The following is a 57,671-nucleotide window of genomic DNA, read 5'->3' on the forward strand; positions in this document are numbered from 1 at the left end:
GGGGCACCGTTGATGACGACGGGCGTGGCGCCGAGCTGTTCGGTGCCGGCGGCGGACTCGAGGCCCAGGAGACCGCCGCCGATCGTGACGGCGTTGATCTTGCGGCCGAGCTTCTGGGTGAGCTCGGCGATGGACTTGTTGATGGCCCAGACATCTTCGAGGGTGCGGTAGACGTGCACACGCTCGGCGCCGGGCAGCGGGAGCCTGGCGGCGTCCGAACCGGTGGCAACCACCAGCTCGTCGTATTCATAGGTGTTGCCGGCTGCGGTCTCAACGGACTTGGCCGCGGTGTTGATTTTCACCACGCGCTCGCCGGTCTGCAGGTTGAGTGCTTCGTGGTCCCACATGGACGCGGCGCCCAGCGTGAGGTCAACGCTGCTGTCCGTGAGGGCTTTGCTCAGCGCGACGCGGTCGTAGGGGAGATGTGCTTCTTCGGTGAGGACCGTAACGTGCCAGCCATCGAGGCCACGGGCATGCATGGCGTCCGCAAAACGGTGGGCCGCGGGGCCGCCGCCGGCGACGACGATGCGGCGCGGAGTCTCTGGGGTTGAAGTCTGTTCGGTCACTGTGGGCCTTTCGCACGGGCCGCAGACGGTGCTCTGCAGCTTGTGCATCCAGCCTAGGAAGAGGCAGTTTCGCTTCAGTTTCCCGTTTGTTTCGTGATCTTAACTTCTGCATCACGGGATTGTTTCGGGCCATGTGAGTTGTCTTTTACGTACCCGACACATTGACTGCACCCCGTCGAAACACCTCCGCCCTAGCTTGGGTATACGGCCGCAGAGGCGGCTGCAGCAGGCGCAATCACACGCCTCGCAGGACCGGCCCGCCGCCGGAAAGCACGCAATAAAGGGAGAGGAGCCGGACATGACGGCAACACTGGAACTTGAGGATCTCGCCACCGGATATGCAGGCTGGCACAGCGTTTGCGCCCTGGAGGACCTGGAACTGGCCTGGGGCGAAGCGGCACTCGTGGCCGGCCGGCAGGTGGCCCTGTTCCGCACGGCCCCCGGTGAGGTTTTCGCCGTCACCCAGGAGGACCCGGCCACCGGCGCATTCGTCATGGCACGCGGCATCCTCGGCTCACGCGGCACGCGCCCCACCATCGCCTCGCCGCTGCACAAGGAGGTCTACGACCTCGAAACGGGCGAGTGCTTCGGCAACGGGGAGCTGCGCCTTGCCACGTTTGCCACGCGCATCGTCGACGGCGTCATCGAGGTCGAGCTCTAAGCGGCTCTAAAGCCCGAGAGCTTCCCGCACGTCGGTGAGCACCTGGTCCAGCGCGGCCCGGGCCGCCAGCCGTGCTTCGGGCAGCTCGGCTGCGGATCCGACGCTCCGGATGACCTCCAGATAGCACTTGAGTTTGGGCTCCGTGCCGCTGGGCCGGATGATCACGCGGCTGAGGTCGCGGGTCACGTAGAGCAGCCCGTCGGTCGGAGGCAGCTGGTCGCTGCCTTCGGCCAGATCCACGAATGACTCCACGGCTGAGCCGCCGAACGATTCGGGCGGGTTCACGCGCAGCCGGTTCATCATGGCATCCAGCAGGCCCAGGTCCCCGACGCGGATGTTCAGCTGGTCGCTGGCGTGGAGCCCGTGGACGAGGTACAGCTCGTCCAGGGTGTCGAAGATCGTCTTGCCCTCGGCCTTGGCCGTGGCCGCGAGCTCCGCGATGAGCACAGCAGCCGACAAACCGTCCTTGTCGCGGACGAGGTCCGGTGCCACGCAGTAGCCGAGCGCCTCCTCGTAGCCGTAGACGAGGCCCGGAACGCGGGAAATCCACTTAAACCCGGTCAGCGTTTCCTCATGCGCAAACCCGGCTGCCGCGGCGATCCGCGCAAGCAGCCGCGACGAAACCACCGAGTTGGCGAACACGCCGGCCTCTGCCTCCGCTCCGGAGGCAGCCAGCCGCGCCGCCACATGCGCCCCCAGAAGGGCGCCCACCTCATCACCCCGCAGCATCCGCCAAGCACCGGTGTCCGGATCCTTCGCGGCCACCGCCGCACGGTCGGCGTCGGGGTCGTTGGCCAGGACGATGTCCGCGTCGGCCTGCATCGCCACCCCCAGTGCCAGGTCCAGGGCGCCGGGTTCCTCGGGATTGGGAAAGCTGACGGTGGGGAAGTCCGGGTCGGGCTCCGCCTGTTCGCTCACCAGCGTCACGTCCGTGAACCCGGCCGCCCGGAGCACGGAGACAGCCGTCGCTCCGCCGACGCCATGCAGCGGCGTCAGCACGATCTTCAGGTCCCGGGCCGGGAAGAGCGGGCGGTCGGCCAGCCCGGCCGTCGCAGCCTCGTAGTTCTCGACGATCCCGCTGTCCAGAACCGTCCAGCCGTCCTGGGCCAGGGGGATCGAGGCAAGTTCACCCGTCCTGCTTATTTCATCGGCGATCCGGGCGTCGTAGGGCGCCACGATCTGCGCGCCGCGGCCGCTTTCCTCCACAGCATGCCGGCCGAGGTACACCTTGTAACCGCTGTCCTGCGGCGGATTGTGGCTGGCCGTGACCATCACCCCGCCGTCGCACTCCAGCGCCCGGACCGCATACGCCAGCAGCGGCGTCGGCAGGGCGGCCGGCATCAGGAACGTTTCGATGCCGGCGGCGGTGAACACCGCCGCCGTCTCCGTAGCGAAAATGTCCGAGTTGTAGCGGGCGTCATAGCCGACGACGGCGCGCGGCCGGGTCCCGGGCGCAGCCTCCGCCACGGCGCGGAGCAGGAAAGTGGCGAAGCCCGCCGCTGCGCGCCGGACCACGACCCGGTTCATCCGGTTGGGGCCCGGCCCAAGCGCAGCCCGCAGGCCTGCAGTTCCGAACTGCAGCGTTCCCCGGAAGCTGTCCTCGAGATCCTGCCGCGCGGCCGGGGTGCCGGCCTCCGTGAGCTTCACGAGTTCCGTCAGCGTTGCGGCGGTCCGTGGATCGGGATCCTGGGCGGCCCAGGCGCGGGCATCGTTGAGCAGCTGCAGATCGGCTTCCGAAGACGTCATGGAAACCAAACTATCGTCAAAGTGCGGGGGAGCGGTGCCGGACGGGCCGGGGGACCGGTCGCCACGTCACCGGTTCCTGGCACCCCGTCCGTTCCTTGACAGCAAAAAATCCGGACCCGTAGCGTCTGGATTGTGAAGTTGAACCAGGGGGTGGAGTGGGCCCTCCACTGCTGCGTCAACATGGCGTGGGCGCCCGCCGGGGAACCGATCAGCAGCGGCCGGCTGGCCGAGCTCTATGACCTGCCCCCGGCCTACCTCAACAAGCAGCTGCAGTGCCTGGTGCGTGCCGGTGTCCTGCAGTCGGTGTCCGGCCCCAGGGGAGGTTTCCAGCTGGCACGCCGGCCAGACCGGATCTCGGTGCTGGATGTGGTGCTGGCGATCGAAGGCCGGGACCTGGCGTTCCGCTGCGACGGCATCCTCGGGAACTGCCCCGGTGGTGACGCGGACGAGGATTACGTCCGGAACTGCACTATTTCGCAGGCCATGCGCCAGGCGGAGCTGGCCTGGCGGACCGAACTGGCGCGCCAAACCCTGGCAGGCATTGCCCAGTCCCTGGAGCGGCGGTTCCCGGAAGCGCGTGCCGGCGCGCTGGCCCGGCTCCTCGCTGACGACAAACGCGCGGTCACCTAGCGCCCGTCAGAGCATGCTGATGATTTCGGCCAGGAGCTTGGAGATGCGCGGGCCGGCAGCGTGCCCGGCCTCGAGGACTTCCTCGTGGCTCAGCGGCGCGGGACTGATGCCCGCGGCAAGGTTGGTGACGAGCGAGATGCCAAAGACCTCCATGCCGGCGTGCCGCGCGGCGATGGCCTCCAGCGCCGTCGACATGCCCACCAGGTCCGCACCGATCCGTTTGGCGTACTGAACCTCGGCCGGTGTTTCGTAGTGCGGGCCGGTGAACTGGGCATAGACGCCTTCAGCCAGCGAAGGGTCAACCTCGCGGGCCAGTTTCCGGATCCGGGACGAGTACAGATCTGTCAGGTCCACGAACGTTGCACCCTCCAGCGGGGACGTCGCGGTGAGGTTGATGTGATCTTTGATGAGCACCGGGGTGCCCGGCGCCCAGTCCTCATTGAGTCCGCCGCAGCCGTTCGTAATAACCAGGGTCTTGCAGCCGGCGGCAGCCGCGGTGCGCACGCCGTGCACCACGGCCCGGACACCCTTGCCCTCGTAGTAGTGGGTACGGGCGCCCAGCACCAGGGCGCGCTTGCCTTCCCTGGTCAGCACGGACCGGATGGTGCCCACATGGCCGGCCACTGCCGGGGCTGAAAAGCCGGGGACCTCCGGTGCGGTCAGCGTCGCGGTGGTTTCGCCGATGAGGTCGGCGGCCTCGGCCCAGCCTGAGCCCAGGACCAGGGCGGTGTCGTGCCGTTCCACGCCGGTCTCCGACGCGATGTAGTCCGCAGCCGTGCGCGCTGCCTCGAAGGGATCCGTGCCGGGGAATTCTGTTGTGCTCACCCGGTCCAAGCTACCGTGCCTGGATGCGTGCCGGCAGCTGAAACGCGCCCTTGCCGGCCCGCTGGCCGGCCCCCGAAGGTTGGTGGTCCGGCGCCGGATGCAGGAGAATGGCTGATTGTGACTATGCATCCTGATTTCAGCGCCCCCCGAATTGCAATTCTCGGCGGAGGTCCGGGTGGCTACGAAGCCGCCATGGTGGCCGCCTCGCTGGGAGCCATTGTCACCATCATCGAACGCGCCGGCCTCGGCGGTTCAGCGGTGCTGACCGACGTCGTGCCGTCCAAGACGCTGATCGCGACGTCGGACCTGATGACCCGCGTCAGCGGTGCCGGGGAGCTGGGGGTCAAGTTCGACGTCGACGGCGGGGACTTCGTTCCGGTCATGCGCGCCGATCTCAAACACATCAACGACCGCCTGCTTGGCCTCGCCCGCCAGCAGTCCCTCGACATCCAGACGGGGCTGGAGCACCAGAACGTCCGGATCCTCAATGGTTCCGGGAGGCTGGTGGACAACCACACCATCGAGGTCCTGACTGCTGACGGAACCGAAACCGTCGAGGCTGACGCCATCCTGCTGACGGTGGGGGCGCACCCGCGGGAGCTGCCCACGGCACGGCCGGACGGCGAACGGATCCTGAACTGGGCGCAGATCTACAACCTGGATGAGCTGCCGGAGGAACTGATCGTGGTGGGCTCCGGCGTGACCGGTGCCGAGTTCGCCTCCGCCTACAACGGCCTGGGGTCCAAGGTCACCCTGATCTCCAGCCGTGACCGTGTGCTGCCGGGCTCGGACACCGACGCCGCCGAGGTGCTGGAGGACGTCTTCGAACGCCGCGGCGTGAGGGTGCTGTCCCGGTCGCGGGCCGAGGCCGTGGAGCGGACCGACGCCGGCGTGGTGGTCACCCTGGGTGACGGCTCCAAGGTCACGGGCAGCCATTGCCTGGTCTGCGTCGGCTCCATTCCCAACACCGCCGGCATCGGCCTGGAGGAAGCCGGCGTGGCGCTGACCGAAAGCGGCCACATCAAGGTGGACGGCGTCTCCCGCACCACCGCCCCGAACATCTATGCCGCCGGCGACTGCACCGGTGTCCTGGCGCTCGCCTCCGTCGCCGCCATGCAGGGCCGGATCGCGATCGCGCACTTCCTGGGCGACCAGGTCACCCCCATCAAGCTGCACCAGGTGGCGTCCAACATCTTCACGTCGCCGGAAATCGCGTCGGTTGGCGTGTCCGAGGCGGAGATCGAGTCCGGCAAGTACCAAGGCGACATCATCAAACTATCCCTGCAGAGCAACGCCCGGGCCAAGATGCGCAACGTCAAGGACGGTTTCGTCAAGATCTTCGCTCGCAAGGGATCAGGCACCGTGATCGGCGGTGTGGTGGTCGGTGCCAATGCATCGGAGCTGATCTTCGCCATCTCCATTGCGGTGAAGCAGAAACTGCACGTCGACGACGTCGCCAGCACCTTCACGGTGTACCCGTCCCTGAGCGGTTCCATCTCCGAGGCTGCCCGCCGCCTGCACGTGCACATGTAGTTTGCTGCGCAACCTGTGAATGGCGGGTTTTTCCTAGGCGGCGCCCTCCGGGCTGAGTAAAATTCTGACTGTCGATCCCCGGGATTGGCGGCACCGGGCTCCGACAGACCGACCCACCAGCGGTCAGCTATGCGGAGATTTTCTTCCGAACGGTCGGACCGCGGAAGCCAGGAGCATGCCATGATCACTGTTCAGAAAGCGGCCATCAACACGGCCCTCATCGCGGCCCTCGTGGGCGGCGGCGCCTACCTCGCCATGGGTTACCCCCTCATCGCCTCGTCCACCAGCGCGGGCAGCCAGTCCAGCACGGGCTCCGCCAACGGCGCGCACCAGGCCAACGGGATCACCGAACAGCAGCTGACGGGAAGCACGGCCACCCGTGTCAGGAACGCGGTGCTGGCCGCCAACCCCGGCGCGACGGTGCACCGCATGGAAACCGACGCCGAGGGTGCGGTCTACGAAGCGCACATCACGAAGGCCGACGGCTCCAGGGCCACGGTGAAGCTGGACGGTTCCTTTAACATCACGGCCACGGAAGCGGGACGCGGCACGAAGTAACGGGCGTCAAATCCCGTACAGGTATCCGCGGCTCAGGAGCAGGCGTACGGGGGAACGGCGTCGCCGGGGGCGAAGGGCTCGAACCAGCGCTTGATGTCGAGCTTGCCGCTGACCGCCTCGCCGGCAGCCTCCGCGTACAGCGTTTCCGAGTCGGCGTCCTCGAGCAGGACTTCCTCCACGATGGCCCGCCACTCCTCGGGGAGGTCGAGCTCGTAGATGTCCTCGGTGATCCGGGCCTGGTCGAGGAGGCAATGGACCGCGAGCTCGGCTGCCAGGCAGCCCGGAGCGGTCCAGCCGCGGGCAAGGGACGCCGTGACGTCCGATGCCACCACGATGAACCGTTGCGTGAACTTGGCGTCATAGCTGGCGGCGAACTGCGGAGGCAGCGACGACAGCACGGACGTTCCGGCGATGGCTTCAGGTGTGACGGCGTCCAGCCCGTGCAGGGTGCCAAGGTCGCGGAACAGCTGGTCGATGAGGATGCTGGACGAGTTCCACAGCAAGCCTGCCAGCAGTCGGGTCTGGTGCACGGACCGCTCCCGCTCATCGGGGCTGCCGGCGATGGCCATCTCGGCCAGGTCCTCGGGGTCGAACTGGAGCCGTTGTTCAGCGGTCATGTCGTCAGGGTGCGGGTCCAGCCCCAGGAGTTCAAGGCTCAGCCCGGTGAGCTTGTCGGCCTCGGCCAGGAGCTCTTCGGTGATGTCGTCGTCTTCGTCGGCATTCATGCTCCCGATGCTACCGGCCAGCCACGGCACGTCCGATTTGTGTGACGCGGCACCTTCCAGTGGGCGGCCTGCTGGCCGGCCCTGCAGCGGCGGGGCCGGCCAGCTGATCGTGGCTTTTACTGGTCAGCCGGTTACGGTCAGGTGATACGTTGCGTTGATGGAAAATTCAAAAAGCGTTCCCTTATATGTGCCCGTAAAGTTGAGTGTATGCTCGCCCGGAGTTACGCCCCGGATGAGAGCGTAGTAGCCGTTATCTGCGCACGGCTCATAAACTCCCGCAGGACTGCGGAAGATATTGTTTTTAGGAAGGGTGAGCGTAAAAAACGGGCTTTCCTCATACCGGATGACATCTGGGCCGATGGCCTTACCGTCAAGAGTGACCGTCAAATTACTTGTTCCGCTCTCGACTTTCAGGCCCGCGAGTAATTTGCGGACGGCACCAGTGCTGACGTTGTCAGCCTTGGCTTCAATGTCGACGATATTAATGACGGGAAAGAAGAGGTCGGACCCGCCGGGAACCGTGCAGGTGCGCGATACGTCCCCGCCGCCGCTGACGCCCGCTAGAAACCAAATGTTCCCCGTCTGCCCGTTGGCGCAGTCCTTGCCGGTTTTGTCTACGAGCGGGTTCGTGGGAACCGGCTGCGATCCGGCCCAGATCCACCACCGCGCAGCCAGGGAACTGTAGCTCTGCTCGACCGTGGGTGCGGCGGAGGCCGAAAGCGGCGTGGAAACGGCCAGCGCAGTTGCAGCCATCAACGTGAGAAGTCTTTTGAACATGATTGTGACCCATCGTTTGGGCGGCCCGCGGAATACCCGGATGGCCACCTCGCCACCTGTGGGATGTCAGAGCACATGGGCGCCATTGCCCATAAGGGTTTTATTCCGTCAAACCGGTGCCTGGCGCACCAGCATAATCACATGCAGGAGACCGTACGCCCAAAGAAATTCGGGACAAGCCCTGACTGCGGCCGTAAAGAAAAACCGCCCATTGTTCGGCCGGAGCAGCCGGCGCAAGTGGAAATGATGCTATTCGCCGCATCGTCCAGAGGCAAGGGCTGCGCCGCCTTAAGGGGCAGATTTTTTATTCGATACTTTTATCCCGTATTAGTAATTGTTTAGCTCAATTCTCGGCCGGAACCCAAGAACATGTCAGCCTTCAGGCGGCCGCTCCCTGAAAGTGCTTCTCGATCAGCCCCTTGATGTCCTCGTGGCAGCCGCCGCAGCCGGTGCCGGCGCGGGTGGCGGCGGAAACCTCGGGCACTGTGGAGCAGCCGCCGGCCACGGCTTCGGCAATCTTGCCTCCGCTGACCCCCGCGCACCGGCAGACGGTGCTCTCGGGGTCGTTGGAGGCCCCGGCCGCGGCAAGCTGGTCGGGGCCGTCGAGGCGGAGCAGCAGGGAACGGTCGGCCGGCAGCTCGGCGCCGCGCTCAAAGAGCTGCACGAGCTCTCCTGCGGTCCGTGGCATGCCCACGCTGACCAGGCCTTCCAGCACTCCGCCGCGGGTGGTCATTTTCACGTAGCGCCCGTGCTCGGGGTCCGCCCACTGGGCGATCTGCAGGCGCGGGCGGCCGTTGACGGCGCCGGCTGCCAGGACTTCCTCATCCCAGGGTTCGGCTGAGTTGTCCCCGGCCACGGCCATGTTCATGCCCCGGGCCTTCAGTACCACCACGCCCGGCTTTTCCTGGGGGAGGGGAGGCAATGCATCTGCGTCGGCCCCCTCGGACAGCAGGAGCAGGTATTCGGCAAGCCATTCTGCCTGCCGCCAGCCGGGCCCCACCAGACCTGAAGGAGCGCGCGCGGTGCGGCACTCGATGCAGGCAGGATCGGGGCAGCGGACCTCGGCGCAGTCACCGATGGCGAAGATGTGCGGCTCGTGGTGGGCGCGAAGCCGGTGGTCCACCAGGATGCCCGCCCCGGTGGAGAGCCCGCAGCCCTCGGCGAGCTCGATGCGCGGCCGGACACCGCAGGAGAGGACCAGCAGGTCGCCGTCGATCGCCGATCCGTCGTCAAGCAGCAGTGCCGAGAACCCGCCGTCGGGGCCGTTGTGCTCAATGCCCGTGGAGCGGGCGTTGCCGGCCACGCGGACGCCGCAGTTGCGCAGGCTCGCGGCCAGGACGGCACCGCCGCCGCGGTCGATGTTCCGGCCCAGCGGGTGCGGACCGTTGTGCACCACCGTGACCGTGGCGCCTTCCTCTGCGGCCGCAAGGGCCGTCTCCAGCCCCAGCACGCCGCCGCCCAGCACCACCACACGCTTCCGGCCTGAGACGGCAGCTCGCAGGACCTCGGCGTCGCGGAGGTCACGGAGTGCCGTGACACCCGGAGGGAGGACGGGAGCGGCGGGATCCGGGTTCAGCCCGGTGAGGTTGGGGATTACGGGCCGGGAGCCGGTGGCGAAAACCAGCCGGTCGTAGTGCGCGGTGCTGCCGTCGGACAGGATGACGGACTGCCGGGCACGGTCCACACGCCGGACCTTCACGCCCAGCCGGACGTCCACGCCGTCGGCCACCAGCGCCGCGGCGTCGGCGAGGGCCAGCGCCTCGGCGGTGGTGCGGCCAACGCCGAGGTCCGCCACCAGCACGCGGTTGTACGCGGCCTCAGTTTCCTGGCCGATGACCGTCAGCCCCACCTGCCCGGCACGCAGTGCCGGCAGCAGTTCATCGACCAGCCGGGCGGCCACCGGACCGAATCCGACAATTACAATCTGCTCGCTCATGAGGCCTCCGCTGTCTGAAGAACACTGCTGCTCGGGGCGGCCGCTGCCAGCCGGACCCACACTTGGTTGAACTTGAATTCCGGCATCCCGGAGATGGGATCCGTGGCCGCCTCCGTCAGCCGGTTCGCGCTTTCCAGTTCGGGAAAGTGGAACGGCAGGAAGACAGTTTCCGGACGGATGGCGGTGCTGAGCTCGGCACGGCAGACCACTTCGCCGCGCTCATTGGCCACCGAAACCTCCGCGCCGTCCGTGATGCCCATGGCCGCGGCGGCTGCCGGATGGATCTGCATCCGGGCTTCTGGCTGGGAACCCAGAAGCTCGGCCACCCGGCGCGTCTGGGTGCCCGACTGGTAGTGCTCCAGCAGCCGGCCGGTGATGAGCGTCATGGGCTTGGCGGCAGGGACTGTAAGGTCCAGTCCCGGGCCAGCCGGGGGAGTACGACGGCGGCGGGGCGCCACCGGCGTCATGACCGCCTTGCCGTGCGGGTGGGCAAAGGCGTCCAGGAACATGCGCGGGGTTCCGTTGCTGCCAGTGGGGTACGGCCAGTAGGCCGCCGCTCCAGCGTCGAGCATGGCGTAGTCGATGCCGGAGTAGTCGGCTGCCCCGCCGGCGGAAGCCAGGCGCAGCTCCTCGAAGACCGTCTCGGGATCGTCGCTGTAGGTGGACGGCGCCTCAAGCAGCTCGGCCAGCCGGGCCATGATCCACAGTTCGCTGCGGGCACCTGCCGGCGGCTGGATGGCCTGCCGGCGGCGCAGCACGCGGCCTTCGAGGTTGGTCAGCGTGCCTTCCTCCTCGGCCCACTGCAGCACCGGCAGGACGAGGTTGGCCTCGGCTGCCGTCTCGGACATGAAGAAGTCGCAAACCACCAGGAAGTCCAGGCTGCGGAGGCCGCGGATGACGGCGTTGGCATCCGGCGACGCGACCGCGACGTTGGAGGCGTGCACGAACAGGCACCGGACGCCGTCGGGCTGTCCCAGCGACTTGAGCAGCTGCACGGCCGGCAGGCCGGGGCCGGGGATGAGTGACTCGGGTACATTCCAGACCTTCGCCATGTGCGCGCGGGCGGCGGGGTCGGTGATCTTGCGGTATCCGGGCAGCTGGTCGGCCTTCTGGCCGTGTTCCCGGCCACCCTGGCCGTTGCCCTGCCCGGTGAGCGTGCCGTAGCCGCTGCGGGCGCTGCCGGGCAGACCCAGCAACAGGCTGAGGTTGATGGCCGCGGTGGCCGTGTCGGTGCCGTCCACGTGCTGCTCCACGCCGCGTCCGGTCAGGATGTAGCTGCCGCCCCCGCGGGCGCCGCTGGCCAGCCGGCGGGCTGTTTCGCGGATGAGCTCTGCGGGTACGCCGGTGATGGACTGGACCCGTTCCGGCCAGTAGGCATTGACGGACCGGACCACGGCGTCGACGCCGGTGGTCCGCGCCTGAACGTATGCGGCGTCGAGGAGGCCCTCGTGGATCACCACGTGGGAGAGGCCGAGCAGGAGCGTCAGGTCGGTGCCGGGAAGGGGCTGCAGGTGGATGCCGCCGCCGTCGGAGGTAAATGCAGCGGTGGCGGAACGGCGCGGGTCCACCACGATCAGGCCGCCGGCGTCGCGGACGCCCTGGAGGTGCTGGACGAAGGGTGGCATGGTCTCGGCGACGTTGGAGCCGAGCATCAGGATGGTGCTGGCCGTATCCAGAGCCTCCAGCGGGAAGGGCAGCCCGCGGTCCAGGCCGAAGGCCCGCATGCCCGCGGCCGCGGCCGAGGACATGCAGAACCGGCCGTTGTAATCGATCCGCGAGGTGCCCAGCGCGAGGCGGGCGAACTTGCCCAGCTGGTACGCCTTTTCATTGGTGAGGCCGCCACCGCCAAAGACACCGACGGAGTCCGCGCCGTACCTGGCCCGGGCATCCTTGACGGCTGCGGTGACCCGGCCCAGGGCCTCGTCCCAGGAGATGGGGCGGAAGACGCCGTCGGGCCCCTTGAACATGGGCTCGGTGACGCGTCCGGGGTGCTGCAGGAGTGAGGCGGACGTCCACCCCTTGCGGCAGAGGCCACCCCGGTTGGTGGGGAAGTTCCGTCCGCTCACTTCAACGGCGGGCACGGGGCCTGACCCCGGCTGGAGAGCCGGGGCCGGGCCCGTGGCGGCCGGAGCCGCCGGGGACTTGAGCGTCATGGCGCACTGCAGGGCGCAGTAAGGGCAGTGCGTGTCGGCGCTTTTGGTCATGTTAGACGTGTCCCATCGCGTTTCGGTTGGCGTTGCGGATGTAGAAGAACCAGCAGACGGTCAGCATGAGGGCGTACGCTCCAACGAAGCCGTAAAAGGCCGGGGTGTAGGAGCCGCTGGCAGTGTTGGAGGCGTTGAGCACCTGCGGGATGACGAACCCGCCGTAGGCGCCGATGGCGGAGATCAGGCCGAGCGCGGAGGAAGCCAGGCGCTGGGTCTGCACCGAGCTCGCCCCGGAGCGTGCGGCGCGGCTGGACGTTGCAAAGATGACCGGGATCATGCGGTAGGTGGCGCCGTTTCCGAAGCCGCTGGCCGTGAACAGCATCAGGAACAGGACCAGGAAGAGCCAGAAGTTCTTCAGCGGCAGGGTCCAGATCATGGTCAGGGTGATCACGGCCATCGCGGCGAACGCGGAGACGGTCATCCGGGCTCCGCCCATGCGGTCAGCCATGCGGCCGCCGTAGGGGCGGGCCAGCGATCCGACCAGCGGGCCGAGGAAGGCCAGGGAGAGGGCCACGGCGCCGACGTGGATCGAGGAGAACGCCGGGAAGTAGTCCTTGATGAGCTTCGGGAAGACACCGGCGAAGCCGATGAAGGAGCCGAACGTGCCGATGTACAGCAGGGCCATGACCCACAGGTGGGGTTCCTTGATTGCCGCGAGGGATCCGGCGACGTCGCCCTTGGCGCTCGTGAGGTTGTTCATGTACTTGTAGGCCCCGAACGCTGCCAGGAGGATCAGCGGTACCCACATGAGGCCTGCAACGGGGAGGTTGACGGTGCCGGCGGCCAGCAGGGTGATGACGATCGGCACAGCAAGCTGGGCCACGGCTGCGCCGAGGTTTCCGCCGGCGGCGTTCAGGCCCAGCGCCCAGCCCTTTTCGCGGGCGGGGTAGAAGAACGTGATGTTGGCCATCGAGCTGGCGAAGTTGCCGCCGCCGAAGCCTGCGAGTGCGGCCACGAACAGCATGAGGCCGAACGGCGTTTCCGGGTTGGAGACGCACATAGCCAGGCCGATGGTCGGGATCAGCAGGAGCAGAGCGGAGACGATGGTCCAGTTCCGGCCGCCGAAGCGCGGAACCATGAACGTGTAGGGAATGCGGAGCGTGGCGCCGACGAGGCTCGGCATGGAGATGAGCCAAAAGATTTCGGAGGTGCTGAACGTGAATCCTGCTGCGGGGAGCTGGACTACGACGATGGACCACAGCTGCCAGACGACGAAGCCGAGGAATTCGGCAAAAATGGACCAGTTGAGATTACGGCGCGCGATGGAGCGGCCCTGGGATTCCCACTGGTGCCTGTTCTCGGCATCCCAGTTGGCGATCCAGCGTCCGGGGCGCTCTTCAAGGGCGGGTGCATCGGTAGTGGTGGCGGCGGCAAGATCGAGGGAATTGTGGGTTCCGGCGTCTGCGGTGCGGTCAGCAGTCACGGTATACCTCCTTGGGGAATGTTGTTCTTCCAAGGTAGGGATGGCGCGTTTCGCAGACGGTCGCCCTTTGTTAACGTGCTGTGACATTTGCCTATCAGCCAGCTGGCGGGCGGCGTTAGGCTTGCTGGACGACCTCATGGTGAGACAACCAGGAAAGTCCGTATGCTGGACCGCTTGTCCGTTAGGTGGACAGCGGGAACTAAGATAGAACTCTGTTTTATTCCTATGTTTGGAGGGGTCTCCGCGCGGAGTCCCCTGGTTCTCATGAAAGCGTCCCCACATGTCATCGCCTGCAACGTCAACGGAACATGGCACCGCCAAACCGGTGAACTCCAAGGGCAAAGTGATCTTTGCCAGCCTCATCGGAACGACGATCGAGTTCTATGACTTCTACATCTACGCAACGGCGTCGGTGCTGGTTTTCCCGAAGCTGTTCTTCCCGCAAGCCACCGAGATCAACGCCCTGCTGAGCTCGTTCGCCATCTTCGGCGTCGCCTTCATCGCCCGGCCCATCGGCTCGGTCCTGTTCGGGCACTTCGGCGACAAGTTCGGCCGCAAGGGCACCCTGGTGGCGTCCCTGCTCACCATGGGTCTCGCCACGTTCTTCATCGGACTGCTGCCCACGGCCTCGGTGGCCGGCTGGGCCGTGCTTGCACCGCTGCTGCTGGTGCTGCTGCGCTTCGCCCAGGGCCTGGCGCTGGGCGGGGAATGGTCCGGCGCAGCGCTCCTGGCCACCGAGAACGCACCCCAGGGCAAGCGTGCCGTCTACGGAACCTTCCCGCAGCTCGGCGCCCCCATTGGCTTCATCCTGGCCAACCTGCTCTTCATCTGGTTCAACGCCGCCCTTAGCCCCGAGGAGTTCACCGCCTGGGGCTGGCGCGTTCCGTTCCTGCTCAGCGCCGTCCTGGTTATCGTGGGCCTGTACGTCCGGCTAAAGCTCGTGGAGAGTGTCTCCTTCCAGAAGGTCCTGAAGGAAGACAAGGTGGCCAAGGTTCCGTTCGCCGCCACAATCAAGAGCCACTGGCGCCCGGTGCTGGCCGGCACTTTCATCATGCTGGCCACGTACGTGCTGTTCTACATCATGACCTCCTTCACCCTGACGTACGGCACCAAGCCGGCCTCCGTCGAGGCCGCGCAGGCCGCCGCCGAGAAGGCCGGCAAGCCGATGTCCGCCGCCGAGGTGGCCAACTTCGTGCCCGGCCTCGGCGTGCCCCGCGGTGACTTCCTCTGGATGCTGATCCTCGGCGTCGTCTTCTTTGGCATCTTCACCCTCGTCTCCGGCCCGCTGGCCGAGAAATGGGGCCGCCGCAAGTTCCTCATGGGCGTCACCGCCGGCATCTTCGTGTTCGGCGCACTGTGGTTCACCATGTTCGGCCCCGGCCCGGGTGCGGCCATCGTCGGCCTCATCGTCGGCTTCACGCTGATGGGGCTTACGTTCGGGCCGATGGCGGCGATCCTGCCCGAGCTGTTCCCGTCCAATGTGCGGTACACCGGCTCGGCTGTGGCCTACAACCTCTCCAGCGTCATCGGTGCCGCCCCGGCGTCGTTCATCGCGATTGCGCTGTGGCAGGCGGCCGGCGGCAGCACCTGGCTCGTCGGCGTTTACATGGCCGTCGCAGCCGTGCTGACCTTCATCGCGTTGTGGATCACGCGCGAAACCAAGGACACGGACTACGAGAACAACGTGGCCTGATTCCTGCCCGCTTGCTTAAACGGAAATGCCCGGTGTGGTTCACACCGGGCATTTCCGTTTGTTGGAACTTAGTCTTCGATCGTCGCGATCACGGCGCCGGCCGAGACCGTCTGGCCCGCCGCGGCCGTCAGGCCGGTGATGGTGCCGGCACGGTGTGCGGTGAGCGGCTGCTCCATCTTCATCGCCTCAAGCACGACGACGAGATCACCTTCGGCGACGACGTCGCCGTCGGCGACGGCCACCTTGACGATGGTTCCCTGCATGGGGGAGGTCAGGGCGTTGCCGCCGGCAGCGGCGGTGGCGCCGCCGCTGCGGCCGCGCTTTTTGGACTTGGCAGGCTTCGCGCCGGCAGCCGCGTTCCCGGTGAAGCCCAGGCTGGCCGGCAGGGCCACTTCGAGGCGCTTGCCGCCGACTTCCACCACCACGGTGCGCCGCTCGCCGGGTTCCTCGCCCTCAGGGGCAGCGCCGTCAGGCGTCCAGGCGGGGAGGTCGTTGACGAACTCGGTTTCGATCCAGCGGGTGTGGACGCTGAACGGGCCCTCTGCCGGCGCGAAGGCCGGGTGGGAAACCACTGCCAGGTCGAACGGGATGACGGTGGGAATGCCTTCCACGACCATTTCCTCGAGGGCGCGGCGGGCGCGCTGCAGGGCCTGCGGGCGGTTCGCTCCGGTCACGATCAGCTTGGACAGCATGGAGTCGAAGTTGCCGCTGATGACGTCGCCCTGTTCGATGCCGGAGTCGATGCGGACGCCGGGGCCGGTGGGGTTCTTCAGCGTGCTCACGGTGCCGGGGGCGGGCATGAAGTTGCGGCCCGGATCCTCGCCGGTGATGCGGAACTCGAAGGAGTGCCCGCGGACCTCGGGGTCGCCGTAGCCCAGTTCTTCGCCGCGGGCCAGCCGGAACTGTTCGCGGACCAGGTCGATGCCGGTGACTTCCTCGGACACGCAGTGCTCCACCTGCAGGCGGGTGTTGACCTCGAGGAAGGAGATGGTGCCGTCCTGGCCGACAAGGAACTCGCACGTGCCGGCGCCGAGGTAGCCGGCTTCCTTCAGGATGGCCTTGGAGGACTCGTACAGGCGTTCGTTCTGCTCCGCCGTCAGGAACGGGGCCGGGGCTTCCTCCACGAGCTTCTGGTTGCGGCGCTGGAGCGAGCAGTCGCGGGTTGAAATGACCACGACGTTGCCGTGCGCGTCGGCGAGGCACTGCGTCTCGACGTGGCGGGGCGCATCGAGGAACCGTTCGATGAAGCATTCACCCCGGCCGAAGGCTGCGGTGGCTTCGCGGACGGCGGAGTCGAAAAGCTCGGGGATTTCCTCGCGGGTGCGGGCCACCTTGATGCCGCGGCCGCCGCCGCCGAACGCGGCCTTGATGGCCACGGGCAGGCCGAACTTGTCCGCGAACTCCAGGATTTCCTCGGCGGACCCGACGGGGTCGGCGGTGCCGGGCACCTGCGGGGCGCCCACCTTCTCGGCGATGTGCCGGGCCTGGACCTTGTCGCCCAGGGCGGAGATGGATTCCGGCGAGGGACCGATCCAGGTGATGCCGGCGTCGATGACCTTGGCCGCGAACTGGGCGTTCTCGGACAGGAAACCGTAGCCGGGGTGGATGGCGTCGGCGCCGGACTGGCGGGCCACCTCGATCAGCTTGTCCATGACGAGGTAGGACTCGGCTGCAGTGTTGCCGCCCAGGGCGTACGCTTCGTCGGCGAGCCGGACGTGGAGGGCGTCCCGGTCGGGTTCGGCGTAGACGGCGACGGAGGCGATGCCCTCGTCCCGGGCTGCGCGGATGACGCGGACGGCGATTTCACCGCGGTTCGCGATCAGAACCTTGGTGATTTTTGACTGCACTGGACCTGCGGACTGCTCCGGCTTTACTGACAAGGCGTCTCCTTCTTTCCTTCAGGGAGCCTAGCCTGAATTTGAGGATTCCGCTGATATTGCTGGCGGAATCCGCGTGTAAGAGGCCCGGCCTTTGTAGGGAAGCTACAACTCCCCGGGATTTGCCGCGTCGGGCAGGTCCTGCCAGAACTCGGTGATGCTCACGTTCGCCTGGGCCAGCAGGGACCGGAGCGTGGACACCGACAAACCGACAACGGCGTGCGGGTCGCCGTCGACCTTCCTGATGAAGGCTCCGCCCAGGCCGTCGATGGTGAAGGACCCCGCACAGTGCAGCGGTTCGCCGGTGGCGATGTAGGCGTCGATCTCGGCGAGCTCCATGTCCATGAAGTGCACCTCCGCGGACGCGACGCTGCCCAGCGTCGCGCCCGAGCCGCCGTCGTCGTCCGTGTCGCGGCAGTCCACCAGCCAGTGGCCGGTGTGCAGGACCCCGCTGCTGCCGCTCATCCGCAGCATCCGCTGCCGGGCCACGTCCACGGTGTACGGCTTGCCGTGCGACTCGCCGTCGAACTCGAACACCGAGTCGCAGCCCAGCACCAGTGCCCCCTCGGCTTCCGGGAGGGACGCGACGGCCTCGGCCTTGGCGCGGGCCAAAAGGAGGGCGGTGTCGTGCGGATCGGTGACGCCGTAGCGTTCCTGGACAGCGTCCTCGTCGACGTCGGACACAAGGACCTGGTGTTCGATGCCGGCCTCTGTGAGCAGCTTGGTGCGGGCGGGGGACTGGGAAGCAAGAATGAGGCGGGTCACGGCTCCAGCCTAGTTCATGGCAGCTAGCGGGCCCCGGCTTCCGCCGGCTCGGCGTCGGGCTCGGGATCGGGAGCGCTGGCCACCGGTGCACGCTTGCCGAGCTTCGCGCCTTCCACATCCACATCCGGCAGGATGCGGTCCAGCCAGCGCGGCAGCCACCAGGCCTTGTCGCCGAGGAGGTACATGACGGCCGGGACGATCGTCATGCGCACCACGAACGCGTCGACCAGCACGCCGAAGGCCATCGCGAAGCCGAGCGGCCGGACCATGTTCAGGTGCGAGAAGATGAAGCCCGCGAACACACTGACCATGATGATGGCTGCGGCGGTGACTACCGCGGAAGCGTGGCTGAAACCGGACCGGACGGCGTGCTTGGCGGACTCGCCGTGCATGAAGGACTCACGCATGCCCGAGGCGATGAACACCTGGTAGTCCATGGCCAGCCCGAACAGCACGCCGATCAGGATGATGGGCAGGAAGCTCAGCACGGCACCGGGATTGTCGACGCCGAACACCGCACCCAGCCAGCCCCACTGGTAGACCGCCACCACGGCGCCGAAGGCGGCCGCAAGCGACAGCAGGAAGCCGCCGGTTGCCAGAAGCGGCACCACGATGGAGCGGAACACCAGAAGCAGCAGGACCAGCGAGAGCCCCACCACGATGGCCAGATAGGACGGCAGGGCGTCGCCGAGCTTGGTGGAGACATCGACGTTGCCTGCGGTCTGGCCGGTGAGGCCAATGCTGACGCCGGTAGCGTCTTCGATTTCGGACCTCTCGGCACGGATGTCGGAAACCACATCCACGGTGCTGGCGCTCGCCGGCCCCTCCTTGGGGATGACCTGGAACACCGCCGTCCCGCGGTCCTCACTCAGCGCCACCGGGATGGCCGCCGTGACGTTTTCCGTCCTGCGCAGGATGTCCGCGACGTCCAGCTGCTTGGCCGTTGCCTCCGCTTCACTCAGGCCGGCCGGGAAATCGCCCACCACGATGATCGGCCCGGTCATTCCTTCGCCGAAGCTGCGCCTGGTGGCGTCATAGGCCTGGAAAGCCTGGGAATCGGCGGGCTCGGAGGCGCCGTCGGGCAGTGCCAGCCGCAGCTGGGCTGCCGGCAGGGCCACGATTCCCAGCACCAGGACACCGGCCAGCATGGCCAGCACCGGATGCCGCGTTACGAGCCCGCCCCAGCCGTGGCTGCTGCGGTGTTCGTCCTTCGCACGGTCCTCCGCCTCACTGTTGGGGTCGGCATTGTGCTTCTCGGCCCGGACCCAGGCGCGCCTGGAGATCAGCCTGGTTCCCACCAGGGAAAGGATGGCCGGTGTCAGCGTCAGTGCCACGAGGACGGCCACTGCAACGGTCCCGGCTGCGGAGACGCCCATGACGCCGAGGAACGGCAGCCCCGGGACCACCAGCGCGGCGAGGGCGATGATGACCGTCAGGCCGGCAAAGAGCACGGCATTGCCGGAGGTTCCGGTGGCCCGGGCCACCGACTCCTCGGCGTCCATGCCCGCCAGCAGCTGGCCGCGGTGGCGGTTGACGATGAACAGCGAGTAGTCAATGCCGACGGCGAGACCCAGCATGAGTGCGAGCATCGGTGAGATGGAACTCATGTCGACGAGGCTGCTCAGCGCCATGGTGGCGCCGACGCCCACCGCCACGCCGATAATTGCCATCAGCAGCGGCAGGCCGGCGGCGACCAGGGTGCCGAGCATGACGATCAGCACCAGTGCCGCAACCGCGATGCCGATGACCTCGGCCGCGCCGAAGATCTCCGAGACGTCCTCGCTGATTTCCTTGCTCGGCAGCGCGGTAACCCCGGCCGACGAGACTTCCTGCACGATGTCCTGGACTTCCTGGCGCACCTCGGGGTCCAGCCCGTTGATGGAGGTCTTGAACTGGACCTGCGCAATGGCCGCCTTGCCGTCCTCCGAGACGAAACGCATTCCCTGCGACGCCGCGATCTGGCGCTTGGCGAGTGCCAGCTTTGCCTCACCCGCCTCCAGTTCCCTGGTGCCGGCGTCGAGCTTTTCCTGCCCGGCAGCAAGGGCGGCCTTTTGCTGTCCCAGCTGTGCCTCGATGACCGGCGCCGGCAGCCCGGCCGCCGTCATCTGCGTCTCGGCAGCGGCCAGCTGTTCCTTGCCGGCGGCCAGCTCGGCCGCGGATTTTTCCAGTTGCGCCTTGCCGGCCACTGCCTTGGCTTCGCCGTCGGCGAGATCCTGGGCGGCCTTGTCCAGCTGGGCCTGGGTGGCGAACGGATCGACGGTTCCGCGGACGTCCGGGAGGTTCTCCAGCTTGTTCAGGGCGGCGGCCACCGCTTCCTTGCCCGCCTCGCTGAACCGGGCGTCATTTGCCTGGAAGACAACCCCGGCGGAGCCGCCGGAGGATGCCGGCAGGTCCTTTTGGAGCTTGTCGGCCATCTGCTGGGTTTCGGTGCCGGGAATCTGGAAGTTGTTGGACAGCGTGCCGTGGAAAGCTGCGGCTGCGCCGCCGACGGCCAGCAAAACCGCCAGCCAGAGCGAGACGACGAGCCAGCGGTGGCGATAGGAAAACTTGCCAAGGCGGTACAGGAGAAGTGCCATGTCAGGACCGTTCTGCGTTGCGGGTGGAAGGTTTGGCGGGAGTTTCTTTCGGCGGCGGTACGGGGCCGGCGAAGCCGGATCCGAGCAGGGCCATCGAATCGATGAGCAGTTGGCGGAGCACGGACAGCGACTCGGGGGACATGTCGGGGCCGCAGCGGTGGAACCACACGTCCATGGCTGCCTTGCCGCAGGAAACCACCGAGCCCGCGAGGGCCCGGACGTAAAGCTCGTCCTGTTCTGTCCCGTCGCCGGTGCCGGAGCGCTCGCGGGCCGCTGCCACAATCTGCTCGGTGCAGTGGTCCCAGGCCTCCAGCTCGGAGCGCGCCATGAGCGGGTTGCCCTGCGTCAGGCCGAACAGCTCGGCCAGCGGAGCCACCGTCATGGGGTCCGCGAGTTCCGCCAGGGCCGCGCGGGCCGACTCGAGGATGGGCTCGTCCGCGGGCCGCCGGCGGAACTGCTCGAGGGCGCTGTCCAGGAAACCGTTGGTCACGGAGGCGATGGCGGCCTCTGTGCTGCCGAAGTAGTTGAAGAAGGTCCGGCGTGAGATGCCCGCTGCTTCTGCAATGTCCTCGACCGTGAAATTGCCAGGGCCGTTCTGCCGGAGCAGGGCAAGCGTTGAATCGGTGATCGCCTGCCTGGTGGCGGCTTTGTTCAGCTCACGGCGGGAAGCCGGGCCGCCCGTCTCAGCAGAGGGGGACTCCCGCGAAGGAGAGGACGGCGAAGTGGGAGTTGGCACGCAATTACACTACGTGCAAGTTTGCACTCTGCGCAATCGCAGCGGGAGCATTCGCGGCGTTAGTGACGTGATTCACAGGATCTTCACAGCCGGACGAAAGCCGTTCTTGAGGAGCAGGGTGCATCCTGTTGTCCTAGCCGGCACGGCGGCGAAGATGCTCAGGCCGGCCGATCGAGGAGCGGATCATGGAGCGTTCAAAGAAAGTTGCCCTCGGGCTGGGCGTGACTGCCCTGGCTCTGGGCGCCGGCTTCGGTGTCAGCGGGGTGGCGGCCGCAACAACGCCCGCTCCCACGCCCACCCCACCGTCAAGCAGCCCGTCCGGCCCTCCCGCTGACGGGCCGCGCTGGGACATCGGCCGGCACGGGAACGGGCATGGCCATGGAAACGGACGCGGGCACGGCGTCCTCGGACGGGACGCTGCGGCCCTCGCGGCCAAGCTGGGAGTGGACCAGGCCAGGGTCGAGGATGCGCTCAGGGCGTTCCGCGACGCCAACCGCCCGCCCGGCCGGAACGCCGACGGCACCAAGCCTGACAGGGCGGCGAGGGAGGCGGCCCTTGCAGCCTCACTGGCCAAGTTCCTGGGGATCGATGAGGCCAAGGTAAAAGCCGCCCTGGAGGAACTCCGCACCCAGGCGCAGACCGACCGCGCCGCTGCCTTGAAGGGCCGGCTCGACCAGGCGGTGAAGGACGGCACGCTCACCCAGGCCGAGGCGGACGCTGTCACGAAGGCAGTGGAAAAAGGCGTGATCGGCGGCCTCTAGGGGCCATTAGGCAGGGACGGCCAGTTCCCGGCGGCGGTCCCGGCCGGCGGGTGACACCTGTCAGTTGGTGCGGTCGACGGCGGCGAGGATTGCGGCCCCGAGCTCCGCTGGCCTGGTGAACTGCGGCCAGTGCCCGGTGGGAAGGTCCACAAGTTCAACGTCGCGGATCCGGGCCAGCTCCTCTACGTACGGGTGCCCGGCGTCCATCCATTCCGTCAGCAGGGAGGACGGGAACTCGCAGGCAATGACGGTGGCGGGGACCTCGTAGCGGCGCACGTCGTGAAGGTGCTGCTTGTCGCATGCCACGGCCTTGGGTTGCGGGATGGCACGTGCGCGGAAGGTTTCCCGGAGCCCGTCGTCGAGATCGGTGAGGTCGGCGTCGTCGAAAACGTCCCACGCGGGCAGGGGGATCTCGTCACCCTCGCTTGGCAGCTCATCGTTGATGACCCCGCCCTCGCCGAGCGGTCCGCTGTCCACGTAGACGGCTCTGGCGACGCGGTCCGGGCGTTCGTCCACGGCGCCGTGGATGATGGCCCCTCCGCCGGAGTGGCCCACCAGGACCAGGGGGCCTTCGATTCCGTCGATGGCCTCCACAACGGCGTTGATGTGGTCGCGGAGCCCGATGCCGGAGCGGTTGGCGTCCTTGGCCTCGAGTCCCGGGAGCGTCAGTGCATGGATCTGGTGGCCGGCCTCCACCAGCGGGGGAGTGACCCCGGACCAGGATGAACCATCGAGCCAGAAACCGGGAACCAGAATGATGTCCATGCCCGTACCCTACCCTCGGTGCCCGCCGCCCGGCACGTATTTGGCAGTTCTTCATCAAGGGTTAGCTGCCTTAAATGCGTGTGCCCCGGGGAAATCCCCGGGGCACACGCCGTCGAGAGTGGGTCAGGCCTTGGAGCCGGCCAGTTCACGCTCGGCCGCGGGTGCCTCGTCCTCGCGGAAGGCATCCCCGGTGCGCGGTGCGTTGTAGAGGGATTCATCGAGGATCCCCTGGCGCCTGGCCACGATGGTGGGCACGAGTGCCTGGCCTGCCACGTTGACGGCTGTGCGGCCCATGTCCAGGATGGGGTCGATCGCCAGCAGGAGTCCGACGCCGGCCAGGGGCAGTCCCAGCGTGGAGAGGGTCAGCGTCAGCATGACGACCGCGCCGGTGGTGCCGGCGGTGGCTGCGGATCCGAGGACGGAAACCAGGGCGATCAGCAGGTACTGGCTGAAATCGAGCTGGATTCCGAAGAACTGGGCCACGAAGATGGCTGAGACCGCCGGGTAGATGGCCGCGCAGCCGTCCATCTTGGTGGTGGCGCCCAGCGGGACGGCGAACGAGGCGTAGCCCTTGGCGACGCCGAGGTTGCGTTCGGTGACGCGCTGGGTCAGCGGCAGCGTGCCGATGGAGGAGCGGGACACGAAGGCCAGTTGGATGGCGGGCCAGGCGCCGGAGAAGTACTGCTTGACGGACAGGCCGTGCGAGCGGACCAGGACCGGGTAGACGCCGAACAGGACCAGGGCGAGGCCGATGTAGATGGCCACCGTGAACTTGCCCAGCGAGCCGATGGTGTCCCAGCCGTACACAGCCACTGCGTTGCCGATCAGGCCCACGGTGCCCAGGGGTGCGATGCGGATGATCCACCACAGGACCTTCTGGATGACGGCCAGGGCCGAGGCGTTGAGGGCCAGGAACGGCTCAGCCTGCTTGCCCACCTTAAGCGCGGCGACTCCGACGGCGATCGCGATCACCAGGATCTGCAGCACGTTGAAGCTCACGGAGGTGGTCACGGCGCCGGAGTCGGTAACGGTGGAGCTGGCGCCGAGGCCGAGGAAGTTCTTCGGGAACAGTCCGGTGAGGAACGCCCACCAGTCGCCCTGCTTGCCGTCATATTCCGCGTCGCCGGAGATGCCGGTGTTCGCGCCCGGCTGCAGCAGGACGCCCAGGCCAATGCCGATCAGTACGGAGATCAGGGACGTGATGGCAAACCACAGGAGTGTGTTCCAGGCCAGCCGGGCGGCGTTGGAGACCTCACGCAGGTTGGAAATGGAGCTCACCACGGCCGTGAAAATGAGCGGCACAACGGCGGTCTGCAGCAGCGACACGTAGCTGGAGCCGATGGTCTGCAGCGTTGCACCGAGCCCGTTGGGGTTCGTCTTGGTGCTGCCGGTGTACTTTGCCAGCAGGCCAAGCCCCAGCCCGACGATCAGGGCCGCAATGATTTGGAAGCCAAAGGAACCTGCCCACCGGGGCAGCTGGAAGCCGGGACGTCCGGCCGTGGATGAAGTGGTTTGATTGCTCACCCCAACAAGCTAGGCCGCACAAAATACAGCTTCCACTCGATATTGAGAAATATTACGCAAAGCCAGGCGGTCGCAAGTGCCGAATGGCCGGAAAATCAGCGTCACACCGCACTTTTGTGAAGTTATTCCCGCCGTGCCTGTGGCAAACATCTCGCCAAAGGCCACGAGTTTTTGTCCAGATATCGCGGCTTCGGAGGCCTTCAACCCGCGATATCTGTACAAAAACTTCTATCCAACGGAGGAGGGATTAGCCGAGCATTGCCCGCTTGAGCGTGTCGAGGCCCACGGAGCCGATGTTGAGCGCCTTGGTGTGGAACGCCTTGAGGTCGAAGCCGGGGCGGGCTTCGAGCTCCGCGCGGAGCTGCTCCCAGAGGCGCTGGCCCACCTTGTAGGACGGGGCCTGACCCGGCCAGCCGAGGTAACGCGCGAACTCGAACTGCAGGTTGCCCTCGCTGATGTCCAGGTTGGCCCGGAGGAACTCCAGGCCCTTCTCCGGCGTCCAGGTGCCTGTTCCCCAGCGTGCGGGCACACCGAGCTCCAGGTGGACCCCGATATCGAAGACCACCCGTGCCGCCCGCATGCGCTGCATGTCCAGCATGCCCATGTGGTCGCCCGGGTCCTTGAGGTAGCCGAGTTCCTCCATCAGCTTCTCGGCGTACAGGGCCCAGCCCTCGCCATGGCCCGAGGTCCAGCAGACATTCCGCCGCCAGCTGTTGAGCAGTTCGCGCCGGTAGACGGCGGTGGCCACCTGCAGGTGGTGGCCGGGGACGCCCTCATGGAACACCGTGGTGGTTTCGGCCCAGGTGGTGAACGTGTCCTCACCGGCGGGCACGGACCACCACATCCGGCCGGGCCGGCTGAAGTCATCTGACGGCCCCGTGTAGTAGATGCCGCCCTCGTCGGTGGGGGCGATCCTGCACTCAAGCGTCTTCATGACGTCGGGAATGTCGAAGTGGACGCCGGCAAGGTCGGACACGGCGCGGTCGGACAACTCCTGCATCCACGCCTTAAGGGCGTCTGTTCCCTTGAGCTGCCGGGCGGGATCGGCGTTGAGGATCTCCTTGGCTTCCGCGATGGAGGCGCCTGCCTTGATTTGCTCCGCGACCGCTTCCTGGGCGGCGATGATCCGCTCGAGCTCCTCCACGCCCCAGGCGTAGGTTTCCTCAAGGTCGACGGCGGCGCCAAGGAACACCCGCGAGGCGAGGGCGTAGCGTTCCCGGCCCACGGCATCCTTTTCCGGGGCGACGGGCAGCAGCTCCTCCCGCAGGTAGGCCGCCAGCCCGGCGTACGCCGCGCGGGCGGCGGCAGCACCGGCGTCGAGCTTTTCCTGCAGTTCCGCCGGCAGCGGGCCCTCCGCCGTTTTGGCGTCGGCGGCGAGCTTGGCGAAGAAGCCGTCCTCGGCGGCGTATTTGGTGGTCTGCTCGATCACGATCGAGACCTGGCGCCGGGCTGAGACTTTTCCGGTGTCCTTGGCCGTCCGCAGGGACTCAATGTAGCCGGCGATGGCTGCGGGCACGCTGTGGGTGCGGCCGGCGATGTTCGCCCAGTGCTCCTCGGTGTCCGTGGGCATGAGGTCGAAGATCGAGCGGATGTTCTGCGCCGGGGAATCGATGTTGTTCAGCTCGGCGAGGTTCCAGCCCGACTCATGGATCTCCAGCTGCAGGCCGAGGCGTTCGCGCAGGGCGTCGAGGGTGACGGCGTCAACGTCATCGGCGGGCTCCAGCCCCTCAAGGGCGTCCAGGGTCTTCCGTTCCGCTGCGGCAAACCTGGCAAGCCCGGCAGGGGAGAAGTCCTGGAACTCGGTGTCGTGCCCCGGGATGCCGAGCGTGGTGGCCAGGCTCGGGTCCAGCGCAAGGAGGGTTTCGGTGTGGGCGTCGGCGACGGAGTCGATGGCGGTCCGGGGGCGTGCCGGGGCGGCGGATTCAGTAGTCACCCCACGAGACTAATCCCGCGGGTCCAGTTATGAAAGACTTACTGAATTTTTAGCCCCGGCTCCGCTTCCAGGCGCCGGGACCGGGCGCCGGCTCGAGCCGCAGCTGCTGCCGGCGCATCCACTGCCGCACGCTGGGCTTCGCCCGGCCGCCTGATGCGGCCGGTTCCAGGGAAAGCACGACGGCGGTAAGCGCCGCCAGCTCCTCGGGCGTCGGTTCGCCCTTGGTGACGGAAAACAGGGGCTGGGCCGGCTGGGCGTTTTCGGCAGGCCCGGCCGCGGGGGTCAGGGCGCTCACAGCGGAATGTTCCCGTGCTTCTTGGCCGGCAGGCCCGCACGCTTGTCGCGCAGCGCCCGCAGCCCCTTGATGATCTGCAGCCTGGTGTCCGAGGGGGCGATGACCGCGTCAACATAGCCCAGCTCAGCGGCCTGGTACGGGTTGAGCAGCTCTTCCTCGTACTGCCGGATCACGTCGGCCCGCTTGGCCTCCACGTCGCCGCCGGCCTCCGCAACCGCGGCGAGGTCGCGCCGGTAGAGGATGTTGACGGCGCCCTGGGCACCCATCACGCCGATCTGGGCGGTGGGCCAGGCGAGGTTCAGGTCGGCGCCGAGCTTCTTGGAGCCCATCACAATGTATGCACCGCCGTAGGCCTTCCGGGTGATCACTGTCAGCTTGGGCACGGTGGCTTCGGCGTAGGCGTAAAGGAGCTTGGCGCCGCGGCGGATGATGCCCTGGAACTCCTGGTCCTTGCCCGGCAGGAACCCCGGAACGTCCACGAGGGTGATGATCGGGATGTTGAAGGCGTCGCAGTGGCGGACGAAGCGTGCAGCTTTCTCGGAAGCGGAGATATCCAGTGTGCCGGCGAACTGCAGCGGCTGGTTGGCCACGATTCCCACGGTGTGGCCCTCGACCCGGCCGTAGCCGATGATCACGTTGGGCGCGTAGAGCGCCTGCATCTCCAGGAAGTGCCCGTCATCGACGATCTGCTCGATGACTTTGCGCATGTCATAGGGCTGGTTTGCGGAGTCCGGGATCAGGGTGTCGAGGGCGAGGTCGTCCTCGTCGGGTTCGAGCTCCTGCTGGTGCTCCAGCACCGGAGCCTCGGACAGGTTGTTGGAGGGCAGGAAGTCCAGCAGTTCGCGGACGAACTCAATGGCGTCTGCCTCATCGGAGGCCAGGTAGGTGGAGGTGCCGGTGGTGGCATTGTGCTGCCGGGCGCCGCCGAGGGTCTCCATGTCCACGTCCTCGCCGGTGACGGTCTTGATGACGTCCGGGCCGGTGATGAACATGTGGGAGGTCTTGTCCACCATCACCACGTAGTCGGTCAGTGCGGGGGAGTAGGCGGCGCCGCCGGCGCAGGGGCCCATGATGAGCGAGATCTGCGGCACCACGCCCGAGGCGTGCACGTTGTTGCGGAAGATGTCCGCGAACATGGCCAGCGAGGCCACACCTTCCTGGATCCGGGCGCCGCCGCCGTCGTTGATGCCCACCACGGGGCATCCGTTGCGCAGCGCGAACTCCTGGACCTTGACGATCTTTTCGCCGTTGACCTGGCTCAGGGAGCCGCCGTAAACGCTGAAGTCCTGGCTGTAGAGGGCCACGAGCCGGCCGTCCACGGTTCCGTAACCCGACACCACGCCGTCGCCGAGCGGCTTCTTCTTCTCCATGCCGAAGGCCGTGGAGCGGTGCACGGCCAGTGCGTCGAACTCGACGAAGGAGTCCGGGTCCACCAGCAGGTCAATGCGCTCGCGGGCGGTGTTCTTGCCGCGGGCATGCTGCTTCTCGATGGCTTCGGGGCCGGAGGGCTGCTCTGCACGGGCCTGGCGGTCGCGGAAATCGGCAATCTTTCCCGCCGTCGTGGTCAGATCGTGGCTCATCAAGTGTCTCCGGCTCTGTAGCTGTTGTGCTGTAGCTGTTCTGCTGCGGCAGCGTGACGCGGGCGATGACTGCCGGCTTAAGTAGCATCCGTACAAATCCAAGGCCCTGATGGCTAGTCTAGTGACGCAAATTCCCGGGACCGCTGTAGGGTTCCTACAATTTTCGTCCGTGGCGCCGACGAAAGCCTAGATGTTACTCACGGGTAACAACTTCCGGCTAGAGTGTGGATATGACTTCGAGGAGCGACGCTTTCCCTGTTCCGGCCACCCCCTACCTGGCTACCGGCAGCCTGCAGGGCAGGACCATCCTGATGTCCGGCGGCAGCCGCGGCATCGGCCTCGCGATCGCCCGGCGGGCGGCGCGGGACGGTGCCAACCTGGTGCTGCTCGCCAAAACCGGCGAACCGCACGGCAGGCTCGAGGGAACGGTCTACAGCGCCGCCGAAGAACTGGAGGCTGCCGGCGGCAGCGCGCTGCCTCTGGTCGGTGACGTCAGGAACGACGATGACGTGGCGCGCGCCGTGGAGGCCGCCGTCGGGCGCTTCGGGGGAATCGACGTCGTCATCAACAACGCCTCGGCGATCGACCTTTCCCCGACCGATGCCGTGGACATGAAACGCTACGACCTCATGCAGGACATTAACGTCCGCGGCACCTTCCTGCTCTCCAAGCTGGCCCTGCCGGCGCTGCGGAAATCCTCGGGCGGGCATATCCTCACGCTCTCGCCGCCCCTGAACCTCGACCCGCAGTGGGCCGGCCGGCACCTGGCGTACACCATGGCCAAGTACGGCATGAGCCTGACCACGCTGGGGCTGGCGGAGGAGCTGAAGAAGGACGGCATCTGCGTCAACTCGCTGTGGCCGCGGACGCTGATCGACACGGCCGCCATCCGGAACATGGCCGGCGGCGAGTCGATGGTCCGGGCAGCCCGCGGGCCCGAGATCATGGCCGACGCAGCCCACGCCGTGCTCACAGGGAGCGGGACGTCCGCAGGCCATCCCGTTACCGGTGCCGGCAACACCGGCAACTTCTACATCGACGAGCAGGTCCTGGCCGCCGCGGGCGTCACGGATTTCCGTCCCTACAGCCGGGGCGCCGCCGAAGCAGACCTCATCCCGGACATCTTCCTCTGAACCGGCCTCCGGCCACGTGCTTTCCCGGCCGCGCGGCCCGGCGAGTCGCTAGGATTCAACTATGGATGCCGCACGCCCTGATGATAGCCGTGGACAGCAGGAGAACCTGACCGGAACGGAGGGCCAGCCTGAGCGGCCGGCCCTGGACAGGAAAGCCCTGGACAGGAAAGCGCTGGACCGGGACGCCCTGTCCGATTCCGACTTCCTCGCCGCCACCGGCATCCCGGAGCTGACAGTCGTGGAGACAACCGGGTCCACCAACGCCGACCTTTTGCGGGCCGTGGCCGTTGATCCCTCGGCCTGGCCTGACCTGGCGGTCCTGACGGCGGAGCACCAGACTGCCGCCCGCGGCCGCCTGGACCGCGTCTGGGAAGCCCCCGCCCGCAGTTCCGTGCTGGTCTCCTTGGTACTCCGGCCGGTGAATGCCAACGGCCAGCCCCTGCCCACCGACACGTACTCGTGGCTGTCCCTCCTGGCCGCCGTCGCACTGCGCGACGCGCTGGATGAGACGGCGGGAATTCCTGCCGACCTGAAGTGGCCGAATGATGTCCTGGTGCGGGGCGGAAAAATTGCCGGCATCCTCGCCCAGCTCGGCCCGATGGTTGGCGGCTCGGTGCCGCCCGTCATTCTGGGCACCGGACTGAACGTCACGCTCACCGAGGACGAGCTGCCGGTGCCCACCGCCACGTCCGTCCAGCTGCAGGGTGCCCGGACGGTTGACCGCACCGCCCTCCTGAAAAGCTACCTCTCACGTTTTTGCTCGCTCTACCGCAGCTTCTGCAATGCCGACGGCGATGCCACCGCCGGCCTCGCCGGCGGCCCGTCCCTGCACAAGCGCGTCGAAACGGCGATGGTCACCCTCGGGCAGCAGGTCCGCGCCCAGCTTCCCGGCGACCACGAAATCATCGGCCACGCGTCCCGGCTTGATGACTCCGGCTCCCTGCTGGTGGTGGATGCCGCTGCCCACGAGCACGTGGTGACGGCGGGGGACGTGGTCCACCTCCGGCCGTGGTCGCCCCAGGATTCAGGCCGGCACGGGGCCGGAACGCATAAACAGGGGGCCGGCGAAAGCGGTTATGCGTAAAGAACTCCTCCCGGGCGAGCAGGTGATCGTGATGACCCGCCCGCAGCCCAGGGTGCTGTTCATCCCGGCGGTGGTTTTCATCCTGGTGCCCGCCCTTGCTGCCTTTGCCAGCGCGTGGATAATCCGCGGCGGACTCTCTGCACTGGCCCCGGCCGTTACTGGGGAATGGACGTTCTGGGCGGTGGCCGGCTGCGTGCTGGCCGGGCTGTGGATCCTCCTGGGGTACTGCCTGCCACGGCTCCTGCGATGGCAGAGCACCCGGTACATCCTGACCAGCCACCGGGTCCTGGCACGCCACGGCATGCTCCGGCGCCGGGACCGGCAGGTTTTCCTGGTGTCGGTGCGTAATGTCACAATCAGCCAGTCGATGCTCCAACGGATGTTGCGCTCGGGGAATATATCCTTGGATGCCGGGCACCATTTCGGCACCATGCTGAAGGACGTGCCGGAAGTTGCCACCTTCCACAGGTTCCTGCTGGACGCCCTTGATGAGCTGCCGGACGAGGAACCATTTGGATTGGGTCAGGCGCCGGATGGGCCCGGCGACCGCTTTCCGCGGGATGTGAGAGAAGGTGGAAGAGATGAACGATGAGGATCAGCGCGGCGGCCAGGAGACTGGCACGCAGGACGCCGGCACCCCTGAGGCCAACACGGATATGGCGGGCACTGACGAGTCCGGTGCGCAGGATAGCGGTGACCGGGAGGTGGCGGGCACCGTCGTCGAAAATCCGGCCACCGGCACCCTGTCCGCGGAGCGCATTGCGGCTAAAACCCTCGAAGCACGGCTTCTCGGCGGGGAACGCAAGCTGCGCCGCCGCGAAGTGGCCGGCGGTGTGGGCCTGTCGCTGCTCTCGGCGCGCAAACTGTGGCGTGCCCTGGGCTTTCCCAACTGGGGAGACGACGACGTCGCCTTTACAGAGCGGGACCAGGCTGCCCTGTCCACGGCGGTAGGCATGGTGCGGGCCGGCAAGCTCACCGAGGAAGCCGCCATCTCGGTGACCCGGGCCATCGGGCAGATGACGGACCGCATGGTGGTGTGGCAGATCGAGGCCCTGGTCGAGGACATGGTCCATGAGCAGGGGCTGACCGACGCCCAGGCCCGCAAACGCCTGGTCCATGAACTGCCTGCGCTGGTGGACCCCCTCGAGGAAATGCTTGTCTACTCCTGGCGGCGCCAGCTCAACGCCGGCGTGCAGCGGCTGGCTGTCCGGGCAGAAGCCGGCCTGCAGGCGAGCGAGGAAGGCCGTGAAGGGGACGAGGACGATGCGCCGCTGCCGCTGGCACGTGCCGTGGGGTTCGCCGACCTGGTTTCCTACACAAGCCTCTCCCGTCGCATGAACGAGAAAACCCTGGCCAAACTGGTGCAGCGGTTCGAAAACAAGTGCGCGGAGATCATTTCCGTGGGCGGCGGCCGGCTCGTGAAGACGGTCGGCGACGAAGTCCTTTACATCGCCGAGACGCCGGCAGCCGGTGCCGAAATCTCGCTTGCACTGGCCGAGGCCTTCACCCGGGATGAGATCCTGCCTGAGGCCCGCGTTGCCATGGTCTGGGGGCGGATCCTCTCCCGCCTGGGCGACATTTACGGGCCCACCGTCAACCTGGCTGCCCGCCTGACCACGCTGGCCAACCCGGGCACGGTGCTGGTCGATTCGATGACGGCGGCGGCGCTGGACCAGGACGAGCGGTTCGTGCTGATTCCCCAGGACGTGGAGAACGTCCGCGGGTTCGGCGAGATCCAGCCGGTCACGCTGGCGCGCGGCCGGGGCAAGGGCCTGGTGCTGGACTAGGCACAGGCTTGGCGTGGGCAGTCCTCCCCATCGCCCGCAGCGGACTGCGCGGGTAGGCTGGCGGGGGAAAGGGCGGCCCGGAGGGCTGTCTTGGACAAGCCGTAAGCGCCCATGTAATAGTCGAGACTCGAAAATTGTTCCGGCGTCTCTACGGGGGAGTGACGGAATGTCACCGGCCCGTGATGAACATCAGGGGCGAGTAAGCCGCGCTCAGGCGGCTGTGAATTCAGGGGAATAATAACGCTGTGTCAACTTTGTTCGGCAAGCTGGGGCTGAGGAACCGCCGCAACAAGATCGTCACCGGAACGGTTTTTTCCGCTGCCGCGGCAGCGCTGGTGGCCGGTGCCGTGATCCATCCGGGGTTCAAGACTACCGAGGTTGACCTTAACGACGGCGGCGTCTGGGTGGTCAGCAAGGCCCGCAACGCCGTGGGCCGGCTTAATTACCCTTCACGCGTCCTCGACGGTGCCGTCACCCCGGCCAGCACCACATTCGATGTCCTGCAAAATGCCGGCAAGGTGTTCGTCGACGACGAATCCGGCTCCACACTGAACCAGGTGTCCGCCGCCAACATGAGGCTCGGGGGCGACAAGCAGCTTCCCGGCTCGGCGCAGGTGAGTTTCGGTGCGGACGTGATCTCGGTCACCGATCCTGCCGCCGGCAAGATGTGGGCGATGTCCCCGTCCACGGTCAACGCCTTCGACGAGGAGTCCAGCGAACCCGCGGTGGCAGGTTCCGAGGGTCTGGTGTCCGCCGTCGGCCCGGATGACCGGATCTATTCGGCCGATCCGAAGACGGGGCAGGTGACAGTGACCACGGTGGACGCCGCCGGGGCAGCCACCGACACCGACTCCAGCATGTGGGACGGGCTGAAGGGGGCCGGTGACCTCCAGCTCGCCGTCGTGGGTGACCAGCCGGTGGTCCTGGATGCCGCTGCCGGGAAGCTCTTCCTGCCCGGCGGGCGCGAAGTGCCGCTGCCTGATGCACGGGAGGCGAAGCTCCAGCAGTCGGGCCCGGCCGCCGACTCCGTGGCGGTGGCCACCGGCAAGGCACTCCTCAGGCAGCCGCTCAACGGCTCTGCCGCCAAAACCGTAACCTTTGGCGGCCAGGGGGTACCGGCAGCGCCGGTGCAGCTGGGCGGCTGCATTCACGCGGCGTGGTCCGGGGCGAACAAGTACGTACGGGACTGCGCCAATGCCGCGGACAACAAGAACGTCTCCGTGCCCAAGGCCAGCGCATCGCCCAGCTACGTGTTCCGCGTCAACCGCGACCTCGTGGTCCTGAACGACGTGAACTCGGGAAACGTGTGGCTGGTCAACCAGAACATGCAGTTGGTCAACAACTGGGACGACGTGGTCCCGCCCAAGAACCAGGCTGACGACCCCGACGAGGAGTCGGCAGATGACAACACCATCAACGTCCTGCCGGACCGCACCAAACCGAACCGTCCCCCGGAAACGAAACCGGACGACGTCGGCGTCCGGCCCGGACGCACGACGGTATTGAGCGTCCTCGACAACGATTCCGACCCCGACGGCGACGTCCTCACCGCCTCGCTCGGCGCAGAAGGCCCGCGGGCCGGAACCATTGAAAGCATCTACGGCGGATCCGCCTTCCAGATCACCGTGCCGGCCGATGCCGCACCGGGCACCGAGACGTTCGACTACACGGCAGCGGACGGGCGCGGGCTGTCAGCCGGCGGCAAGGTGAGCCTGAGGGTTGTGGCGCCGGACGATAACCGGCCCCCGGCCTTCAAGCGCGGCGATCCCACCACCCTCCTGGTGGAACAGGGCAAGACCGTCAGCCAGAACATCCTCACCGATTGGGCAGATCCCGACGGCGACGACCTCGTTTTGATGTCAGCCACCGCCGACAATGACCAGGACCAGGTGAAGGTCCGCCGCGACGGACTCCTCACCTTCCAGGACTCCGGCGCCACGGCCGGCAAGAAGAGCGTCACCGTGTCCGTCTGGGACGGCCGTGCCACCACCACGGGCAAGGTGGTGGTCAACGTCCAGCCGCCGGGCGCGCTCGCCCCCGTGGTCAACGCCGACCACGTCACCGCCGTGGTGGGCCAGGACCTGGTCATCGCGCCCCTGAAGAACGACGTCGACCCCAATGGCGGCGCCCTGCGCCTCGCCCAGGTGGAAGCCAGCGGTGCAGCGGAGCTGGGCCCGGTGACCGACGGCGGCACGTTCACGTTCCGCAGCCGCACCCCGGGCCCTGTCTACCTGACGTACCTGGCCAGCAACGGGCCGCAGAGCAGCCAGGGCCTCATCCGGGTGGATGTCGAGTCCGGCAAGGACTCCGGAAACCCCGTCGCGGTCCATGACGTGGCGCTCCTTCCCGTGGGCGGCAGCGTGCTGCTGGACCCGCTGGCGAACGACTCGGACCCGTCCGGCGGCGTGCTGGTCCTGCAGTCCGTCTCCGTGCCTGAGAATGCCACGGCCTCGGTGAGCGTGATCGACCACAGCGTCCTGCGGATCACCGATATCGCCGGCACCAAGGACCCGTTCCTGTTCCGCTACACGATGTCCAATGGCAAGGCCTCGGCCACCGGCAGCGTGTCCGTGGTGCCTGTCCCCGCGCCCGCCGTCGTGGAAGCGCCGCAGCCCAAGCCCGACGAGGTCAACGTCCGCGTGAACGACGTCGTGACCATCCCCGTGCTGGACAACGACACCCATCCGCAGGGTGAAAAGCTGTCGGTCGACCCTGTCCTGCCGCAGGCCGTTCCGGCGGAGGACGGCAGGAGCTTCGTTTCGGAGAACACGCTGCGCTTCATCGCGGGCGGCCAGCCCAAGACCGTGCGCGCCATCTACAACGCGGTGGACCCGCAGGGCCAGAAGAGCGCCGCCGCGGTCACCATCCACATCCTGCCCCTGGAGGGCGCCGAGAACTCCCGGCCGCAGCCCAAGAACCTGACCGCGCGGGTGGTGGCTTCCGGGACGGTGCGCATCCCCGTGCCGCTGGACGGCATCGATCCCGACGGCGACTCCGTCCAGCTGACCGGCATCGACAGCACCCCCGGCATGGGCACGGCGACGGCGGGCAGCAACTTCATCGACTTCACCGCCGCCGGCAACGGCGCCGGGACCGATACGTTCCGCTACAAGGTGGTGGACCGGCAGGGGGCAGTGAACACCGGGACCGTGACCGTGGGGATCGCCCCGCGCGGCGACACCAACCAAAAGCCCACGCCCGTGGACGACCAGGTCAAGGTCCGGCCGGGGCGGCAGATCGCCGTCGACGCGGCCGGCAACGACACCGATCCGGACGGCGACCTCATCCGGATCGTCAGCGACGGCATCGAAGCCGACGCCGCATTGAAGGCAACCGTCAGCAAGCAAAGCGGACGCATCCTCCTGCTGGCTCCGGCCGCTGAAGGCACCGTCAACGTGCGCTACACCGTGGCCGACGAACGTGGAGCTTCCGCCCAGGCAGCTATCCGGATGGTGGTGGACGGCAAAGTCCCGCTGCAGGCGCCGATCGCCCGCGACGACCGGGTAACGTCCGCGCAGACACTTGGCAAAACCGCCGTCGACGTTCCCGTCCTCAAGAACGACGAAGACCCTGACGGCGTGGGCGAGAACCTGAAGATCAGCAGTGCCGCGGAAACCGCCCGGCCGGGCACGGACGGCAATATGATCGTGGAGCTGACCGAGCAGCCGCAGCTGGTGCCGTACGTGGTGGAGGACGTCGACGGCCAGAAGTCGACGGCGATCATCTGGGTGCCGGGCCTTGGCCAGCAGGTTCCCACCCTCGCCAAGGACGAGGTCCTCGAGGTTGTCGCCGGCCAGTCCGTGACCGCTGACCTCGCCGAGTGGGTGAAGGTCCGGGACGGCCGCTCGCCCCGGCTGACCCAGACCGACAGGATCAAACTCATCGGCGCGGACGGAAGTAACCCGGTGGCCGGCAACGGCACAGCCGTAAGGTACACCGCCGACCGGGACTACGTGGGCCCTGGATCCATCACGTTCGAAGTGACGGACGGCTCCGGCCCTGATGACCCTGCCGGCCTGAAGTCCACCCTGAGCATCAGGACCAGGGTGCTGCCCGATCCCAACCGGAACAACCCGCCGGTCCTGCTCGGCGGCTCCGTGGATGTTCCGCTGGGTGACCCGGCCACCGCGGACCTGGCCAAGCTGACCACCGACCCCGACAGGGACGACGCCGACAACATGAAGTACGAGATCGCCGGCGCGGTTCCGCAGGGCTTCAAGGTGTCCACGGACGGTGCATCCCTGAAGGTCTCGGCAGATGACAGCCTCCGGCCCGGTGACGGGGGATCCGTGCAGGTCAGGGCCAAGGACCCGCGCGGCCTTGAATCTACCGCAACCTTCCGGCTCGCCGTGACGGCGACCAACCGGGCCAAGCCTGTAGCCAACGACGATATTGAGGAAAACGCCGCCGCGGGCAAGCCCATCACCGTCAAGGTGCTGGCGAACGATGCCAACCCGTTCCCGGAGACCCCGCTGAAGATCATCGGCGTCGCCACCGAAACCGGGCAGGGCACTGCGGCCGTCAGCGGGGACTCGGTAACCGTCACGCCGTCGGCCGGATTCTCCGGAACCCTGATTGTGTCCTACACGGTCGGTGACAAGACCGACGATGCCTCCCGGTACGCCACTGCCCGGATACGGCTCACGGTCAAAGACAAGCCCCTGCCTCCGACCACACCGCAGGCGCAGAGCGTGGGCGACAGCACCGCGCTGCTGAACTGGACGGCGCCGGCGGACCGGGGTTCGCCCATTACCAAGTACACGGTGTACGGCGAAGGCGGCTACAGGCAGGACTGCCCGGCCAACTCGTGCACCTTGAACAACCTCGTCAACAACACCAAGTACCACTTCCAGGTGACAGCGACGAATGAGTTCGGTGAATCCGACCGGTCACCGGTCTCGGCCGAGGTCCGCCCCGACGTCAAGCCGGAGATGCCGCTGGCCCCGTCGCTGAAGTTCGGCGACAAGCAGCTGTCCGTGGCCTGGAAGGCACCCGCCAGCAAGGGCTCGCCGGTCAAGTCCTACGACCTGGAAATCTCGCCGGCGCCCGCCGGCCAGAACCCGCAGATCCAGAACCTGACGTCCACCAGCCACGTCTGGAAGGGGCTCACCAACGGTGTGGCCTACAAGGTGCGCGTCCTGGCCCGGAACGACGCGAAGGACCCGTCGGAGTGGAGCCCCTACTCCGCCGCCGAGGTGCCGGCCGGCGTTCCGTCGACGCCCGCTGCTCCCAGCGCAGCCGGGGCCGGCTCCGTGGGCAGCCAGTCCCAGGTGAACGTCAGCTGGACCGCGCCGGACAACAACGGCGATGCGGTCTCCACCTACACGCTGACCACGCTGCGTGGGGGAGCGGTGGTGAAGAGCCAGAAGGTGGCTTCCGGAACGTCGCTGAATGTCACAGTGGATAACTCCGAGGCCGACTACGCGTTCACCGTTTCCGCCACCAACAAGGCAGGCACGTCTGGAACCAGTGCCCAGTCCGCACCGGTCAGGGCGGCCGGCAAGCCCGGCACCGTGAGCGGCGGCAGCGTGCGGGCGAACGGAACCAGCGGACAGCTGGATGTGACCTTCACGCCCCTCACTGCGGCACAGCGCAACGGCTCGCAGGCGTCGGAGATCACCTACCGGTGGTCCACCGCCTACGGGTCCGGGCCCATCAACGCCGGCGGCGGAACCATCACCGGCCAGCCCAACGGCCGGGACGTGACCGTCAATATCATCGCCGCCTCCACCAAGAACAACGTGTCCGGCGACGGCAAGGCCATTGGCTCGGGCAACCCGTACGCGCCGCCGAACGCGCCGAATGTCAGTGGCGGGAAGTCGGCCACCGGCGACCCCCAGGTCCACTGGACCTGGAATTCCACCGGCACCAACGGCCGGCCCTTGGACCACTACGAGGTCAGTCTCGACGGCGGTGCCTGGACCAATGTCGGAAAGGCCACCAGGTTCGACGCTTCCGGTGGCGGCTGGAACCAGACCCGGACACTGCGCGTCAAAGCGGTCACGGTCGTGGACGGGGCCATCGGCCGGGCAGATGCTACGTCCGGCGCCGATCCCACCCCGCCGCCGCCCGCGTCACAGATCCAAGTCGACGCCAGCAGCGTGCGCACCTGCCCCGGGAAACCCGGACTGCCGGATTCCTACCAGCCAGGCAGCCCTAACAGGTGCGGCGTCGGCTGGGTGGAGCGGTCCTGGGGGAAACTGACCATCGACTGCACCAAGGACATCTACGGCAACGGCACGCCGTGGTACCGCCTGACCGAATCGGAGAAGAGCGGCTGGTACGTGAAGTCGACAACGGTGGACCTGTACGGTCCCCGGCCCGGCTCATGCTGACCGCCCCGGCGCCCGCAAGCACCCAAGCCCGCCCATCCCGCACCAGCACCAACCCAAGAGGAATCAACCCATGACCATGACAATTGAGCAGGCCGCCTGGTTTGCAGGGACGTTTGAGAAGCTCGTTGCGAATGTGGGCCAGGCAGTCCTGGGCAAGGCCCATGTCATCCGCCTGACCTTCACCGCGATGCTCGCCGAAGGCCACGTCCTCTTCGAGGACGCCCCCGGAACCGGCAAGACGTCACTGGCCCGGGCCCTCGCGGCCACGGTCCAGGGGTCCAACAGCCGCATCCAGTTCACGCCGGACCTGCTGCCCTCCGACGTCACCGGCGTGACCATCTACGACCAGAAGACCCAGAAGTTCGAATTCCACAAGGGGCCGATCTTCAGCAACATCGTCCTCGCCGACGAAATCAACCGGGCCTCGCCGAAGACGCAGTCGGCGCTGCTGGAGGTCATGGAGGAGTCGCGCGTCACCGTGGACGGCACCACGTATGATGCCGGCCGGCCATTCATGGTGATGGCCACGCAGAACCCGATCGAGCAGGCCGGCACCTACCGGCTGCCCGAGGCCCAGCTGGACCGCTTCCTGATCAAGACCTCCATCGGGTACCCGGACCACGCCTCCACCGTCCAGCTCCTGGGCGGCACCAACCTCAAGGACCGGTCCCGCGACCTGCACCCCGTCATCACCACGCAGGCTGTGGCGGACATGGCGGACCTCGCCGCCACCACGCACCTTGACACTGCCGTGCTGGAGTACATCTCCCGGCTCTGCGAGGAAACGCGCAACGCCCCCGAGACCCGCCTGGGCGTGTCCGTGCGCGGCGCCCTCGCCATGGTCCGGGCGGCCAAGGTCTGGGCCGCGAGCCAGGGCCGCAACTTCGTCCTGCCGGACGACATCAAGGACCTCGCCGGAGTCGTCTGGACCCACCGCTTTGTGATGGACCCCGAAGCCGAGTTCTCCGGTGCCACCGCCGAAGCCGTCCTGGGGCGCGTCCTGGCGGACGTCGCAGCGCCGCAGCAGCGCGCCGCCGTCTAGCGTGCGGCTGCCTAAGGTGCAGCGGTCCGGCCCTAAGTGGTCCGGAATCCGGCTGCCGAAGTTCCGGGCCGAAGCACGTTCATCCAGATTGTGGTCAGACGCGGGCAGTACAGCGCGCCTCGCGCTGGGACCCGCCTGGCGGGCAGCCCACGGCATGTGGGCGCGCCGGGTACGTCCCGTACTGTCCGTAGTCAGTGTCCTGGGCTGGTCCGTGCTGGCAGCCGCGGTCCTCCTGTGGACCGCCGGAAACGCCTACGGCTGGCAGGAAGCCACAGCGGCAGCCATCGCGGCGCTGGTGCTTTTTGTCATCGCCGTCGGCTTCATCCTGGGCCGGTCCTCCTACGGCGTGACGCTGGACCTCGCCCGGACCAGGGTCGCGGTGGGGGACAGCGCCGTCGGAAGCATCGCGGTGTCCAACACGTCTGCCCGCCCGCTCCTGCCGGCTGACCTGGAACTGCCCGTCGGCTCCGCCACCGCTGTCTTCCACCTTCCGCGGATGAAACCGCAGCAGGTCCACGAGGACCTCTTCACCATCCCGACGGCGCGCCGTGCGGTCATCGTGGTGGGCCCGGTGCGCTCCGTCCGGGCAGACCCGCTGCACCTGCTCCGCCGGCAGGTGCTCTGGACGGAACCGGAGGACCTGTACGTGCACCCCCGGACAGTGGCGCTGGCCGGGTCCGCTGCCGGCTTCATCCGCGACCTGGAAGGCATGCCCACCACGGAGCTGTCCAGCGCGGACGTTTCCTTCCATGCGCTGCGCGATTACGTCCCCGGTGACGACCGGCGGCACATCCACTGGAAAACCACGGCCCGGACCAACAAACTCATGGTCCGCCAGTTCGAGGAAACCCGCCGCGCCCACCTGGCCATATCACTGTCGATCAACACGGACGAATACGCCTCGGAAGAGGAATTTGAACTGGCCATCTCGGCGGCCGCGTCCATCGGCCGGCAGGCCATCCGCGAACAGCGCGAGCTGGACGTCCTGACCCAGGCCGGCCCGCTCCGCTGCGAGACCGGCCGCAACATGCTGGACGACATGACCCGGATCGTCGGCACTCCGCTGCGGAAAACCGCCGTCGACCTCGCCCGCACGCTAACCGACACGGTGCCCAATGCCTCCGTGGTCTTCTTCATCGTGGGCAGCCAGGTGACGGCCACCCAGCTGCGCTCCGCTGCCGCCTCGGTGCCTCCCGGTGTGCGCAGCCTCGCCGTGCTGGCCCGCCTCGGTGCTGCCCCTGCCCGCGCGAACATCGGTGACCTCGCGGTGCTCACAGTCGGCGATCTCTCCGACCTTCCCTCCGTCCTGCGAAAGGCTGCAGCATGAGTGAGGCCCCCGGTCTCCGCCCCCGCCGTTCGGACCGGCACAACCGTTCCAACAGCCCCCGCCGCCCGGTTCGCCCAGCCGCCGGGTCCGCTTTCGCGGACGGCCGGCCGAGGTGGCATTTTGTGCTCGACGCCGGTGCACTCACCGTTCTGCTCGGGCTGGGTGTCCTCGGGTTCAGCCTCAGCTTCGGCGGCGACCCCTACTACCTGGTTGCCGGGTTTGGGGGGATCGTCCTCGGCCTGGCCGTCGCTGCACTCAACGCCCACTTCCGGCTGGGGCTGCTGATCACCACGGCCCTTGCCTTCGGCAGCTACCTGGTGCTGGGAACAGCCCTGGCCGTCCCCGGCGCCGCCATCGTAGGGTTCCTTCCCAGCCTCGAATCCCTGCGCACGCTGCTGCTCGGCGTTGTCTTCTCGTGGAAGGACATGCTCACCGTCGGCGTGCCCGTGGGCACCGCGGGCGGCGTGCTGATCGTCCCCTTCCTGAGTTCCCTCATCACCGCCGCCGTCGCGGGAACCCTGACCTGGCGCATCCGGAGCCCTTACTGGCCCCTGCTGCCGGTCCTGGTCCTGTTCGTCACGGGCATCGCCTTCAGCACCAACGCCGGATTCCTGACCGTGGAAAGGGGCATTGCCCTGACGGTGGTCGGCATTGCCTGGGCCACCTTCCGGCGGGACGCCCTGCGCCGGCGCGACACCCACAAGGTTTCGGTGAACCGTCCCCAGCACGACGCCGGCACGGCCGGGAAGGCACGCATGCGCCGCCTGGCGGCCGGAGCCGCCGTCCTGGCCGCCACGGTGGGAATCACCGCAGCCGTATCGCCGCTGATCGCCGCCGGTGACGAACGGCGCGTCCTCCGCAACGTCGTCGTACCGCCCTTTGATCCCAAGGCGTATGTCACCCCGCTGGCGAGCTTCCGCAACTTCGTCAAGGACAAGAAGGACGACACTCTGTTCACCGTTAAGGGGCTGCCCAAGGACGCGCGCGTCCGCCTCGGGGCGCTCGACTCCTTCAACGGCATGAACTACACGATGGATCCCAACGGCTCGGGCAGCTTCAGCAAGGTGGGGGACGCAAAGTCGATCAACACGCTCGCCGACTCCACCGATCCAGTCCCGACGAACGACTACAGCCTGGACATCACCATCGACGACTACCAGGGCTACTTCGTCCCCGGCGGACGGAAGACCACCGGGCTCAGCTTCAGCCCGGGCTCCTCCGGCGCGGCCTCCGGGCTGTACTTCAACTCCGGCACCGACACCGCGGTGACCACCCAGGGCCTGTCCCGGGGCGATTCCTACACTGTCCAGATCTCGGACCCGGTGAAGCTGGAGCACGGGCAGCTGACACAATACGACTTCGCCAAGGCCAGCCTGCCTGACGTCACCGACGTGCCGCCGGTGGTGGGCGCCCAGGCCAACGACCTGGCCGCGGACGCCCCGACCGCCGTGGACCGGGTCCGGCAGATCGAGGCCCACTTCCAGAAGAAGGGCGCCTTCAGCAACGGGCTCATCGCCGACGGGCAGCTTCCCAGCGTCTCCGGGCACGGTGCGGCGCGCATCCGCGACCTGCTGACCGCCAAGCAGATGCTGGGTGACGACGAGCAGTACGCCGTGGCCATGTCCCTCATGCTGCGGCACCTGGGCATCCCTGCACGCGTCGTCATGGGGTTTTACCCGGACCCGAAGAGCCCGGAGAACGGGGCCGGCGAAATCAAGATCACGGGCAAGGACGTCCACGCCTGGGTGGAGGTGGCGTTCGACCGCGTGGGCTGGGTGGCCTTCGACCCCACACCGCCCAAGGACAACATCCCCATCCCGCCCGACCCGGAAAACAAGTCCAAACCGAAGCCCCAGGTCCTGCAGCCGCCGCCACCGCCGCAGGAACCCGCCGACCTGCCGCCGGATTCCTCCCCGGACGCCCTCGACGCCGACGAGAAGAAGAACAATCCATGGCTGCTCTGGGGCCCCATCCTCACGGCCATCGGCATTGCCATGATTCCCGTCAGTATCCTGGCCCTGCCGCTGCTGCTCATTGCCCTGCTCAAATCCAGGCGCCGGAAGGCCCGCTACACCGGCGGTGATCCCGCCCAGCGCGTCGGTGGCGGCTGGAACGAGGTCCTCAGCCTGGCAACCGACATGGGCGCCGCGGTGGACAGCCGTGCCACCCGGCGGGAGACCGCGGCAGTGGTTGCCGAGGCGTTCCCTGCCACCGGCGCCACCACAACCCTGCTGGCGCACCGCGCCGATGCCTCCATCTTCGGGGCCGGCCAGCCCAGTGAGGATGAGGTGCGGCAGTACTGGGAGGTGGTGGACGGCTCGCTCAAGGAGATGACGGGAACCGTTGGTTTCTGGCGGCGCCAGCAGGCGCGGTTCTCGCCCCGGTCGCTGCTTGCCGAGGCCCGGGCCGCCCTGGCCGCACGGGGGTTCCGGCGATGAACACGGCCTGCCTTCATTGCGGCCAGCCTGTCCGCCCGGGCGCCAGCTTTTGCGGTGCGTGCGGGACGCCGCTGCCCAACAGGGGAGCCATGCCGGCCCGTGGGCCCGAACCCGGCCGTGCACCCCTGCCCGGCCGTGCACCCCTGCCCGGCGGTGCACCCCTGCCCGGCGGTGCGCCCGTGCCCGGCGGGGGACCCGCAGCGGGCCGGAGCGGGAGGCAAGCCGCCCCGATTCCCGGTAGCATCCCGTTAGGGCTGGGGGAAGGAACGGACATGTCAGGCACGCTCACGCTGGTTCCGGCGGCGCCGGGCAAGCGCCTCGGCGCGGCCGTCCTCGACTGGCTGGTGCCGGTGGCCATCCTGACGGTGCTGCTGTCCTTCGGGTTCGCCGGCATTACGAGCACACGGAGCGCCGGGCTCATCATTTACGACACGAGCCTGCTGGTGCTGCTCGGCAGCGTCGGCGCCGGACTGACCCTGCTGTACGCGGTCGTCGTCGCCGGGATCGAGGGCCGTTCCGGCAGCACCATCGGCAATCAGCTCATGGGTATCCGCAGCACCGACAAGGACGGCTATGCGCCGGGGCTCGGTGCTGTGTTCCTGCGTGGACTCGTGACGGGAACCGGGATTCTGCTGGCCATCCTTGCCGCCGTCCTCGTGGTGGTCTTCAAATGGTTCGACGCCGCGCTGCTGGTCCTGGGACCGCTGCTGCTCCTCGGAACGGCATGGGCTGTCGTCGTCGCGGTCTCCAGCGCCTGGGACCGGAGCGGCAAGCACCGCGGGTGGCACGACCGCGCGGCCGGGACGCTTGTCTTCGACGTCGTACACGGGCGCAACCCCGTCGCCACGGGCGGCATCGAGGGCCCCTACAGCTTCGCCCCCTTGGACCTGCCCCCGGTGCAGCAGGTGGCATCGCCCGTTGCTTCGCGGAATCCTGTTGCTTCCCGGAATCCAGTTGCTTCGGGTAATCCGGGTGCCTTCCGTAATCCGGCCGCCGGGACCGCTGGGCCGGTCCCGCCCGCTCCGGAGGGCGCTGTTCTCCCGGCGCCTGCCGCAGTACCCGGCACAGTGCACCCCGGCGCTGCTGTTGAAAGCGGCGCTGCTGTTGAAAGCGGCGGGGCTGTTGAAACCGGTGCTGTCCACCCTGATGACGCGATGGACCGCACCCAGATCCGGGGCGGGGTGCGCCAGGACGTGCCCCAGGCCGTCCTCCGGATAACGCTCGACGACGGCCGCGACTTCCGTCTGGAACGGTCCGTTCTGATCGGCCGCAACCCGGCCCCGGCCGCCGGGGAATCGCAGGCGCAGCTGCTGCCTGTGACGGACCCGGGCCGGACCATTTCCAAGACCCACCTCCACCTGCTCACCGATGGCACCGGCGTCTGGGTAACCGACCGCCACTCGACCAACGGCAGCGCCGTCACCACGCCCGACGGCATACGCACTGCGCTGCAGCCCGGTGTGCCCGCATTTGTCAGCCCGGGAACCACAGTTCATTTTGGGGACCGCACCTTCAACGTAGGACACGCATGAATTCACAGCAGCTGGCCGGTTCCCCGGGGACCGGCAGCGAGCCCGGCCTTAGGCTGAACTTCGGGTACGGAACGGACCGCGGCCTTCGCCGCGAGCTCAACGAGGACTCCTACATTGCCTCGGACCCTGTGTTCGCCGTCGCCGACGGCATGGGCGGCCATGAAGCCGGCGAGGTGGCCAGCGGCATGTGCGTGCGGGCCCTGGCTCAGTTGCCGCAGCTTGCCACGGGGGAGCGGACAGCCACCGCGGGAGTGGTGCAGCAGTACTTAACCAGTGCCGACGAATCCATCCGGGAGGCTACCGGCTCGCGGGCCGGAACCACGCTCAGCGGTGTAGTGGTGGTGGAACAGATGGGCGTTCCGTACTGGCTGGTCATGAACATCGGGGATTCCCGGACGTACCGCCTGAGCCAGGGCCGGCTTTCGCAGGTCAGCGTGGATCATTCCGAGGTCCAGGAACTTGTTGAGAGCGGCGAGATCACGGCTGAGGAGGCCGCGGTGCATCCCCGCCGGCACGTCGTGACCCGCGCGCTGGGCGCCGGCGACGAGACCGAGGCCGACTACTGGCTCCTTCCCATCGAGGAAGGTGACCGGGTGATGGTCTGTTCGGACGGCCTCAACGGGGAACTGACCGACGCAGAGATGCACGAAATCCTCAGCACCGTCGAGGACCCGCAGGAGGCAGTGGATGCCTTGATCCAGGCGGCGCTGCGGCGCGGGGGCCGGGACAACATCACCGTCATCGTGATCGATGCCCGGAACGTCCTCAATGACGACGGCATGGGGACGACGGCGCCCCGGACCGCCGCCGATGCGGAAGAGGAGGACACGCTGCCGCGTGCCGGAAGCCAGGACGCTGCCAATGGCCACAGCTAGCTACGTCCCCGGCGGATGGCTGGGCCTTATCAGGCAGGGAACCGCGGTGGTTCTGGACCCTGCCACTCCGGCGCCGCTGGTTAGCGCGGTTTGGGATTTGCTGGCGGAGGTTCCGGACGCGGCGGAGGTGCTGCATGCCGTTGCGGGCGGGTTCGGCGGCCCGTTGTCTGCCACCCCGTGTTTCGGAATCATCGGTTACACCGACTCGCTGCGGGTCTTCCTGCGCGGCGACATCGACCTGACGGTCCACCTTCCTTCGGGTGCCGTGACCCTCGACGGCCGTAACGTCACCACCTGGACCGAACGGTGGCTGGAGGCGCCTGAGTGGTTTAGCGTGTCCGTGCCTGCCGCCGCGCCAGTGCAGGCTTTTCAGGCGCCGGTCTCAGCCGCTGAGCTGCCGGTGGTTGAGGGGGCCGTGTTCCTGCAGTCGCTCCGCGTCAGTGTCACCGGACAGGGCCACATGCGCGCTGGTGGCAGCCTCGGGGACGAACCGGCCGTCGCTGCACCTTTGCCCGAGGTTTCGGCCGAGACCATCGTGCCGCCCGAAGCATCGGCGGAGACGGTTGCCGGGCTGCAGGAGACCGTCACCGGATTCACGGAGACCGGCGCTGCCATAACCGGGACCTTGTCTGAGGAAGCCCTGCCGCTGGAGGCATCGGCGCAGGAACCAGAGTACGTGGAACCGGCGTCCGTGGAACCTCCGGAGGACCAAGACAGCCCTGCCACCGAACTCACAAGCTCGTACGACCACCTGTGGGACAAAACAGTGGTGCGCCGCATTGAGGACGCAGCCGTGCGGACCGGCGAGGACGACGGCGGTGGTGCCGCTGACCATGAGGCCGTAGCCCAGGAATCGGGAGCCCAGGAAGCGGCAGTTCCGGCGACAGCGGGCCAGGACGCCGAAGGGAAGGAATCCGAAGGGAAGGAAACTGCCGGGCAGGAAGCCGAAACCGGAAAAACCGGCCTGCCGGCCGCCGACCGTGAAGCAGCGGTCCCGGCGCCGCCGGCGGCCCCTGCCCAGGCAGGACTGTCCGGCTCCGGAAACGCTGACAGCGGACTGATCGATTCAGTGCCGTGGGCGACCGGCGACCGTGCCCCAAGGCCCCGGGAAATGTCCGGATCCGAGGTCCTGCCGTCGAGCGTCCCGCCGCCTAGCCCGGCACCCGGCGCCCCGCCGTCGTTCCCGGCACCCAGCGTCCCGCCGCCTAGCCCGGCACCCGGCGCCCCGCCGTCGTTCCCGGCACCCAGCGCCCCGCCGTCGTTCACGCCCGCCCCCGGACCCGGCGTAGAGGCGGAAGGGGACCACGACGGGCAGACCATCCTGAAGAGCGACCTCCCGGCCTCCGGAAGCCAGGAACCCGGCCAGGGCGGAGGGCACAGCCAGGAACCCGGCCAGGGCGCCGTTGCGGGCAACGGCCCCCTGGTGCTCGCCCGGGTGTGTCCCGCCGGCCACGCCAATCCTCCCACGAGCAGCCAGTGCTTCACCTGCGGGGCGCAGCTGCCGGACGTCGCGGTGCAGGTCCCGCGCCCCAGGCTGGGCCGGCTGCGGCTGTCCACGGGGGAGCTGCTGGACCTCGACGAGTCGCTGGTGATCGGGCGGCAGCCGTCCGTGTCCCGGGTCCAGGGCGGCACCATGCCGCGGCTGGTCCAGGTGGCCAGCCCCGGCGGCGACATCTCAAGGTCGCACGTGGAGGTCCGGCTGGAGGGCTGGCACGTGATGCTGTGCGACCTTAAAGCCACCAACGGCACCGTGCTTGTCCGCGAAGGGCAACCGCCGCGGCGCCTTGCCCAGAATGAAATGGCCATTATTTTGGACGGCGACATCGCAGAGCTCGGCGATGACGTCTCCCTGCGTTTCGAGGAGATCCTGTGAGTTCCAAGCGGCCGGCGGCGCCACCGCCCCGCATCCCCGGTTTCAGCTACGTCAGCCTGCTCGGATCGGGCGGCTTCTCCGACGTTTACCTCTACGAGCAGGACCGGCCACGGCGCAAGGTTGCCGTCAAGGTGCTGCTGTCCGGCCTCAAGACGGAAGGGGCACGGCGCCGCTTTGAGTCCGAGGCCAACCTGATGGCCCAGCTGTCGTCGCACCCCTTCATCGTCACCATCTTCGAAGCCGAGGTGACCGAGGACGGGCATTCCTACCTCGCCATGGAATACTGCTCCCGGCCCAGCCTGGACGTCCGGTACCGCCGGCAGCGCTTCAGCGTGGACGAGGTCCTGGCCATCGGCATCCAGGTGGCCTCCGCCGTCGAAACGGCACACCGGGCGGGCATCGCGCACCGGGACATCAAGCCGGCGAACATCCTGGTCACCGACTACAACCGTCCGGCGCTCACCGACTTCGGCATTTCCGGCACGCTGGCCGGCGACGCCGACGAGGATGCCGGGATGTCCATACCGTGGTCTCCGCCGGAACAGTTCCGTGACGGCAATGTCGACGGCGTGCTGGTGGACGTGTGGGCGCTCGGCGCCACCCTGTACACGCTGCTCGCGGGAAGGTCACCCTTCGTGCTGCCGGGGGCGGACAACTCCCAGCGCGAGCTCATTTCACGCATCACCAACATGCCCGTGCCCCGGCTGGGCCGCGCCGACGTGCCCGAATCACTCGAGCAGGCGCTGGCCACGGCGATGGCCAAGCAACCCGCCTCACGCTATTCATCCGCCCACGCCTTCGCCCTGGCACTGCAGCGGATCCAGGCCGAGCTCAACCTGTCCGTCACGCCGTTCGAGGTGCTCGAGGAACGCCAGGAAGATGTGCACCTCGACGACGGCGTGGAGGAGACGCGCGTCCGCAACGTCGCGTCCATCGACCCCGACAGGACGGGAAGCGGCCCCACTTTCCCGGCCCGCACCAAGCCGCTGCCGCCTGCCGGCGCTGACGTTTCCGCGGGCCCCGGTGCAACGGCGGGCCCGGGTGCAATGGCGGGCAGTGCTGCAGCGGCAGTGAACGACGGCGGGCCCCAGGAATGGGGGCAGGCCACGGTCCTGCGCGGGGCGGCGGGCATGCGCGGCGCGGCGGGAAGCACCCCTGGTGACGCTGGCCCCTCCTTCCACGCGGCCGACACCGGCTACACCGGCGCCGCCGACACGACCGTCCACCGTCCGGCCCAGCCGCCCCAGCCAGCGCACCAGCCGGCGGGCGGCCCCGCGCAGGACCACTCCAAACGGAACCTCTGGCTCGCCATTTCCGGCGGCACCGTGCTGGCCCTCGCCGTCGCCGTGGGCCTTGTCGTGGCCAACGCCGCCCCCCAGAAACCGGTCGCACCCGAAACCCCGGAGGTGAGCAAGTCGCCGGCGGATCCGCTGGACAACGGGACTGTGCCGGACGTCGAAGGCCTTGCTGCCGAGCCGACGGCAGAGGATCCGAACATCATCGCCTTCTCCTGGACCAACCCGCAGCCCAAAGAGGGCGACACGTACAAGTACCGGGCCAAATCGGCACAGGAGGACGGCCCCTACGAAACCACAAAGCAAACCAAGACGTTCGTTTCCGGCTTGGAGGAGCCTCCCATTTGCCTCCAGGTGATCATTGTCAGGGCCGACGGTACCTCCTCGCCGGGCGGCCCGGACTCCATCGCATGCCTGAAGGAGTAGCCGGCTCATGACAACAACGACACAACCCAGCGAGGAGGCACCGAACATGGGGGACCTGGCAATAGATTTCTGCGGCGAGTGGTATGAGCCCACCGATGAGGACATCTTCAGCATCGGCCGCGAGGGCGACCTCGAGGTGGACGACAACCCATACCTGCACCGTCGCTTCCTGCAGATCGCCAAATACGACGGCATCTGGTGGCTCAGCAACGTGGGCAGCCGGCTCTCCGCGACGGTGGCCGACGGATCCGGCGGCATGCAGGCATGGCTCTCGCCCGGTGCCCGGCTGCCGCTTGTCTTCAGCCACACCAGCATCATCTTCACCGCAGGACCCACCACCTACGAATTCGCCGTCCACCTGAAAACGCCGTCGTTCCGGCAGGAGGCCAGCAGCGAAACCAGCAGCGGCGATACCACCATCGGTCCGGTGGTCTTCACCGACTCCCAGAAAGCCCTCATCGTGGCGCTCGCCGAGCCGATGCTGCGCCGTGAGGGCACCGGATTCAGCGCCATTCCCTCCTCCGCGGAGGCGGCCCGGACCCTGGGCTGGGCCCTCACGCGCTTCAACCGGAAGCTGGACAACGTCTGCGACAAACTGGACCGTGCCGGAGTGGCCGGCCTACGGGGAGGCGTCGGCAAACTGGCCACCAACCGCCGGGCGCGCCTCGTCGAGCACGCGGTCACCTCACACCTTGTCACTGCCGGCGACCTGCACCTGCTGGAAAAGATGCGCGGGGACGTCGAAGCATGAGGATCCGACTGACCCTGCGGCGGGACCCCGCCGAAGCCAAGGACCTGGCCATCACCGTGGACGGACGCGCCACCGTCGCGGACATCGCCACCGAACTGTGGACGGCCGACCCCGCGCGGCGGCAGGAACCCGCCCCGCCGAACCTCTCACTCCGGATCGACGAGGCCTTCGTCGCGGGCGGCATGCGCGGCATCGTCCTCGACCGGACGGACAACCTGCTGGAATCCGGGCTGCGCCCCGGATCGGTTGTGTCACTGGCACAGGTGAGTGACCAGTTCGGCAACACGCACGACGCCGGCCGCGCCGCGGACCGCGGCCCGGCCGCGGCGACGCTCCGGATCATCTCCGGTCCCGACGTCGGCCGGGAGTTCTCGCTGCCCGCCGGCACCAGTTACATCGGCCGGGACCGGGACGTGGACGTGCGGCTCACAGACCCCCTGACCTCGAAGCGGCATGCCCGCATCACGGTGGGGGAGAGCATCGAAATCGTCGACACGAACTCCGCCAACGGCCTGCAGATGGACGGGCTGCCCGTCACCCGGGCCACGCTGAATTCCTCCGACACCGTCACGCTGGGCGACACCGGGCTGACAGTGGTGCCGCTGGCGCGCAGCGGCGCGGCAGCACCGACGTCGCCCCTGGTGGACTTCAACCGGTCTCCGCGGGTGGTGCCCCGCTTCGCCCCCGGGAAACGGGTCGCCCCGGCCGGGCCCAAGCGCCAGGACCACCACCCGTTCCCCTTCATCATGCTGATCGCCCCGCTGATGATGGGCGGCGTGATGTTCGCCGTGACCCAGAACCTGCTGTCAATGGTTTTCATGCTGATGATGCCGCTGTTCATCGTGGGCCATTACGTGGACCAGAAATTCCAGGGCAAGCGCGAGCGCAAGGAACAGGTGAAGGCGTTCCGGGCAGCCATGGCCGCCTTCCGTGAGGACATCACCGGGCTTCAGCGCGTGGAGCGGGCCGTCAGGCTCCAGGAAGCGCCGTCGGTCAGCGACACCGTGGACTCCATCTACAAGCTTGGCCCGCTGCTGTGGACGCACCGGCCGGAACACTCCGGGTTCCTGGCGCTCCGATTCGGGCTCGGCACCGTGCCGTCGCGGATCCCGTTCGAAGAGCCGAACACCGCGGAAACCGAGACCGAATACCGGCACGAGATCGAGGAGTGCCTGGAGCAGTTCCGGCAGATCGAGGGCGTGCCGGTGGTGTCCCAGCTCCGGTCCGCCGGCGCCTTCGGCCTCGCCGGGCCGCGCGGACTCGTCGACGACGTGGCGCGCGGGGTTGTCCTGCAGCTCGTGGGCCTGCATTCCCCGGCGGAAGTGGCCGTGGCCGCCATCACCTCGGCACGGTCACGCGAACGGTGGAACTGGCTGCAGTGGCTGCCGCACGTCGGCTCCAGCCACAGCCCCCTCAGCGGCGACCACCTTGCTGCCGGTTCGGCGGGCGGCACCAGCCTCCTGGCCCGCCTCGAGGACCTCGTGGAACTCCGCGAGGCCGCCATGAAGTCCGCGGGCCCTGCGCCACGGCCCGGCATCCTGGATGAAACCGCGGATGTCCCGCCGCCGGTGCTGCCGTCGGTGCTGCTGATCGTCGAGGACGACTCACCCGTGGACCGCGGGAGGCTGACCCGGCTCGTGGAACGCGGCCCCGACGCCGGCGTCCACGTCCTGTGGGTGGCTGCCGCCGTCGAATCCCTTCCCGCCGCCTGCCGTGACTTCATGGCGGTGGACGGCGAGCATGGCACCACCACCGGCCAGGTCCGGTTGGGACGCCACACCTACCCGGTGAGCTGCGAGAGCCTCGACGCCGAACTGGCCGGTCAGCTGGCCCGCATGCTCTCGCCCGTGGTCGACGCCGGCAAACCGCTGGAGGACGACTCGAACCTGCCGCGGGCCGTGTCATATGCGACGCTGGTGGGCAAGGACTTCCTGGACAACCCGCAGGCGGTGGCGGAACGCTGGCAGGAGAACAACTCGGTACGCTCCACTGCCGTCGCCAACCGCAAGGACAACGGCTCGCTGCGTGCCCTGGTGGGGTCCAAGGGCGTGGAGCCCCTGCACCTGGACCTCAAGAACGAAGGCCCGCACGCGCTGGTGGGCGGCACCACCGGTGCCGGCAAGTCCGAGTTCCTGCAGTCCTGGGTCATGGGGATGGCCACCGCCTACAGCCCGGACCGGGTCAGCTTCCTGTTCGTGGACTACAAGGGCGGCGCCGCGTTTGCCGACTGCGTGAACCTGCCGCACACCGTGGGCCTGGTCACCGACCTCTCGCCGCACCTGGTGCGCCGCGCCCTCACCTCGCTGCGGGCCGAGCTCCACTACCGGGAACATCTGCTCAACCGCAAGAAGGCCAAGGACCTGCTGGCACTCCAGCGCGAGGCGGATCCCGAGGCCCCGCCCTACCTGGTGATCGTGGTGGACGAATTCGCCGCCCTGGCCACCGAGGTGCCCGAATTCGTGGACGGCGTTGTTGACGTGGCAGCCCGCGGCCGGTCCCTGGGCCTGCACCTGATCCTCGCCACGCAGCGCCCGGCCGGTGTGATCAAGGAAAGCCTGCGCGCCAACACGAACCTTCGGGTGGCGCTGCGGATGGCCGACGAGGACGACGCCACGGACATCCTGGGCGTGCCGGACGCCGCGTACTTCGACCCCTCGATACCGGGCCGGGGTGCGGCTAAAACCGGCCCGGGCCGGATCCAGGGTTTCCAGACCGGGTACGCCGGCGGCTGGACCACCGAACGTCCCCAGCGCCCGCAGGTCGACATTGTGGAGATGGCCTTCGGCTCCGGTCCGGCCTGGGAGGCGCCCGCACCGGAGTCTGCCGTGCAGGACGAGCCGGCCGGGCCCAACGACATTGCGAGGATGACCGCCAACGTCATCGCCGCTGCCGACCTGCTGGCCATCGAACCGCCGCGGAAGCCGTGGCTGAACGAACTGGCCACGACCTACGACTTCTCCCTGCTGCCGAACCCGCGCACCGACGAACGGCTCCTGCTCGGCGTGGCGGACGATCCCGCCCGGCAGGACCAGCCCACCGTCTTCTACGAACCGGACAACGACGGCAACATGGCCGTCTACGGCACCGGCGGCGCCGGCAAGTCCGCGGCCCTGCGGGGCATCGCGATCGCCGCCGCCGTCACGCCCCGCGGCGGGCCCGTCCACGTCTACGGGATCGACTGCGGCTCGGCCGGGCTCAAGATGCTCGAGGAACTTCCTCACGTGGGTGGCATCATCGACGGCGACGACGTGGAACGCGTGGGCAGGCTCCTGCGCTGGCTCAGCGATCTCGCCGAGGACCGGGCCAAACGTTACGCCGAGGTCCGTGCCTCCACCATCGGGGAATACCGCAGGCTCGCCGGGATGCCGGATGAAAAGCGGATTTTCGTGCTGGTGGACGGCATGTCGGCCTTCCGCGAGGCCTACGAATACAGCAAGCTCTCCGGCCTGTGGGACCTCTTCCTGCAGCTCGCCACCGACGGCCGTCCCCTGGGCATCCACCTCGTCGTCACCGCTGACCGGCCCAACTCCGTCCCGGCGTCGCTGCTTGCCTCCATCCAGCGCCGGCTGGTGCTCCGGCTGTCCGCGGAGGACGACTACCTGACCATGGATGTGCCCAGGGATGTCCTGGGCAAGGGCACGCCTCCCGGGCGCGGGCTGCTGGGCGGCCTCGAGGTGCAGCTCTCCGTCCTCGGCGGCAACTCCAATCTGGCCCTGCAGGCGCGCGAGGTGCGCAAACTCAGCGAGGCCATGCTGCGCCAGGGCGTGGAACGGGCTCCGAGGATCGAGCGGCTGCCTGAGCAGATCGACCTGGACATCCTGCCCGCCGGGCTGCCGGACCTCCCCGTGATCGGCGTGGACGACGACACCCTGCAGCCGGCCACCCTCATGGCGAGGGGCCCGCTGCTGGTAGCGGGCCCGCCGGGCGCAGGCCGGACCGTGGCGCTCGTGACCATGGCGTATGCATTGCGCCGGTCCAATCCGGGGACCGAGCTGGTGTACCTTGCCGCCAGGAAGTCCGCTGTGGCATCCCTGCCGGTCTGGGACCGCTCGCTGGTGGGCGCGGACGACGTCGGGGAAGCCGTGGAGGCGCTGACTGACCATGCTTCGGCCAATCCGGGCAAGCTGGCGATCTTCATCGAGGGGCTCACGGAGTTCACCAACACCCTGGCCGAGTCGGGCATCGAGCGGCTGGTGGCCGCGGCCATCAAGGCTGACCAGTGGGTGGTCGGTGAATCCGAAACTTCCACCTGGTCATCGGCGTGGTCGCTGGCGCAGCCGTTCAAGTCGGGCAGGAGGGGATTGCTGATCAATCCGGGCGATATCGACGGCGACAGCCTCCTGAGCACGTCACTCGGCCGGGTCGGCAAGGACTTCATTCCGGGCCGCGGCTACCTTGTGGGGAGGGGCAAGGTCCGCAAGCTCCAGATCGCGCTGCCGCCTGAAAGCCGGAACTAGCCGATTTGGCGCCCCGCATACGCGTGTAGGAAGATACCCGGGATAAAACCCAGCGCGGGCGTGTCTTGCGCGGATGCAAAGGTACTTCATGATAAGAATCACCCGCCTCCGGGGCGCGCTGCTGCCCGGACTCGCCGCCGCCACGCTGGCTTTCGCGGCGGTGTCCGGCGCCGCCGGTGCGGCTCTGGCCGCCTGCGTGCCGGAGCAGCAGTGCTCCGAGTCACCGCTGCCCAGCACCCCGCCGTCGGCCGTGTCCCCGGCTCCGACGACGACGGCGGCACCGGTTCCGGCGCCAGCCCCGGCGCCGGTGGAAAAGGAGACGGCCCCGGCGCCTGCCCCGGCCCCTGAACAGCCAGCCCCGGTACAGCCCGCGCCGGCGGCACCGGCTACGTCCCGCGTTGCTCCGGCACCGTCACGGCCGGCCCCGGCAGCTTCCCTCACACCCGCGGACGCCCCGATGTTCAATGGCGGCGTGGCCCCCGAACCGGTCGTAGTGGCAACACCCCCGCCGGCCCCCGTCACCTCCGCCGCCTCAAGCCCGGGCCCGACGTCGTCCACAACGACGTCCGGGTCCAGCTGGACCAAGCCGATCGCGACGACGGCAGCCACCCCCGCTGCCGTCGTATCCGTGGAGAAAACTTCCGGCATGGGCGTCTTCGGCCTGTTCGCCGTCATGGGCGGTGTCCTGCTGGTGGGCCTGGGCGGCCTGGCCTTCGCGCTGTGGACCCGGAACCGCATGTCAGGCCACTGGTAGGCCCCGCCGCCCCGGCAAATTGTCCGATGTGTAAGGCAAGATAGGTCTGTGAGCACATCATCAGGCCCCACAGATAACGCAGCCATGGACACCGGCGCAGAAGCCAGCGCAGCAGCGGGAACCAGCGCGGCCACCGACCAGCTTGAACCGGAAGCCGTTCCGTCCGGGTCCGTGCGGGATGAGTACGAGAACCTGGCGGACCTCGTCCGGAAGTACCGTTTCGCGTACTACCAGGAGGACGAGCCCCTCGTCTCCGACGCCGAGTTCGATGCCCTCTTTCGCCGGCTGGAGGAACTCGAGGCGCTGCATCCGGAGCTTGTATCCAATGATTCACCCACCCAGGAGGTCGGCGGGGAAGTCTCGGCGGCGTTTGCCGCCGTCGAGCACCTCCAGCGCATGTACAGCCTGGAGGACGTGTTCTCCATCGACGAACTGCAGGCCTGGATCGCGAAAGCCGAAGCCGGTGTCGCCAAGTCCGGTAATCCGCAGGCCGCGTGGCTGACCGAACTCAAAATCGACGGCCTCGCCGTGAACCTGCTGTACCGGGACGGAAAGCTGGTCCGTGCCGCCACCCGCGGTGACGGCACCACAGGCGAGGACATCACCCACAATGTGCTCACCATCAAGGAGATCCCGCAGCAGCTCAGCGGCAGCGGCTTTCCCGCCGAGATGGAAATCCGCGGCGAGGTGTTTATCCCGTCCAAGGCGTTCGCCGAATTTAACGAGGCCCTGATCGAGGCAGGCAAGGCGCCCTTGGCCAACCCCCGGAACGCCGCCGCCGGCTCACTCCGCCAGAAGGACCCTGCCGAAACCGCAAAGCGCCCGCTCCGGATGTTCGTCCACGGCATCGGTGCCCGCGAAGGCCTCGAGGCCGCCAGCCAGTCCGAAACCTACCGCCTCCTGGCCGAGTGGGGCCTGCCGGTCAGCCCCTACTTTGAGGTCCTCGGCAGCCCGGCCGAGGTGCTGGAATTCATCGAAAAGTACGGGGACAAACGGCACAGCCTGCTCCACGAGATCGACGGCATCGTGGTGAAGATCGACGACTTCGCCACCCAGCGTGCCCTGGGCTACACCACGCGTGTCCCGCGCTGGGCCGTCGCCTACAAGTACCCGCCGGAGGAAGTGCACACCAAGCTCCTGGACATCGCCGTGAATGTCGGGCGCACCGGCAGGGTCACGCCGTTCGGGATCATGGAACCGGTCAAGGTCGCGGGTTCCACCGTGGGAATGGCCACCCTGCACAACCAGGACGTGGTCAAGGCCAAGGGCGTCAAGATCGGCGACATTGTGGTGCTCCGGAAAGCCGGCGATGTCATCCCCGAGATCGTTGGGCCGGTGCTGGCGCTCCGGGACCAGCAGGACCCGCCCGTGCGCGACTTCGTCATGCCTACTGAATGCCCGTCCTGCGGAACGCCGCTGGCTCCCGGGAAGGAAGGGGACGTGGACATCCGCTGCCCCAACGCCAAATCCTGCCCGTCCCAGCTCCGCGAGCGGGTGTTCCATGTTGCCGGCCGCGGAGCGTTCGACATTGAGGCCCTCGGCTGGGAGGCCGCGATCGCGCTGACCCAGCCGGCGGAGCCTGAGGTCCCGCCGCTGCTCAGCGAGGCGGCCCTGTTCGACCTGACGCCGGAGGACCTTGAACCGGTGAAGATCAGGCGCGAGAAGCGGTCCAAGGGGGTGCCCACCGGCGAGTTCGAGCTCGTGCCGTACTTCTACAGCAAGGGAACGGCCAAGACGCCCTCCAAGCCGACGGCCACCACCGGGAAACTGTTCAAAGAACTCGAAAAGGCCAAGGCCCAGCCGCTGTGGCGTGTCCTGGTGGCGCTGTCCATCCGGCACGTCGGACCGCGGGCATCACGCGCCCTGGCCAACCACTTCGGCACCATGGACGCCATCCGGCAGGCTTCCGAGGAAGAGCTCGCGGGTGTGGACGGCGTCGGCCCCACCATCGCCGCGGCACTCAAGGAGTGGTTCGCCGAGGACTGGCACGTGGAGATCATCGACCGCTGGGCTGCCGCCGGGGTCCGGATGAAGGATGAACGGGACGAATCCACGCCGCGCACCCTCGAGGGGCTGACCGTGGTGGTCACGGGAACCCTGGAGGGCTTCAGCCGCGACGAAGCCAAGGAAGCCATCCTGATCCGGGGCGGCAAGGCCTCGGGGTCAGTGTCGAAGAAAACCGACTACCTTGTGGCCGGGGACAACGCGGGCACCAAGCTGGACAAGGCCGAGCAGCTGGGCGTCCCTGTGCTGGACGAGGACGGGTTCCGCGAGCTGCTGGCCAACGGCCCGGCGCCTGCCGGGGAAGATACCGACGCGGAGGCAGACGATCCCGAGGCAACTGCCGTGCCGCGCGACCAGGAGGATTCCGAATGACGCAGCAACTGACCGATCCGCAGGAACTCGACGGACTCCTCGCGGTGGCCAAGGCCGCCGCGGCCGCCGGTGCCGGTGTTCTCGCCGAACGCAG

General features: G+C 68.0%; 40 protein-coding genes (2 of these 40 cut by a window edge). 23 read left to right on the top strand and 17 right to left on the bottom strand.

What is annotated here, in order from left to right; all coding sequences use genetic code 11:
* Positions 1–566, bottom strand: partial view of a nitrite reductase large subunit NirB gene (gene nirB, locus ACFUTU_RS05355; RefSeq protein WP_377961565.1) — the 5' end (the start) only. The gene continues 2,098 nt to the left of window position 1, outside the view; the window shows 566 of its 2,664 coding nt (coding positions 1–566); the start codon lies at positions 564–566; its stop codon lies off the left edge, out of view.
* A gap of 298 nt (positions 567–864) precedes the next feature.
* On the opposite strand from nirB, the gene nirD reads away from it, so the two are divergent.
* Positions 865–1,227 carry a nitrite reductase small subunit NirD gene (gene nirD, locus ACFUTU_RS05360; RefSeq protein ID WP_377961568.1) on the top strand — a complete coding sequence of 121 codons (363 nt, stop codon included), beginning with the start codon at positions 865–867 and terminating at the stop codon, positions 1,225–1,227.
* 6 nt (positions 1,228–1,233) lie between these two features.
* Here the strand turns inward: nirD and ACFUTU_RS05365 are convergent, their stop codons facing one another.
* On the bottom strand, positions 1,234–2,973 hold the full coding sequence (locus ACFUTU_RS05365) for a phospho-sugar mutase (protein ID WP_377961571.1): 1,740 nt from the start codon (positions 2,971–2,973) through the stop codon (positions 1,234–1,236).
* A gap of 132 nt (positions 2,974–3,105) precedes the next feature.
* On the opposite strand from ACFUTU_RS05365, the gene ACFUTU_RS05370 reads away from it, so the two are divergent.
* Positions 3,106–3,603: an RrF2 family transcriptional regulator gene (locus ACFUTU_RS05370; RefSeq protein ID WP_377961574.1), complete on the top strand. Its 498-nt coding sequence runs from the start codon at positions 3,106–3,108 to the stop codon at positions 3,601–3,603.
* Between the two features lie 6 nt (positions 3,604–3,609).
* On the opposite strand, the gene ACFUTU_RS05375 is transcribed toward ACFUTU_RS05370, so the two are convergent.
* Positions 3,610–4,428, bottom strand: coding sequence for a purine-nucleoside phosphorylase (locus ACFUTU_RS05375; RefSeq protein WP_377961576.1), 819 nt, complete (start codon positions 4,426–4,428; stop codon positions 3,610–3,612).
* A 117-nt stretch (positions 4,429–4,545) separates the two neighbouring features.
* Between ACFUTU_RS05375 and ACFUTU_RS05380 the strand changes: the two genes are divergently transcribed.
* Together ACFUTU_RS05380 and ACFUTU_RS05385 are read left to right on the top strand one after the other, a co-directional pair.
* On the top strand, positions 4,546–5,961 hold the full coding sequence (locus tag ACFUTU_RS05380; RefSeq protein ID WP_377961579.1) for an NAD(P)H-quinone dehydrogenase: 1,416 nt from the start codon (positions 4,546–4,548) through the stop codon (positions 5,959–5,961).
* A 180-nt stretch (positions 5,962–6,141) separates the two neighbouring features.
* Positions 6,142–6,519, top strand: a complete 378-nt coding sequence (locus tag ACFUTU_RS05385; RefSeq protein ID WP_377961582.1) for a hypothetical protein — start codon at positions 6,142–6,144, stop codon at positions 6,517–6,519.
* A gap of 32 nt (positions 6,520–6,551) precedes the next feature.
* Here ACFUTU_RS05385 and ACFUTU_RS05390 read toward each other — a convergent pair whose 3' ends face one another.
* The 5 genes from ACFUTU_RS05390 to ACFUTU_RS05410 all read right to left on the bottom strand — a co-directional run bounded on the left by ACFUTU_RS05390 (position 6,552) and on the right by ACFUTU_RS05410 (position 13,587).
* Positions 6,552–7,244 carry a hypothetical protein gene (locus tag ACFUTU_RS05390; protein ID WP_377961585.1) on the bottom strand — a complete coding sequence of 231 codons (693 nt, stop codon included), beginning with the start codon at positions 7,242–7,244 and terminating at the stop codon, positions 6,552–6,554.
* A 123-nt stretch (positions 7,245–7,367) separates the two neighbouring features.
* Positions 7,368–8,021: a hypothetical protein gene (locus ACFUTU_RS05395; protein WP_377961588.1), complete on the bottom strand. Its 654-nt coding sequence runs from the start codon at positions 8,019–8,021 to the stop codon at positions 7,368–7,370.
* Between the two features lie 379 nt (positions 8,022–8,400).
* Positions 8,401–9,957, bottom strand: a complete 1,557-nt coding sequence (locus ACFUTU_RS05400; RefSeq protein ID WP_377961590.1) for an FAD-dependent oxidoreductase — start codon at positions 9,955–9,957, stop codon at positions 8,401–8,403.
* Complete coding sequence (locus ACFUTU_RS05405; protein ID WP_377961593.1) at positions 9,954–12,161, bottom strand: molybdopterin oxidoreductase family protein; 2,208 nt, start codon at positions 12,159–12,161, stop codon at positions 9,954–9,956. Before ACFUTU_RS05405 ends, ACFUTU_RS05400 begins: the two co-directional genes overlap by 4 nt.
* Position 12,162: 1 nt before the next feature.
* The gene (locus ACFUTU_RS05410) at positions 12,163–13,587 is read right to left on the bottom strand and encodes an MFS transporter (RefSeq protein ID WP_377961595.1); all 1,425 of its coding nucleotides are present in this window, start codon (positions 13,585–13,587) and stop codon (positions 12,163–12,165) included.
* 280 nt (positions 13,588–13,867) lie between these two features.
* Between ACFUTU_RS05410 and ACFUTU_RS05415 the strand changes: the two genes are divergently transcribed.
* Positions 13,868–15,280, top strand: coding sequence for an MFS transporter (locus tag ACFUTU_RS05415; RefSeq protein WP_377961597.1), 1,413 nt, complete (start codon positions 13,868–13,870; stop codon positions 15,278–15,280).
* Between the two features lie 68 nt (positions 15,281–15,348).
* On the opposite strand, the gene ACFUTU_RS05420 is transcribed toward ACFUTU_RS05415, so the two are convergent.
* The 4 genes from ACFUTU_RS05420 to ACFUTU_RS05435 form a co-directional block, all read right to left on the bottom strand.
* Positions 15,349–17,160, bottom strand: a complete 1,812-nt coding sequence (locus ACFUTU_RS05420; RefSeq protein WP_377961600.1) for an acetyl/propionyl/methylcrotonyl-CoA carboxylase subunit alpha — start codon at positions 17,158–17,160, stop codon at positions 15,349–15,351.
* Between the two features lie 102 nt (positions 17,161–17,262).
* Positions 17,263–17,922, bottom strand: coding sequence for a Maf family protein (locus ACFUTU_RS05425; protein WP_377961603.1), 660 nt, complete (start codon positions 17,920–17,922; stop codon positions 17,263–17,265).
* Positions 17,923–17,945: 23 nt separating this feature from the next.
* Complete coding sequence (locus ACFUTU_RS05430; protein ID WP_377961606.1) at positions 17,946–20,498, bottom strand: MMPL family transporter; 2,553 nt, start codon at positions 20,496–20,498, stop codon at positions 17,946–17,948.
* A 1-nt stretch (position 20,499) separates the two neighbouring features.
* Positions 20,500–21,234, bottom strand: coding sequence for a TetR/AcrR family transcriptional regulator (locus ACFUTU_RS05435; RefSeq protein ID WP_377961609.1), 735 nt, complete (start codon positions 21,232–21,234; stop codon positions 20,500–20,502).
* Positions 21,235–21,419: 185 nt separating this feature from the next.
* Between ACFUTU_RS05435 and ACFUTU_RS05440 the strand changes: the two genes are divergently transcribed.
* Positions 21,420–21,995, top strand: coding sequence for a hypothetical protein (locus tag ACFUTU_RS05440; protein ID WP_377961612.1), 576 nt, complete (start codon positions 21,420–21,422; stop codon positions 21,993–21,995).
* Between the two features lie 60 nt (positions 21,996–22,055).
* On the opposite strand, the gene ACFUTU_RS05445 is transcribed toward ACFUTU_RS05440, so the two are convergent.
* The 5 genes from ACFUTU_RS05445 to ACFUTU_RS05465 form a co-directional block, all read right to left on the bottom strand.
* A complete protein-coding gene (locus ACFUTU_RS05445) occupies positions 22,056–22,760 on the bottom strand; it encodes an alpha/beta fold hydrolase (protein ID WP_377961615.1) in 705 nt (234 codons plus the stop codon).
* Between the two features lie 123 nt (positions 22,761–22,883).
* Entirely contained in the window at positions 22,884–24,284 is a 1,401-nt protein-coding gene (locus tag ACFUTU_RS05450; protein ID WP_377961618.1) for a dicarboxylate/amino acid:cation symporter, read from the bottom strand.
* Between the two features lie 247 nt (positions 24,285–24,531).
* Complete coding sequence (locus tag ACFUTU_RS05455) at positions 24,532–26,217, bottom strand: DUF885 domain-containing protein (RefSeq protein ID WP_377961620.1); 1,686 nt, start codon at positions 26,215–26,217, stop codon at positions 24,532–24,534.
* Between the two features lie 49 nt (positions 26,218–26,266).
* Positions 26,267–26,512, bottom strand: a complete 246-nt coding sequence (locus tag ACFUTU_RS05460; protein WP_377961623.1) for an acyl-CoA carboxylase subunit epsilon — start codon at positions 26,510–26,512, stop codon at positions 26,267–26,269.
* Positions 26,509–28,092 carry an acyl-CoA carboxylase subunit beta gene (locus ACFUTU_RS05465; protein WP_377961626.1) on the bottom strand — a complete coding sequence of 528 codons (1,584 nt, stop codon included), beginning with the start codon at positions 28,090–28,092 and terminating at the stop codon, positions 26,509–26,511. The genes ACFUTU_RS05460 and ACFUTU_RS05465 overlap by 4 nt, the downstream gene beginning before the upstream one ends.
* Before the next feature lie 230 nt (positions 28,093–28,322).
* Between ACFUTU_RS05465 and ACFUTU_RS05470 the strand changes: the two genes are divergently transcribed.
* From ACFUTU_RS05470 to ACFUTU_RS05550, 17 genes are all read left to right on the top strand, one after another.
* Entirely contained in the window at positions 28,323–29,225 is a 903-nt protein-coding gene (locus tag ACFUTU_RS05470; protein WP_377961628.1) for an SDR family oxidoreductase, read from the top strand.
* Positions 29,226–29,286: 61 nt separating this feature from the next.
* A complete protein-coding gene (locus ACFUTU_RS05475; protein ID WP_377961631.1) occupies positions 29,287–30,309 on the top strand; it encodes a biotin--[acetyl-CoA-carboxylase] ligase in 1,023 nt (340 codons plus the stop codon).
* Positions 30,302–30,901, top strand: a complete 600-nt coding sequence (locus tag ACFUTU_RS05480; protein WP_377961634.1) for a PH domain-containing protein — start codon at positions 30,302–30,304, stop codon at positions 30,899–30,901. Before ACFUTU_RS05475 ends, ACFUTU_RS05480 begins: the two co-directional genes overlap by 8 nt.
* Complete coding sequence (locus ACFUTU_RS05485; RefSeq protein ID WP_377961637.1) at positions 30,891–32,096, top strand: adenylate/guanylate cyclase domain-containing protein; 1,206 nt, start codon at positions 30,891–30,893, stop codon at positions 32,094–32,096. The genes ACFUTU_RS05480 and ACFUTU_RS05485 overlap by 11 nt, the downstream gene beginning before the upstream one ends.
* 245 nt (positions 32,097–32,341) lie before the next feature.
* The gene (locus tag ACFUTU_RS05490) at positions 32,342–38,431 is read left to right on the top strand and encodes an Ig-like domain-containing protein (protein ID WP_377961640.1); all 6,090 of its coding nucleotides are present in this window, start codon (positions 32,342–32,344) and stop codon (positions 38,429–38,431) included.
* Positions 38,432–38,501: 70 nt separating this feature from the next.
* Complete coding sequence (locus ACFUTU_RS05495) at positions 38,502–39,473, top strand: AAA family ATPase (protein WP_377961643.1); 972 nt, start codon at positions 38,502–38,504, stop codon at positions 39,471–39,473.
* An 88-nt stretch (positions 39,474–39,561) separates the two neighbouring features.
* On the top strand, positions 39,562–40,800 hold the full coding sequence (locus ACFUTU_RS05500; protein ID WP_377961646.1) for a DUF58 domain-containing protein: 1,239 nt from the start codon (positions 39,562–39,564) through the stop codon (positions 40,798–40,800).
* On the top strand, positions 40,797–43,238 hold the full coding sequence (locus ACFUTU_RS05505; RefSeq protein WP_377961649.1) for a transglutaminase domain-containing protein: 2,442 nt from the start codon (positions 40,797–40,799) through the stop codon (positions 43,236–43,238). The genes ACFUTU_RS05500 and ACFUTU_RS05505 overlap by 4 nt, the downstream gene beginning before the upstream one ends.
* On the top strand, positions 43,235–44,770 hold the full coding sequence (locus ACFUTU_RS05510; RefSeq protein WP_377961652.1) for an RDD family protein: 1,536 nt from the start codon (positions 43,235–43,237) through the stop codon (positions 44,768–44,770). Before ACFUTU_RS05505 ends, ACFUTU_RS05510 begins: the two co-directional genes overlap by 4 nt.
* Entirely contained in the window at positions 44,767–45,645 is an 879-nt protein-coding gene (locus ACFUTU_RS05515; protein ID WP_377961655.1) for a PP2C family protein-serine/threonine phosphatase, read from the top strand. Before ACFUTU_RS05510 ends, ACFUTU_RS05515 begins: the two co-directional genes overlap by 4 nt.
* Positions 45,632–47,518 (top strand): hypothetical protein, encoded by a 1,887-nt coding sequence (locus ACFUTU_RS05520; RefSeq protein WP_377961658.1) that lies wholly within the window; start codon positions 45,632–45,634, stop codon positions 47,516–47,518. The genes ACFUTU_RS05515 and ACFUTU_RS05520 overlap by 14 nt, the downstream gene beginning before the upstream one ends.
* On the top strand, positions 47,515–49,239 hold the full coding sequence (locus ACFUTU_RS05525; protein ID WP_377961660.1) for a serine/threonine-protein kinase: 1,725 nt from the start codon (positions 47,515–47,517) through the stop codon (positions 49,237–49,239). Before ACFUTU_RS05520 ends, ACFUTU_RS05525 begins: the two co-directional genes overlap by 4 nt.
* Positions 49,240–49,285: 46 nt before the next feature.
* A complete protein-coding gene (locus tag ACFUTU_RS05530) occupies positions 49,286–49,990 on the top strand; it encodes a hypothetical protein (RefSeq protein ID WP_377961740.1) in 705 nt (234 codons plus the stop codon).
* Positions 49,987–54,447 carry an FtsK/SpoIIIE domain-containing protein gene (locus tag ACFUTU_RS05535; protein ID WP_377961663.1) on the top strand — a complete coding sequence of 1,487 codons (4,461 nt, stop codon included), beginning with the start codon at positions 49,987–49,989 and terminating at the stop codon, positions 54,445–54,447. Before ACFUTU_RS05530 ends, ACFUTU_RS05535 begins: the two co-directional genes overlap by 4 nt.
* Before the next feature lie 88 nt (positions 54,448–54,535).
* The gene (locus ACFUTU_RS05540) at positions 54,536–55,201 is read left to right on the top strand and encodes a hypothetical protein (protein ID WP_377961666.1); all 666 of its coding nucleotides are present in this window, start codon (positions 54,536–54,538) and stop codon (positions 55,199–55,201) included.
* Between the two features lie 84 nt (positions 55,202–55,285).
* A complete protein-coding gene (gene ligA / locus ACFUTU_RS05545; protein ID WP_377961743.1) occupies positions 55,286–57,577 on the top strand; it encodes an NAD-dependent DNA ligase LigA in 2,292 nt (763 codons plus the stop codon).
* Positions 57,574–57,671 carry the 5' end (the start) of an inositol monophosphatase family protein gene (locus ACFUTU_RS05550; RefSeq protein WP_377961668.1) on the top strand. The gene runs 742 nt beyond the window's last position, so only the first 98 of its 840 coding nucleotides appear in the window; the start codon lies at positions 57,574–57,576; its stop codon lies off the right edge, out of view. Before ligA ends, ACFUTU_RS05550 begins: the two co-directional genes overlap by 4 nt.

Source organism: Arthrobacter sp. NPDC057388 (assembly GCF_042668165.1).
In the GTDB taxonomy this organism is placed as follows: Bacteria; Actinomycetota; Actinomycetes; order Actinomycetales; family Micrococcaceae; genus Arthrobacter.

Excerpts from the sequence above, each read along its gene's own strand:
- ACFUTU_RS05465 (WP_377961626.1), bottom strand. The coding sequence starts at position 28,092 with ATGAGCCACGATCTGACCACGACGGCGGGAAAGATTGCCGATTTCCGC.
- ACFUTU_RS05390 (WP_377961585.1), bottom strand. The coding sequence starts at position 7,244 with ATGAATGCCGACGAAGACGACGACATCACCGAAGAGCTCCTGGCCGAG.
- ACFUTU_RS05475 (WP_377961631.1), top strand. The coding sequence starts at position 29,287 with ATGGATGCCGCACGCCCTGATGATAGCCGTGGACAGCAGGAGAACCTG.
- ACFUTU_RS05480 (WP_377961634.1), top strand. The coding sequence starts at position 30,302 with ATGCGTAAAGAACTCCTCCCGGGCGAGCAGGTGATCGTGATGACCCGC.
- ACFUTU_RS05485 (WP_377961637.1), top strand. The coding sequence starts at position 30,891 with ATGAACGATGAGGATCAGCGCGGCGGCCAGGAGACTGGCACGCAGGAC.
- ACFUTU_RS05470 (WP_377961628.1), top strand. The coding sequence starts at position 28,323 with ATGACTTCGAGGAGCGACGCTTTCCCTGTTCCGGCCACCCCCTACCTG.
- ACFUTU_RS05385 (WP_377961582.1), top strand. The coding sequence starts at position 6,142 with ATGATCACTGTTCAGAAAGCGGCCATCAACACGGCCCTCATCGCGGCC.
- ligA (WP_377961743.1), top strand. The coding sequence starts at position 55,286 with ATGGACACCGGCGCAGAAGCCAGCGCAGCAGCGGGAACCAGCGCGGCC.
- ACFUTU_RS05365 (WP_377961571.1), bottom strand. The coding sequence starts at position 2,973 with ATGACGTCTTCGGAAGCCGATCTGCAGCTGCTCAACGATGCCCGCGCC.
- ACFUTU_RS05520 (WP_377961658.1), top strand. The coding sequence starts at position 45,632 with ATGGCCACAGCTAGCTACGTCCCCGGCGGATGGCTGGGCCTTATCAGG.
- ACFUTU_RS05415 (WP_377961597.1), top strand. The coding sequence starts at position 13,868 with ATGTCATCGCCTGCAACGTCAACGGAACATGGCACCGCCAAACCGGTG.
- ACFUTU_RS05400 (WP_377961590.1), bottom strand. The coding sequence starts at position 9,957 with ATGAGCGAGCAGATTGTAATTGTCGGATTCGGTCCGGTGGCCGCCCGG.
- ACFUTU_RS05535 (WP_377961663.1), top strand. The coding sequence starts at position 49,987 with ATGAGGATCCGACTGACCCTGCGGCGGGACCCCGCCGAAGCCAAGGAC.
- ACFUTU_RS05505 (WP_377961649.1), top strand. The coding sequence starts at position 40,797 with ATGAGTGAGGCCCCCGGTCTCCGCCCCCGCCGTTCGGACCGGCACAAC.
- ACFUTU_RS05445 (WP_377961615.1), bottom strand. The coding sequence starts at position 22,760 with ATGGACATCATTCTGGTTCCCGGTTTCTGGCTCGATGGTTCATCCTGG.
- ACFUTU_RS05510 (WP_377961652.1), top strand. The coding sequence starts at position 43,235 with ATGAACACGGCCTGCCTTCATTGCGGCCAGCCTGTCCGCCCGGGCGCC.
- ACFUTU_RS05395 (WP_377961588.1), bottom strand. The coding sequence starts at position 8,021 with ATGTTCAAAAGACTTCTCACGTTGATGGCTGCAACTGCGCTGGCCGTT.
- nirD (WP_377961568.1), top strand. The coding sequence starts at position 865 with ATGACGGCAACACTGGAACTTGAGGATCTCGCCACCGGATATGCAGGC.
- ACFUTU_RS05530 (WP_377961740.1), top strand. The coding sequence starts at position 49,286 with ATGGGGGACCTGGCAATAGATTTCTGCGGCGAGTGGTATGAGCCCACC.
- ACFUTU_RS05495 (WP_377961643.1), top strand. The coding sequence starts at position 38,502 with ATGACCATGACAATTGAGCAGGCCGCCTGGTTTGCAGGGACGTTTGAG.
- ACFUTU_RS05430 (WP_377961606.1), bottom strand. The coding sequence starts at position 20,498 with ATGGCACTTCTCCTGTACCGCCTTGGCAAGTTTTCCTATCGCCACCGC.
- ACFUTU_RS05540 (WP_377961666.1), top strand. The coding sequence starts at position 54,536 with ATGATAAGAATCACCCGCCTCCGGGGCGCGCTGCTGCCCGGACTCGCC.
- ACFUTU_RS05405 (WP_377961593.1), bottom strand. The coding sequence starts at position 12,161 with ATGACCAAAAGCGCCGACACGCACTGCCCTTACTGCGCCCTGCAGTGC.
- ACFUTU_RS05515 (WP_377961655.1), top strand. The coding sequence starts at position 44,767 with ATGAATTCACAGCAGCTGGCCGGTTCCCCGGGGACCGGCAGCGAGCCC.
- ACFUTU_RS05440 (WP_377961612.1), top strand. The coding sequence starts at position 21,420 with ATGGAGCGTTCAAAGAAAGTTGCCCTCGGGCTGGGCGTGACTGCCCTG.